Source organism: Hymenobacter glacieicola, from assembly GCF_014640315.1.
Taxonomy (GTDB): domain Bacteria; phylum Bacteroidota; class Bacteroidia; order Cytophagales; family Hymenobacteraceae; genus Hymenobacter; species Hymenobacter glacieicola.
Genome location: NZ_BMGS01000009.1, coordinates 168,787 through 226,457, shown reverse-complemented (window position 1 = coordinate 226,457; position 57,671 = coordinate 168,787). Strand labels below are relative to the sequence as shown.

The 57,671-nt window shown below is 60.5% G+C and carries 41 protein-coding genes and 2 tRNA genes (1 of these 43 running past the window's edge); 20 read left to right on the top strand and 23 right to left on the bottom strand.

Annotated features, from left to right (window positions below; genetic code table 11):
• A protein-coding gene (locus tag IEW18_RS17090) for a PhzF family phenazine biosynthesis protein (protein ID WP_188559085.1) crosses the window boundary here: on the bottom strand, nt 1-852 show its 5' portion. 51 nt of this gene lie to the left of the window's left edge; 852 of the gene's 903 nt are visible here — the first part of the coding sequence; its start codon is at nt 850-852; the stop codon falls past the left edge of the window.
• 221 nt (nt 853-1,073) lie between these two features.
• Nucleotides 1,074-1,958 carry a M48 family metalloprotease gene (locus tag IEW18_RS17085; protein ID WP_188559084.1) on the bottom strand — a complete coding sequence of 295 codons (885 nt, stop codon included), beginning with the start codon at nt 1,956-1,958 and terminating at the stop codon, nt 1,074-1,076.
• A gap of 190 nt (nt 1,959-2,148) precedes the next feature.
• On the opposite strand from IEW18_RS17085, the gene IEW18_RS17080 reads away from it, so the two are divergent.
• A complete protein-coding gene (locus IEW18_RS17080) occupies nt 2,149-4,242 on the top strand; it encodes a T9SS type A sorting domain-containing protein (RefSeq protein WP_188559083.1) in 2,094 nt (697 codons plus the stop codon).
• Nucleotides 4,243-4,395: 153 nt separating this feature from the next.
• Here the strand turns inward: IEW18_RS17080 and IEW18_RS17075 are convergent, their stop codons facing one another.
• The 7 genes from IEW18_RS17075 to IEW18_RS17045 all read right to left on the bottom strand — a co-directional run bounded on the left by IEW18_RS17075 (nt 4,396) and on the right by IEW18_RS17045 (nt 13,234).
• Nucleotides 4,396-6,192 (bottom strand): ABC transporter ATP-binding protein, encoded by a 1,797-nt coding sequence (locus IEW18_RS17075; RefSeq protein ID WP_188559082.1) that lies wholly within the window; start codon nt 6,190-6,192, stop codon nt 4,396-4,398.
• A gap of 294 nt (nt 6,193-6,486) precedes the next feature.
• Entirely contained in the window at nt 6,487-8,187 is a 1,701-nt protein-coding gene (locus IEW18_RS17070; RefSeq protein ID WP_188559081.1) for an MFS transporter, read from the bottom strand.
• 207 nt (nt 8,188-8,394) lie between these two features.
• On the bottom strand, nt 8,395-8,625 hold the full coding sequence (locus tag IEW18_RS17065) for a KGG domain-containing protein (RefSeq protein ID WP_188559080.1): 231 nt from the start codon (nt 8,623-8,625) through the stop codon (nt 8,395-8,397).
• A 57-nt stretch (nt 8,626-8,682) separates the two neighbouring features.
• The gene (locus IEW18_RS17060) at nt 8,683-9,015 is read right to left on the bottom strand and encodes an STAS domain-containing protein (protein WP_188559079.1); all 333 of its coding nucleotides are present in this window, start codon (nt 9,013-9,015) and stop codon (nt 8,683-8,685) included.
• A gap of 57 nt (nt 9,016-9,072) precedes the next feature.
• Nucleotides 9,073-9,507: a hypothetical protein gene (locus IEW18_RS17055; protein ID WP_188559078.1), complete on the bottom strand. Its 435-nt coding sequence runs from the start codon at nt 9,505-9,507 to the stop codon at nt 9,073-9,075.
• A 527-nt stretch (nt 9,508-10,034) separates the two neighbouring features.
• Nucleotides 10,035-12,200, bottom strand: a complete 2,166-nt coding sequence (locus IEW18_RS17050; RefSeq protein WP_188559077.1) for a hypothetical protein — start codon at nt 12,198-12,200, stop codon at nt 10,035-10,037.
• 293 nt (nt 12,201-12,493) lie between these two features.
• A complete protein-coding gene (locus tag IEW18_RS17045) occupies nt 12,494-13,234 on the bottom strand; it encodes a DUF305 domain-containing protein (RefSeq protein WP_188559076.1) in 741 nt (246 codons plus the stop codon).
• A gap of 432 nt (nt 13,235-13,666) precedes the next feature.
• Here IEW18_RS17045 and IEW18_RS17040 point away from each other — a divergent pair, with 432 nt between their 5' ends.
• Both IEW18_RS17040 and IEW18_RS17035 read left to right on the top strand, forming a co-directional pair.
• Complete coding sequence (locus IEW18_RS17040; protein WP_229728806.1) at nt 13,667-15,187, top strand: alpha-N-arabinofuranosidase; 1,521 nt, start codon at nt 13,667-13,669, stop codon at nt 15,185-15,187.
• Between the two features lie 208 nt (nt 15,188-15,395).
• Nucleotides 15,396-17,672, top strand: coding sequence for a heavy metal translocating P-type ATPase (locus IEW18_RS17035; RefSeq protein ID WP_188559074.1), 2,277 nt, complete (start codon nt 15,396-15,398; stop codon nt 17,670-17,672).
• Nucleotides 17,673-18,083: 411 nt separating this feature from the next.
• On the opposite strand, the gene IEW18_RS17030 is transcribed toward IEW18_RS17035, so the two are convergent.
• Together IEW18_RS17030 and IEW18_RS17025 are read right to left on the bottom strand one after the other, a co-directional pair.
• Nucleotides 18,084-18,155 (bottom strand) — tRNA-Glu (locus tag IEW18_RS17030).
• A 112-nt stretch (nt 18,156-18,267) separates the two neighbouring features.
• Entirely contained in the window at nt 18,268-18,993 is a 726-nt protein-coding gene (locus IEW18_RS17025) for a TVP38/TMEM64 family protein (RefSeq protein ID WP_229728804.1), read from the bottom strand.
• A 164-nt stretch (nt 18,994-19,157) separates the two neighbouring features.
• Between IEW18_RS17025 and IEW18_RS17020 the strand changes: the two genes are divergently transcribed.
• Entirely contained in the window at nt 19,158-20,945 is a 1,788-nt protein-coding gene (locus tag IEW18_RS17020; protein WP_188559072.1) for a glycoside hydrolase family 15 protein, read from the top strand.
• A gap of 143 nt (nt 20,946-21,088) precedes the next feature.
• Here the strand turns inward: IEW18_RS17020 and IEW18_RS17015 are convergent, their stop codons facing one another.
• Both IEW18_RS17015 and IEW18_RS17010 read right to left on the bottom strand, forming a co-directional pair.
• Complete coding sequence (locus tag IEW18_RS17015) at nt 21,089-23,263, bottom strand: bifunctional alpha,alpha-trehalose-phosphate synthase (UDP-forming)/trehalose-phosphatase (RefSeq protein ID WP_188559071.1); 2,175 nt, start codon at nt 23,261-23,263, stop codon at nt 21,089-21,091.
• Nucleotides 23,264-23,648: 385 nt separating this feature from the next.
• Nucleotides 23,649-23,720: transfer RNA gene (locus tag IEW18_RS17010), tRNA-Glu, on the bottom strand.
• A 292-nt stretch (nt 23,721-24,012) separates the two neighbouring features.
• Between IEW18_RS17010 and gap the strand changes: the two genes are divergently transcribed.
• From gap to IEW18_RS16990, 4 genes are all read left to right on the top strand, one after another.
• Nucleotides 24,013-25,020, top strand: a complete 1,008-nt coding sequence (gene gap, locus IEW18_RS17005; RefSeq protein WP_188559070.1) for a type I glyceraldehyde-3-phosphate dehydrogenase — start codon at nt 24,013-24,015, stop codon at nt 25,018-25,020.
• Between the two features lie 269 nt (nt 25,021-25,289).
• A complete protein-coding gene (locus IEW18_RS17000) occupies nt 25,290-26,156 on the top strand; it encodes a diacylglycerol/lipid kinase family protein (RefSeq protein WP_229728802.1) in 867 nt (288 codons plus the stop codon).
• Nucleotides 26,157-26,279: 123 nt separating this feature from the next.
• Nucleotides 26,280-26,624: a translation initiation factor gene (locus IEW18_RS16995; RefSeq protein ID WP_188559069.1), complete on the top strand. Its 345-nt coding sequence runs from the start codon at nt 26,280-26,282 to the stop codon at nt 26,622-26,624.
• A gap of 72 nt (nt 26,625-26,696) precedes the next feature.
• A complete protein-coding gene (locus IEW18_RS16990) occupies nt 26,697-27,101 on the top strand; it encodes a DUF1622 domain-containing protein (protein ID WP_188559068.1) in 405 nt (134 codons plus the stop codon).
• A 10-nt stretch (nt 27,102-27,111) separates the two neighbouring features.
• On the opposite strand, the gene kdsB is transcribed toward IEW18_RS16990, so the two are convergent.
• A complete protein-coding gene (kdsB, locus tag IEW18_RS16985; RefSeq protein WP_188559067.1) occupies nt 27,112-27,858 on the bottom strand; it encodes a 3-deoxy-manno-octulosonate cytidylyltransferase in 747 nt (248 codons plus the stop codon).
• A gap of 306 nt (nt 27,859-28,164) precedes the next feature.
• On the opposite strand from kdsB, the gene IEW18_RS16980 reads away from it, so the two are divergent.
• The 3 genes from IEW18_RS16980 to IEW18_RS16970 are packed head-to-tail and all read left to right on the top strand — an operon-like array spanning nt 28,165 to nt 30,826.
• Complete coding sequence (locus IEW18_RS16980) at nt 28,165-29,205, top strand: LysM peptidoglycan-binding domain-containing protein (RefSeq protein WP_188559066.1); 1,041 nt, start codon at nt 28,165-28,167, stop codon at nt 29,203-29,205.
• 3 nt (nt 29,206-29,208) lie between these two features.
• A complete protein-coding gene (locus IEW18_RS16975) occupies nt 29,209-30,042 on the top strand; it encodes a tetratricopeptide repeat protein (protein WP_188559065.1) in 834 nt (277 codons plus the stop codon).
• A 25-nt stretch (nt 30,043-30,067) separates the two neighbouring features.
• Nucleotides 30,068-30,826: a TIGR02757 family protein gene (locus IEW18_RS16970; RefSeq protein WP_188559064.1), complete on the top strand. Its 759-nt coding sequence runs from the start codon at nt 30,068-30,070 to the stop codon at nt 30,824-30,826.
• Between the two features lie 71 nt (nt 30,827-30,897).
• Here IEW18_RS16970 and IEW18_RS16965 read toward each other — a convergent pair whose 3' ends face one another.
• Complete coding sequence (locus IEW18_RS16965) at nt 30,898-32,589, bottom strand: S1C family serine protease (RefSeq protein ID WP_188559063.1); 1,692 nt, start codon at nt 32,587-32,589, stop codon at nt 30,898-30,900.
• A gap of 389 nt (nt 32,590-32,978) precedes the next feature.
• On the opposite strand from IEW18_RS16965, the gene IEW18_RS16960 reads away from it, so the two are divergent.
• Entirely contained in the window at nt 32,979-35,396 is a 2,418-nt protein-coding gene (locus tag IEW18_RS16960) for an endonuclease MutS2 (protein ID WP_188559062.1), read from the top strand.
• Between the two features lie 103 nt (nt 35,397-35,499).
• A complete protein-coding gene (rlmF, locus tag IEW18_RS16955; protein ID WP_188559061.1) occupies nt 35,500-36,429 on the top strand; it encodes a 23S rRNA (adenine(1618)-N(6))-methyltransferase RlmF in 930 nt (309 codons plus the stop codon).
• A 376-nt stretch (nt 36,430-36,805) separates the two neighbouring features.
• Here rlmF and IEW18_RS16950 read toward each other — a convergent pair whose 3' ends face one another.
• The 5 genes from IEW18_RS16950 to IEW18_RS16930 all read right to left on the bottom strand — a co-directional run bounded on the left by IEW18_RS16950 (nt 36,806) and on the right by IEW18_RS16930 (nt 44,243).
• Nucleotides 36,806-39,085 carry a phospholipase D-like domain-containing protein gene (locus tag IEW18_RS16950; RefSeq protein ID WP_188559060.1) on the bottom strand — a complete coding sequence of 760 codons (2,280 nt, stop codon included), beginning with the start codon at nt 39,083-39,085 and terminating at the stop codon, nt 36,806-36,808.
• Nucleotides 39,086-39,354: 269 nt separating this feature from the next.
• Nucleotides 39,355-40,389, bottom strand: a complete 1,035-nt coding sequence (locus IEW18_RS16945) for a fibronectin type III domain-containing protein (RefSeq protein WP_188559059.1) — start codon at nt 40,387-40,389, stop codon at nt 39,355-39,357.
• Between the two features lie 207 nt (nt 40,390-40,596).
• The gene (murB, locus tag IEW18_RS16940) at nt 40,597-41,625 is read right to left on the bottom strand and encodes a UDP-N-acetylmuramate dehydrogenase (RefSeq protein WP_188559058.1); all 1,029 of its coding nucleotides are present in this window, start codon (nt 41,623-41,625) and stop codon (nt 40,597-40,599) included.
• Nucleotides 41,626-41,752: 127 nt separating this feature from the next.
• Nucleotides 41,753-43,147: a sugar MFS transporter gene (locus tag IEW18_RS16935; protein WP_188559057.1), complete on the bottom strand. Its 1,395-nt coding sequence runs from the start codon at nt 43,145-43,147 to the stop codon at nt 41,753-41,755.
• Between the two features lie 73 nt (nt 43,148-43,220).
• On the bottom strand, nt 43,221-44,243 hold the full coding sequence (locus IEW18_RS16930; protein ID WP_188559056.1) for a hypothetical protein: 1,023 nt from the start codon (nt 44,241-44,243) through the stop codon (nt 43,221-43,223).
• A 232-nt stretch (nt 44,244-44,475) separates the two neighbouring features.
• Between IEW18_RS16930 and IEW18_RS16925 the strand changes: the two genes are divergently transcribed.
• Both IEW18_RS16925 and IEW18_RS16920 read left to right on the top strand, forming a co-directional pair.
• Nucleotides 44,476-45,654: a THUMP domain-containing class I SAM-dependent RNA methyltransferase gene (locus IEW18_RS16925; RefSeq protein WP_188559055.1), complete on the top strand. Its 1,179-nt coding sequence runs from the start codon at nt 44,476-44,478 to the stop codon at nt 45,652-45,654.
• Between the two features lie 239 nt (nt 45,655-45,893).
• Nucleotides 45,894-47,747 carry a glycoside hydrolase family 13 protein gene (locus tag IEW18_RS16920; RefSeq protein WP_188559054.1) on the top strand — a complete coding sequence of 618 codons (1,854 nt, stop codon included), beginning with the start codon at nt 45,894-45,896 and terminating at the stop codon, nt 47,745-47,747.
• A 128-nt stretch (nt 47,748-47,875) separates the two neighbouring features.
• Here the strand turns inward: IEW18_RS16920 and IEW18_RS16915 are convergent, their stop codons facing one another.
• Complete coding sequence (locus IEW18_RS16915) at nt 47,876-48,220, bottom strand: four-helix bundle copper-binding protein (protein ID WP_188559053.1); 345 nt, start codon at nt 48,218-48,220, stop codon at nt 47,876-47,878.
• A 158-nt stretch (nt 48,221-48,378) separates the two neighbouring features.
• Here IEW18_RS16915 and recQ point away from each other — a divergent pair, with 158 nt between their 5' ends.
• From recQ to IEW18_RS16895, 4 genes are all read left to right on the top strand, one after another.
• Nucleotides 48,379-50,661, top strand: a complete 2,283-nt coding sequence (gene recQ, locus IEW18_RS16910) for a DNA helicase RecQ (RefSeq protein ID WP_188559052.1) — start codon at nt 48,379-48,381, stop codon at nt 50,659-50,661.
• Nucleotides 50,662-51,017: 356 nt separating this feature from the next.
• Nucleotides 51,018-51,830, top strand: a complete 813-nt coding sequence (locus IEW18_RS16905; RefSeq protein ID WP_188559051.1) for an XRE family transcriptional regulator — start codon at nt 51,018-51,020, stop codon at nt 51,828-51,830.
• 197 nt (nt 51,831-52,027) lie between these two features.
• Nucleotides 52,028-52,747 carry a pirin family protein gene (locus IEW18_RS16900; protein ID WP_188559050.1) on the top strand — a complete coding sequence of 240 codons (720 nt, stop codon included), beginning with the start codon at nt 52,028-52,030 and terminating at the stop codon, nt 52,745-52,747.
• Nucleotides 52,748-52,842: 95 nt separating this feature from the next.
• Complete coding sequence (locus IEW18_RS16895) at nt 52,843-53,562, top strand: GAF domain-containing protein (RefSeq protein WP_188559049.1); 720 nt, start codon at nt 52,843-52,845, stop codon at nt 53,560-53,562.
• A gap of 78 nt (nt 53,563-53,640) precedes the next feature.
• On the opposite strand, the gene IEW18_RS16890 is transcribed toward IEW18_RS16895, so the two are convergent.
• Entirely contained in the window at nt 53,641-55,497 is a 1,857-nt protein-coding gene (locus IEW18_RS16890; RefSeq protein ID WP_188559048.1) for a M2 family metallopeptidase, read from the bottom strand.
• A 336-nt stretch (nt 55,498-55,833) separates the two neighbouring features.
• On the bottom strand, nt 55,834-56,778 hold the full coding sequence (locus IEW18_RS16885) for a zinc-dependent peptidase (protein WP_188559047.1): 945 nt from the start codon (nt 56,776-56,778) through the stop codon (nt 55,834-55,836).
• A gap of 584 nt (nt 56,779-57,362) precedes the next feature.
• On the opposite strand from IEW18_RS16885, the gene IEW18_RS16880 reads away from it, so the two are divergent.
• Nucleotides 57,363-57,656: a fibronectin type III domain-containing protein gene (locus IEW18_RS16880; RefSeq protein ID WP_188559046.1), complete on the top strand. Its 294-nt coding sequence runs from the start codon at nt 57,363-57,365 to the stop codon at nt 57,654-57,656.
• Nucleotides 57,657-57,671 lie beyond the last annotated feature (15 nt).

Genomic DNA, 57,671 nt, shown 5'->3' with positions numbered 1-57,671 from the left:
CACGGCGTCAATGGCTTCGCGGGGGCCTAGCACGCGTACTTCTACCGTGCCGGGCCGGCCCAGCCAATGCCCCTGCTCGGCCACAAAATTAGGGGTAGTCAGGTAGCCGTAGTGCCAGAGGTAGGCGGCCATGCCGCCGGTGGCGGAACCCGTCACGGGGTCTTCCAACACGTCGGGTGGGGTGCAGAGGTGGCGGGCGAAAGTAGCGCCAGCGGGCGTGGCGCCTTCCAGGCAGAACAGGTGGGAACTGAAGAAATCAGTGCGGCGGCGGTACGCTTCCAGGGCTGCGGGATTAGGTAAATAAGCCCGCCGCAGGGTAGCGGCATCGCGCAGGAACATCATCAGTTGAGGCGTGCCCGTACTTACCGTCTGAATAACTGAGCCCGGCACCAGGTCCGCAAGAGTAAGACCGAAAAGCGGCAGCACCTCGGCCGGATCATGCACCTGCCCGAAGATGGGCCGGCGCTGGGTCATGACGACCTGGGCCGGAGCGCCGGCGGCCTGGGGAGGCTGCACCGAAATAGCAATAGGGCCGTGCAGCAACTCCAACTCGAGTGCCAGCGGCACGGCAGTGGGCCGCGCCAGCCGGCCCGTGTGCAGCAGCGCCGTGATGGTAGCAATAGTCGGATGCCCGGCCAGGGGGATTTCCTCGCTGGGAGTAAAGTAGCGCACCCCGAAAGCCGCCACGTCCGACGTCCGCACAAAGGCGGTTTCAGACTGGTTGAACTCCTGGGCCAGGCGCTGCATCTGCTGCTCGCTCAGGTCATCGGCATCGAGCACGACGGCGCAGGGGTTACCGCCCAGGGCCGTCTGGGTGAAGGCATCTACCAGCAGAAAAGGATAGGAAGGCATTGCGAAATGAGTAGGTGTAGGGCCAAAGGTAGCCCCCACGCGCAAAGCGCTACCCCACGACTAGGGTAGGGCAGCCGGGCGCCGTCACAGCTTTTTCCGTCAGGTGGGCGCCCTGGCTATGGTTGGTCATTGCTCTGCCACGTTCTATAATAACGATACAAGCCAAGGCCAGCTTCCACGGAAGCTGGCCTTGGCTTGTACAAGTAGCGCGTTCAGGCGCTTTACGAAGGATCGGAGAGCATGGCTACCTGCCGCCCGGTGGTATCAAAAATACCGCCGCTGCGGCTGATGTAGAGGCGACGCTGCTGTCCATCAACTAGCACGTAGGGGTAATTGGTGCTTTCCGAGCGGGTCAGGCGGCCTACCACCTGCGCCGTGCGGTCGGCGGGGTCTACGCGCACCACGCTCAAGCGGTTGGTGAGGTAGAAAAACTCGTCGGGATTGTCGCGGAAGGTGATTTTGCCCAGCACGCTCACCGGGCTAGCCGAGGTGGCTACCGTGCGTACCGGCGCCGTAGCGCGGTCGGCCAGCACGGCAGGCGCAGCGGAAGGAGCAGCCACGCGGGTGCTGGCTACAATCTGCTGGTTGGCCCGCTGCCAGCCTTCCCCAATGGAGGTCAGGCGGGTGCGGCGGCCCGGGTGGGTAGGCGAGGCCTCGTCATCGGAAACCACGGCCATACCGGCCTGGGCCTGGGCCAGGCTGGCGCCCATCTTGCGCAGCACAAAACCCGAAAACTCGTCGGCTTCCAGCTCATCGGCGGGGTTGGAGCCGCCGGCGCGCAGGGTGTGGCCATTGAGGTGGTGGCCCATTTCGTGGGCCAGAATGCTGATGCCCGCCCAGTCGGTGCGGCCGGCGCGGTTCACGGCGGCCACAAACTGCGGGTTATAGAGCAGGTAACGTTTGCCCCCGTACACGACGGCAGCCGCGTTTTGTACTTCAGTCGTTGCCCGCAGCTCGAAGCGGGGCTTTAGGCCCACTACATCCGTGATTTCGCGCAGGACGTCGCGCTGGCCGGTAGTGGATTGCGCTTGCAGCGAGCCGGTAAGTAGGAGCCACCCGGCAAGCACCAAGCCTGCGAAGCGGCGGAAGAAGCAAGGGTGGTTCATGAAAAAATCCTGTTAAGTGTAATGGCTTAAGAACAAGAACCTTGCCGAAAACTATCGGCAAAGGGTAAGGAACTAAAAGGGGGCAAGGAAAAGTTTGTAGCGCATATTTCTGTACTTGTACCGCCAACAAAGACTGTCCGACAAGCGGACAGAAAGCGGGGTGAAAAACGCTGAATCTATACTGAGCTACATGAAAAAAACACAATTGAGGTGGAATAGGTTCCTCCGGACGGGCGCCGCTGTACTGGGGCTGCTAGCCGCCACCCCCGGTCTTGCTGTAGCCCAGGATGCCTGCTTGCTGGAGCCCATTCCCTTGCGCCAGCGCATTGCCGCCGCCACCGTAATTGTGGAAGCCCGCGTAGCCGCTACCCGCAGCCAGGACGAAGGGCCGCACATCATAACCCTTAACGAACTCGAAGTATATAAAGTATTCCGGGGCACGCTGCCCGCCGGAAATGTTACCCTGGTGACGGCCGGCGGCACGGTAGGGCTGCGGCGGGAAGAAGTGACTAACTCGCCCCAACTGGCCGTGGGCCAGCAGGCGGTATTTCTGCTGGAGCCCGACCCCCGCCAGCCCGGCCGCTACCGCCTCTATGCCGGGCCCCAGGGCCTGATCAGCTACGACCTGAACACGGCCACGGCCGCGGAGCCCTTTGCCCGCTACGCTTCCATTGAAAACGACCTGTACCCTGCCCTGGAAGCCCAAACTGGCCATACCTTCCGCCCCGTGCAACCCAACGCCTCGCTGCAGGCCCGCCTGAAACGGGCGGCCCGGCCCGGCGCCGCCCCGCTCATCAGCGGGCTGAGCCCCACCACCATTACGGCCGGTACTACCAGCGTGCTGACCATCAGCGGCTCGGGGTTTGGGGCTACCCAGGGAACGGGCACCGTGGGCTTCCGGAACTCCGATAATGGCGGGCAGTCGTTCGTGTCGCCGCTGGCCACCGACTACCTGAGCTGGTCCGATACGGAAATCAAGGTGCGGGTGCCTTCTTACACCATCGGCAATGCGGGGGCGGCTGGCTCCGGGGCCGTGCTGGTTACCAATGGCACCGCGGAAAGCGCCCTCAGCGCTGATAACGTAACGATTGACTACGCCCTGATTAATCTGAGCCATCAGACCAGCGCCACTACTCCCCTGAATTCGTACCGCGTGGCCCTGGTTGGCCGCGACGGGCAGGGCGGCTATACGCTGCAATACAACGAGCGTTTCGCGGCCAATACGGCCGCCAAGGAGTCCTTTGAGCGGGCCCTGCTGACCTGGCGCAACGGGGTAGGAGCCAACCGCCGCATGGCCGCTACTAACAACTCCATCAATGCCAATGCCCGCGACAATGTGAACATCGTCAGCTTTGATGATGCCGGGGAGCTAGCGGCCGGGGTGCTGGGCATCACTTACTCCTACTACGTGGGCTGCAGCACGAACGGGGGCGGTATCAACTGGGTGTTAGTCGAAACCGACTACCTCTATGACGAGGAGCGCAACTGGCAGTTTACGGCCGCCAATCCCGCGGGGGGCCAGTTCGATTTTGAAACGGTAGCGCTGCACGAGCAGGGCCACGGCATCCAGCTCGGGCACATCATCAAGCCGGGCGCTGTGATGCACTTTGCCATTGCGCCCAACACCAAGAACCGCGTGCTCAGCGTGGCCAGCGACGTGGCTGGCGGTAATGCCGAAACTGATTTTAGTCTTTCGGCAGTACGGTGTAACAACGCGGCCTACGCACGGCTGGCCCCGGTACCCCTGCCCGTAACCCTCGTAAGCTTTGGGGCCGAAGCGGGCCCGACGGGCGTGCAGCTGCGGTGGCGCACGTCGGTGGAGTTGAACAGCCGTTTCTTCGCCGTGGAAGCGGCTGACGACCCGGCCGCCACCACCTGGACCGAGCTTACCCAGGTGCCGGCCGCCGGCAACAGCACTACCGCTCACGACTACACTTACCTGGACGCCCGGCCCCTGGCAGGCCTGCGCTACTACCGCCTGCGCCAGCAGGACCTCGACGGCACGGAGCATTACTCGGCCGTGGTAACGGTGGCGCCCGGTGCCAGCGCCGCGCTGGTCGCCTACCCCAACCCCTTCACCGGCGAGTTGCAGGTGCAGCTGCCGGCCGCTGCAGCCGCCACCCTGCGCCTGCTCGACCTTACGGGCCGGAGCGTGTACTCCGCGGCCGTGCCAGCCGCCCAAACGTTCCGCACCCTTACCCCGACCGACCTGCGGCCCGGCGTGTACCTGCTGGAATGGCGTAGCGGAAACCTGGTGCAGCGCCTGCGGGTAGTGAAACAGTAAACTACTCCACGTCTGGCCGAAGCAAGAGCCGCCAGAACCGGTCATTCCGAGCAGGGCGAGAAATCTGGGTTAACCTTTTACGGTCTGACGCAGATTCTTCGCCTTGCTCGGAATGCCCGTTTTTTGGTGGTGCCTGAAAGACCCTTAGCCTAGCTATACGGCGGCGCGCTGGCGGCCGGGCTGGATGGCGGCCTGGGGCCGCTCCCCGATTTGCTGGCGCCACATGGCGTAGTAGAGGCCGCGCTGAGCCAGCAGCTCGTCGTGGCGGCCGGCTTCGGCTACGTGGCCGCGCTCCAGCACAAAGATGCGGTCGGCGTGCAGAATGGTGCTTAGGCGGTGGGCAATGAGGATGGTAATGTGCTGGCGCGAGCCCGAAAGCTCCCGCACCGTCTGGCTGATTTCTTCTTCGGTAAGTGAGTCCAGGGCGGACGTGGCTTCGTCGAAAACCAGTAGGGTAGGGTGGCGCAGCAGGGCCCGGGCGATGCTCAGGCGTTGCTTTTCGCCGCCCGAAACCTTCACGCCGCCCTCGCCAATTACCGTATCCAGGCCCAGGGGGGCGCGGGCCAGCAGGGAGTCGGCAGCGGCTTGGTGCAGGGCGCGCAGGCACTGCTCGTCGGTGGCTTGGGGCGCTACAAAGCGCAGGTTTTCGCGGATGGTGCCGGCAAACAGCTGGGCATCCTGGGTAACAAAGCCAATTTGCTCCCGCAAGGCGTCCAAGTCCAGCTCGGGGCCCGGAATGCCGTTGTAGAGAATTTGGCCCTCGGCTGGGGGGTAAAGGCCTACCAGCAGCTTAACCAGGGTCGTTTTGCCCGAGCCGGAAGGCCCCACGAAGGCAATGGTTTCGCCCAGCTTGGTTGCAAAGGAAATGCCCGACAGGGCCGCTGTGCTGGCCGTCAGGTGCTGGAAGTGTACGTCGTGGAAGGCCAGGGTTTCGATTTTCTCAATCACCTTGGGGTGGGCGGGCTTCACTTCCTTGGGCGTGTCCAGAATCTGCTGATAGTTGGCCAGGGAGGCCTCCGTTTCGCGGTACACGTTGATGATGGTCCCCATTTCCTGCAGGGGCCCGAAGATGGCGAAGGAATAGATAAAGAAGGAGAAGAACTCGCCCACCGAAATGACCTGCTGCACCACCAGAAACAGCAGCATCAGCAGAATCACGTTGCGCATCAGGTTTACGAAGGTGCCCTGCACAAAAGATAAGGAGCGCAGGTAGCGCACTTTTTTCAGCTCCAGCTTCAGGATTTTCTCGGTGGTAGCGTTCAGGCGCTGGGTTTCCTGCTGGGCCAGCCCCAGGCTTTTCACCAGCTCAATGTTGCGCAGACTTTCGGTGGTGGAGCCGGCCAGAGCCGTGGTTTCGGCCACAATGGTTTTCTGAATTACCTTGATGCGCTTGCTCAAAAATAAGCTCAGCGTGGCCAGTAGCGGAATGGTGAGGAAGTACACCACCGCAATGGGCCAGTACACGCTGATGGCGTACCAGGTCACGAACAGGATGGCCACCAGGGAAATAAAGAGCACGTTCACGAAGCTCTGAATCAGCTTCTCCACGTCGGTGCGCACCTTTTGGAGCTTGCCCAGGGTTTCGCCGGAGCGCTGGTCCTCGAACACCTGGTAGGGCAGCTCCAGGGAATGCCGCAGCCCGTCGGAGTAGAGCTGGGCCCCCAGGCGCTGGGTAATCACGTTGGTGTAGTAGTCCTGGAAGTTTTTGGCGATGCGCGACACCATGGCCACGCCCAGGGCCTTGAGAATCAGCAGGCCCGCGCCTCCCATCAGGAAAACCCAGAAGGTAGGCCGCTGGGAGCTTTCCAGGGAAGGCGTTACGTAGCGGTCAATGATTTGTCGCAGAATGTAGGGGTCGAGCAGGGAAAATACCTGGTTGATGGCCGCCAGCAACAACGCCAGTGCTAACAGGCCCCAGTAGTTGCGTAGGTAACTGTAAAGAAGTTTCATCGAGAAGAAAGAGGGGAGCTATAGTAAGCCGAACAGGCGCGGGAAAGTTTTCACGCCGTGAAACGGTGGCCGGGTGATTCGGTGAATTGACGATTGAGTGAAGCCCTGTTGTGGCGAGTAGAGCGCCGCCGTAATAGGACTTCACGAAGCACTACCCCAGGAAATGAGACAAGCCCGTACCTCCACCTCGGACGTAAGGGCTCGTCAATTTAGTAGGCTTTCAGGCAAAAGAGAGGACGGGTGGCCCCAGCTCCGCTTCGCTATGACACCTCTTCACTACCTCACCAAATCACCTTACGCCGTGGCCTCACCGGCGGTGCTGGCTACCAGGCGGGTACTGCCGGGCACCATCACGGGCGGCGTTGCGGTAGCGCGGTAGTGCTGGGCCAGCAGGTGGCTGACGGCGGGCGGCTCCGGGCCCTGGTGCAGAGCCAGAATCTGGTTTTTCAGCCCTGCCTCGTCGCGGCTTACGCCCCGGTCGTGCTGCTGGGCGTGCTCCTCCCACGATTCGGTCATGAAGTATTCCACCATGCGGGTTGGGTCGGCCATGTCAGCGTAAAGTCCCCAGCCAATGGCGCCCTCGCGCCGCCGAATGCGTGCTAGCTGCTCCATGAGGTAGGTAAAGGTCGGCCGGTCGGTGGGGGCTACCTGGTAGGTGGTGGTAATGATTACCGGTCCATCCTCAGGGTCGGGGGCCTCGGCGAGCACCGGCTCGGGCCGAGGACGGGCGGGCGTGTGGTCGAGGGCTTCGGGGGAGTTAGGCAGGGAAAAGCGCAGGGCCAGCAGGGTAGTCAGCCCCAGCCAGCTGGCGGCTCCGGTGAGGGCCAGGGGCAAACCTGCCCGCTCAGCCACCGTGCCCCATACCACGCTACCCAGGGCCATGCCGCCCTGAATAGTAAGCAGATACAAACTGATGGTGCGGGCCTGCACCCAGCGCGGCACCACCGTTTGCACGCCTACGCTAAACGAGTTCAGCACCAGCATCCAAGCCATGCCTACCAGTGTCAGGAGCCCGTAGAGCAGCCAATGGTTATTGGCGTAGCCCAGCCCCAGCAGACTTACGGCAAAAGCGGCGGTGGCCAGCGTCACGCGCCAGTCAATGCTCAGCCGCTGATTCAGGCGGGGTAGCAGAAAAGCCGCCAGCACCGCGCCCAGGCCCATGCAGGAAAGCAGCAGGGAATAGAACGAGGTCGGCTCGTGCAGGCGGCGGGCTACCACGGCGGGCATCAGGGCAAACAGGGCGCTGGCCCCGAAAGTAAAGCACACGCCCCGCAGCAGAATGTGCTGCACCGGCGGGGCAAACCGGGCGTAGCGGATGCCGCCCCGGATGGCCGCCACCACCCGCTCCGTAGCCAGGGTAGAGGTGGCCTGGGGCTCCCACTTCCAGCGGTACACCATGTAAATAGTAGCCAGAAATGACAGTCCATTCAGCAGAAACGCCGCGCCCGCCGAGAAATAGCCGATAACCAAACCACCCAGGGCAGGCCCAAAGGCGCGGGCTAGGTTAAAGCTCACGCTGTTCAGGGCAATGGCCTGGGGTAGCTCTTGGCGGGGCACCAGTTCCGGCGTCACGGTTTGCCACACGGGGTTGTTCAGGGCCCCGCCCAAGCCCAGCAGAAACGTGAGGGTAAGTAGCAGCCAGGGGGTAGTGAAGCCCAGCAGGGTTACGGTGGCCAGCAGCAGGGCCACCGTAGCCATCCAGGTTTGGGTGAGCAGCAGCATCTTGCGGCGGTCCACCAGGTCGGCGAGGGCGCCGGCGGGAAGGCTCAGCAGAAACACAGGTAGGGCCGAGGCGGTCTGGAGCAGGGCCACCAGCACCGGCGAGGTCGTCAGCTCCGTCATTAGCCCTACGGCCCCCACGTTCTGCATCCAAGTGCCAATGTTCGACACGAAGGAAGCAACCCACAGCATCCGGAAAAACGGAATCCGCAGGGGCGTGAACGGGGAAGTGGAAGGAGCAGGCGGGGTAGCGGAAGCAGTGACGGAAGCAGACATGCGAGGCAAAGCGGCGAAGACAAAAGCGGAACCGCCTGCTTGTACGCAGGAAAATGCGGGCTGGCCGCAGCCGATTCCTGGGTTACCCCTGCGCTACTGCCAGAAACCGGGCCACCGCCCTGGCACAAAAAAGCCCCGAAGTAGCGCTTCGGGGCTTTCCTGGCCAGGCGGGCCAAGTCTGTTGCCTGCCTGCCTGGGCCGAGGTACTTAGGCCGCAGCGTTGGAGCGGGTAGTGCGGCTGGCTTGGCCGCCTTTGCGGCCAGCTGCGCGGGCCTCTTCAGACGTGAAGCGGTGGCCCCGGCCACTTTCGTGCGAGGCTTTGCCGCCCTCACTGGCAATGCGGCGCTGGGTGGCGGGGTCCATGGCAGCAAAGCCGCGGGGACGCTTGGCCTTGTCGGAGTTTGGGGTAGGGCGAGACTGATTCTGGTCGTTTTTCATAGCGTAAGACAAAGGTTGGGAAAATGAAAAAATGAAAGAAAAGGTTACGGAACGTCTTTAGTACAGCGGAGACTGTTCGCCGGAAGCTGCGGCCCGTAGCTCAAACACTTGGTCGAGGCAGAGCAGGCGCAGGGCCCGCTCCAGCACCGGCCCCACGTTGTAGAGCAGAATGTAGGCACCAGCCTGGCGCGTGAGTAGCAGCTGGGAAGCCAGGTAGCTGACTCCCAGCGTGTGCAGGCACTTCAGGCGACGGCAGTCAATCAGCAGCCGCGGCTGAGCGCCGGGCACGGTGCGGACCAGCCGGCGGGCTAGGTCCACGGGGTCGGTTGTGTTCAGGTCGACGTTGTAGAAAATCGACGAGGAGTCAGGATTATCTGAAGCGCGCAACATAGCCAGGGACAACAATGGAAATGATTCCGAAAACGAAAGCAGCGGCTGACGGGCCGGTTAGAAGTGCCGCGCCACGGGGCGGGACGAAGCTATTTCCCGGCCGGGCCGGCGCTGAGCAGGCACCTGGGGCACGGGCCCAAACAGCCAAGTAGGGCTATTGGGTTGTAGGTGCAGCGCCGCGAACTGTCCGCGCAGGTACGAGCCGCCAAAATGCAGGCACAGATAGTGCAAGGGCTGGTGCCCGGCCGCAGAAACCACGGGTCGGCAACTTCCCGCATCCAGCTCGGTGGTAGGCAGGGCCAGGCCTGTAGGGGCCTCCGTAAGCAGCAGATGAGGTTGGGGGCCTACGCCTTGCAGGGCGGGATCGGGCACCAACAGCCAGTGCGCTACCAGTCCGTTTGAACTGAACAAGGCCAGGTGTTGCAACCCATCGGCCGCCAGAGACTGGCGGAGCATGAAGCGGTGGAAAGTGGTGCCTTGGGTAAGAAACATACCGTGGAAATCAGGGAACAAAAGAGCAGGCGCATGAGAAGCTCAGAAGGTCTGCGGCAGCTGTCCGAATAAGCGTGGTAGGGAGTTTCAAAGGTCGCGGACTAAAACCAGAAATAAGTCCAGATAAACTACCAATTATGCCAATCCGTATTTTTCACACATTCTGCTATCAGGACAGTAAAAACCCGTCCGTGCTTGGCACCGGCGCGGTAAGTCGCAACAAGCTGAGGTGTTACCACGCCGCTAGCCGCAGGCAGTTTCCTCCCCACCACTACAGCCCCGGTATCCTGCCGACATACGCCGCTTGCTGCTCTTACTTCCTGCCGTAGTAGGAAGGGACCGGCGCGCAGATTATCACCTGCACTGGTAGTTTCCCGCGGCGCCCCGGTATAATTCCGCCGAAAAGTGCGCGCCGGAAGCCGCCGTGGCATCTCCCGGCACGCAACAGGCCCGAAACTTCGGTTCCGGGCCTGTTGCGTGCAAGTAAGTAGGAGGGGGCGCTATCTGCCTGCCAGGGCCCCGGTGGGTTAGAGTCGGATTCCAATACCCGGTCCGAACAGGAAGAATAAGGAGCGTTTGTTCATCAGGTAGCCCCCACCCAGGTACAGCGGAAACGTTAGTTTGGCATCGGAACGGGTAGGGTAGACCGAACCCAGCACGACAATGCCCAAGTCTCGCTTGATGTCCGGGTCCTGGCTTAGGTTGAAGGCATTAAGAGCTACGAAACCGGCGCCGACTTTGTAAGGCCGTAGCTTGTTGATTTTAGTGGGGTGGTAAAAGCTGAGTTGAGCCAATGTGGCCAGTGAAATGCCCCCAAATGAGGTAAAACTCGACTCCCCCTTGTACTTAGTGAGCAGGCCGCCCGGGAAGCTGATATCAATATCGAATTTCACGCGCCGCTGCAGCACCAGCTCCAGCTTCTGGGAGAAGCCAGGCTCCTGGTACTGGCTTTGGGTGTGCCTGATGGTGACAATAATGGTGCTCCAGTCATCAAGGTCGTAGGTTTTGCGGTAGTTCAGTAAGCTGTTCAGGCTGATGTTGCCTACCTGGCACTGCTTGTCCTGGTAGAAAGAGGCGCGCACAGAATTACCATCGGGGCAGACTACTACGTTGTCAATGGTGCGCAGCTCAATCAGTTCGCCCTTGGCGTTCTGGGTTCGGATGTCAAAGGTCAGGTACTGCTTGCCGTAGAGCTGCTCCGAGTCGATGGCCCCGGCGTTGAAGCTAAACACCACGTCGCTGATGGTGCGGTTGTAGAGCACGGGCCCGTTGAGGCGGGTAAGGGGCCGCGGGGCTTCCCCGAAGGTAACCCCCACAAAGTCAAGGGGGTGGGGGCGCTGAAACTCGCGCACCGAGAGACCATACCCAGTGGGCTGGCCAGCGTTGAAAATAGTGATGCGCTTCTTGTCAATGGTAACGGGTACCTGCACGCGGTAGACCACGGCCGCATCGGAGCGGATGCTGGAGTCGGAGGGAATTACCTGCACATCCTCGAAGTGAAACCGGGCCCGGGTCAGCGACTCGCCCTCCAGGCGCACGTCTACCGTTTCGCCGGGGTTCACGTTGGTGTTGGTGGTCCAGTCGCCGCCGCGGTGGCGCACGCTCACGGCGCTAATGGCGGTTTTGGGCGAGATGTTGAAGTTGGTGACGTACTTGGCCTGGTCGTTTTCCTTGATGTAGAGGTAGCTTTCCGTCTGGCGGTGGGTGTTGTACACGCGCAGCCAGCACAGCACCCGGTCGTTGGTCAGGTACTGGCGCGTAAACAGCTCGGCAATCAGGGACCCGCCCGCTTCTTCCTGATCCTCAATGCGGTAGGTGCGCTTCAGGTCAAAGGTGCGGCCGTTGTCCAGAATCAATTCTACGCCCCGGCGGCGCGAGGCCTCATCCAGGGTAATTTCCTTTTTATCGACGCTCAGAAAGCGCAGGCGCGAAGCCTTCACGGTAAACTCCTGGCGCACGGGCGGCAGGCTGTACGTTACGCGGCGGTTATTATCGGTCAGGAAGGGCCGCTCGGTTTGGGGCCGCAGGGTAAGCTGGCGCGTGCCCAGGGCATTGGGCAGCACGTGCAGGCGGAGCACGCCCTTTTCCTGCTCTATCCGGTAGTCAATGTCCTGGCCGCGCGTCCATTCCGGGCTCACCCGTATGTTTTTGGCGTTGTTGCTAATCAGGTCGAACACCTTTTCCTCGCCCACAAACAGCTCCGTATCACCGGGCCGAAACTCCAGCGTCGTGCGGGTGGTAGGCAGCAGGTTAATGGTGTGGGTGCGCACCGGCCGGCCCACCGTATCGGCGCTTTGCTGAAAGGTTAGGCGCAGGTAGCGGGTGCCCGTCAGGTCGCGGAAGCGCAGCTTAGCCCGGTAGTATTGTCCGCCCTCGGCCGCCGTTAAGGAGTCGAGCAAAACAAAATCGGCGGAGCGCTGCAAGCGGAGCGGGGCACCCGGTCGGGGTGCGGCCTCGGGGTACACCAGCAGCTCGGCGGTTTCGTCGTCTTGGCGGTAAGTGAAATAGAGGTGGGGCTCGCCCTGCACCGTCACGGTGTTGCGGCTCAGGCTGTAGCGGGTAGTATCGGTACGCAAACTCAGCTCACGCACCAGAGGAAGTTGCTGGGCCTGAGCAGTCAGGCCATAAAGGAGCAGCAGCAGGGCCAGGCCCCAGGCACCCGGCAGCCTGCGGAACCCGGAGAAGTTCAACACGGCAATCAAAAGGAAAAGCAGCCCCCGACCCACCGGGCGCCCCACAAAGGTAGGACGTCGCGTAGGCCACTTGCACTCCTGCGGGCCTTTTTTTCAGCAGGCACACCGCACACTACCCCCGTCACCGAATACAGGAACGGCGGGCGGCTCCCGTAAAAGCGCAATATGGTGTCGTGGCCTCGCCACTTGAGTAAGCCGCAGTGCCTGATTTTGCCCCACCCGTAGCGCCCCTGGCCCAGTACTGCCTGGGCCAAGGGCAAAGGTTGGAAGCAGCGTAGGAGGGTAGGGACAGGTTACTGCCTATCGGCGTTCTTGGCCTGCCAGGCCTTGAACTCCTGGATTTCCTGCTGCTGGGCAGTAATCATTTGCTGGGCCATTTTCTTGAGCTGGGCGTCACGACCGTGGGCCAGCTGGGCCTGGGCCATGTCCACGGCGCTTTGGTGATGTACGGTCATGAGTTGGTTAAAGCTCAGGTCCGGGTCGGCGGCTGGTTGGGGCAGGTTCTGCATCATCCCAGCCATCGACGCCTTCATTTTACTAGTGAACGGGTCGGCCGGATTCTCGGGCTGGTAGTTGGCCGGGGCACTTTGCAGGCGGGCGGCCGCGGCAGTCAGCTCCCTGATTTCCTGTTGCTGATCGGCCTTGATTTTCTCCGCCATTCGGCGCATGGTAGCATCCTGGCCGTCGCGCAGCTCAATATCAGCCATTACCACGGCACCCTGGTGGTGCTCGAGCATGTGGCGGGCAAAGTCGTAGTCAGCGTTGCCGGTGAGCTTGGTGGCGTGCATCTGCTGCATCATCTTGTTCATGGCCGCCAGCTGGAGCGAAGCGGCGCTGGTACTGGCTGTTCCGTGTCCCATGGCCGCGTGGTCCATCGTTGTGTGGTCCATGCCGGCCATATCGTGGACAGAGGGGGCGGTAGCCCCCGGCTCGGTAGTGGTAGCGGCTGAATCAGTGGTGTTATCCTGGGTGCAGCTGCCTAGCAAGAAGGCAGTTGAAAAGCAAGTGACAAGGCAGATGGCTGGGATTTTCATAGGAAGGGGTAACGTGAGAAGAGAAATGAAAGGCTTTCCGCCTGCGGGGGTGGGGCAGCGCCCTACCGACTTACAGTGGGTTCAAGTCAACGACGGAATTTTGCGGATGAGTTGTTCGCTGGATTTTAACGAGACCCGCTCGGTGAGTGGAGAGGGTGCTCCTTTTACGCAAGCTGGCAACTCTGTATCTGCAAATGTCAGGCCTGCATCAAAGCACTATATCCTGACGTGGCGGTGACCAGCGAAACCTTTTTTCTGGCGGATTGTGCCGCCCTGTCTTGAAAAGAGTGTACGTTGCACATGCATTTCTCTCCCATGCTGGCTGAACTCCCACTAGCTAGCCTACCTGGCCATGTATCTTTTCCCACCTTTCTCCTTATGACGACACGTAGTTTACACAATCGTTTGTGCCAAGCTGTTCTGGCAGGGGCTTTGGTTTCTCCATTAACCGTAGGGGCCCAAGGCACCACCTCCGTAACGGTACAGCCCGGCGACCCGAAAGTGGTAATCAGCAAGCACATTTACGGGCACTTTGCCGAGCACCTGGGCCGCTGTATTTATGATGGGTTTTGGGTAGACGAAAAGCTGAACGTTCCCAAGCAAGGCCGCATCCGGATGGATATTGTGGAAGCCCTACGCAAAATCAAGGTGCCCAACCTGCGCTGGCCCGGCGGCTGCTTTGCCGATACCTACCACTGGCGCGACGGGGTAGGCCCCACGGCCCAGCGACCCAAGATGCTCAACATGTGGTGGGGCAACAACCTGGAAGACAACTCCTTCGGCACGCACGAGTTTCTGGAGTTGTGTAAGCTGCTGAATACGGAGCCCTACCTGGCGGCCAACGTGGGCAGCGGCACGGTGCAGGAAATGGCCGGCTGGATGGAGTACCTCAACTCCAACGACGACACCCCGCTGGTGCTGGAGCGCCGCAAGAACGGTCACTCCGCGCCGTACGGGGTTTCGTGGTGGGGCATCGGCAACGAAAGCTGGGGCTGCGGGGGCAACATGACGGCCGAGTACTACACCGACGTGTACAAGCGCTACGCCACCTTCGCCCATAACTACCCCGCCTCGCCGCCGCTGAAGAAAATCGTGAGCGGGGCCAACGGCGACGATGCCCACTGGACGGAAACGTGCATGAAGAACATTCCGCTCAATCAGATGTGGGGCCTGACTTTGCACCAGTACACGCTGCCCACGGGTAGCTGGACCGGCAGCAAGGGCAAGGCCACTGGCTTCACGGAGCAGGAGTATTTCAATACCATGCGCAACTGCCTGAAAATGGAGGCGGTAGTGACCAAGCACGCGGCCATCATGGACAAGTACGACAAAGACAAAAAGGTAGCCCTGCTGGTGGACGAGTGGGGCGTGTGGACCGACGTGGAGCCCGGCACCAACCCCGGTTTCCTCTACCAGCAAAACTCCCTGCGCGACGCCCTGGTAGCCGGCACCACGCTCAACATCTTTAATAACCATGCGGACCGGGTGCGCGGGGCCAACCTGGCCCAGGCCGTGAACGTGTTGCAGGCCCTGGTGCTCACCGACAAGGAAAAGATGCTGCTCACGCCCACCTACCACGTCTTCGACCTCTACCAGGTGCACCAGGATGCCCAGCTGCTGCCCCTGCAGTTCCAGAGCCCCGACTACGTGCTGGGCGGCGAGAAACTGCCGGCCCTGAACGCCTCGGCCTCGCGGGCCGCCAACGGCACGGTGCATATTTCTCTGGTCAACCTCGATACCAAAAAGGCCCAGAAGCTGGAAACTGCCCTGCCCGGTGTCAGCTGGAAAACCGTGTCGGGCCGCATCCTCACCTCGCGCAGCGTGAGCGACTACAACACCTTCGACAAACCCAACACCGTGCAGCTGGCCAGCTTCAGCGGGGCTCGTAAGCGCGGCGACAAGCTCAGCGTGGAAGTGCCGCCCCAGTCGGTGCTGGTGCTGGAGCTGAAGTAGAGCCGACCCAACCGCCTGCGCACCGTTTCGGCGGAGCTGTGGCGGTGGGCGGGTGGCTTTGGCCTCTGCGCGGCGAGTAAATCATACATGATTTCGGAAGAATTCCGTACGAACTCCGGCGGGGCCTGGCTGTTTCTTTGTAGCGGATTGTGAGGCTGCCGTCCTCCGCGTTGGCAGCCTCGCAATCCGCGCTTTGTTGTTTACTACTATGGAACCAGCTACCAAAACCGAAACCCTTGCTATTGAAGGCATGACGTGCGCCTCGTGCGCGTCCTTCGTAGAAAAGTCGCTTAGCCGCACGCCGGGCGTGCAGCGGGCCGTAGTCAACTTCGCCACCGAAAAAGCTACCATCGACTACGTGCCCACCCAGGCCACCCCGGCCAGCCTGAAACAGGCCGTGCTCCAAGCCGGCTACGGCGTGACGGAGCCGGCCCCCGACACCAGCGCCGCCGACCACCAGGCCGAAATCGACCAGCAGAAAGCCCTGGCCTACCAAAAGCTTAAGCGCCGCTTTGCAGTAGCCGCCGGGCTGGCCCTGCTCATCATGCCCCTGAGCATGCTCATGCTGTGGCCTGCCCTGATGCAGCACGTCAACATGCAGTGGCTAAACTACGGCTTGCTGCTGCTCACGCTGCCCGTGCTGCTCTACAGCGGGCGTGAGTTCTACACCTCGGCCTGGAGCAGCTTTCGGCGCCGGACCGCCACCATGGGTACCCTCATTGCGGTAGGTACGGGCGCCGCCTTTCTTTACAGTGTAGCCGCTACCGTGGCCCCGGGCTTCTTTACCCGCCGCGGCCTGCTGCCGGAAGTATATTACGACACGACGGCCACCATCATTGCCCTGATTCTGCTGGGCAAAGTGCTGGAACTGCGCGCCAAAACCCAAACTTCCGCCGCCATCAAAGCCCTGATGGGCCTGCAGGCCAAAACGGCCCGGGTAGTGCGCGCCGACGGGCAGGAAGTGGACGTGCCCATTGCGCACGTGCAGCTTGGCGACCTGGTAGTGGTGCGCCCCGGCGAGAAAGTTGCCACCGACGGCATGCTGGAGGAGGGCCACTCGGCCGTGGATGAGGCCATGCTCACGGGCGAAAGCCTGCCGGTAGAGAAAAAGGTGGGTGATGTGGTTTTCGGGGCTACCCTGAACAAAACCGGCTCCTTCCGCTTCCGGGTAACCAAAGTAGGGGCCGACACCATGCTGGCCCAAATTGTAAGGCTGGTGGAAGAGGCTCAGGGTAGCCGCGCGCCCATTCAGCGGCTGGCCGACCAAGTCAGCGCGGTTTTCGTGCCGGCAGTCATCGGTATTGCCATCCTGACGTTCGTGGCCTGGTTTGTCCTGGGCCCGGCGGAAAGCCGCCTGCCGTTGGCCCTGGTCAACTTTGTGGCCGTGCTCATTATTGCCTGCCCCTGCGCCCTGGGGCTGGCTACTCCTACGGCCATCATGGTAGGCACGGGCAAAGGGGCGGAGCACGGCGTGTTGATCCGCAACGCCGAGGCGCTGGAAAAAGCCTACCAAGTCAACACCGTACTGCTGGACAAAACCGGCACCATCACCCGCGGGCAGCCCACCGTCACCGACTTCGTGCCGGCCGCCGGGCAGCCAGCCGCCTCGTTGCTGGCGGCGGTAGCGGCCGTGGAGCGCCAGTCGGAGCACCCGCTGGCCGAGGCGGTAGTGCGCTACGCAGCCGCCCAGCAGGCAACCGTGCTGTCGGCTACTGATTTTCGGGCGGTAGAGGGTAGGGGAGCCACGGCTACGGTCGAGGGCCAGGCCGTACTCATTGGCAATTTGCCGCTGCTGGAGGCTGCCGGTATTAGCCTACCGCCCGCCCTGATTGAGCAGGCCGAGGCCCTGCTCAATCAGGCCAAAACAGTGCTTTACGTAGCCGTGGCTGGCCAGGCAGCCGGCCTCATCGGGGTGGCGGATACCGTGCGCGACACGTCGGTTGCGGCCATCAAACAGCTGCAAGCCTTGGGCCTGGAAGTGGTGATGATGACCGGCGACAACCCCCAAACGGCCGCGCAAGTAGCCGGGCAGGTTGGTATCAAGCGGTACTTTGCCGAGGTGCTACCCCAGGACAAGGCGGCCAAGGTGCGGGAACTCCAGCAGGAAGGGCGCACGGTGGCCATGGTCGGCGACGGCATCAACGACGCGCCGGCCCTGGCCCAGGCCGACATTGGCCTGGCCATGGGCGGGGGCACGGACGTGGCCATGGAAGCGGCCGGCATTACGCTCATGCGCTCCGACTTGCGGGGAGTGGTAACCGCCATTGAACTGTCGCGCCAGACTATCCGCACCATCAGGCAAAACCTGTTTTTCGCCTTTATCTACAATACGCTGGGTATTCCAGTGGCGGCGGGGCTGCTGTACCCGGTACTGGGTGTGCTGCTTTCCCCCATGCTGGCCGCCGCCGCCATGGCCCTAAGCTCCGTATCCGTGCTGACGAATTCCCTCCGCCTCCGCCGGTTCAGCGTGAAGAACCTAGAGTAACGAAAAAAGATGATTGTGCTAGCGCGGGCGGACCGTAACCCATCCGGCTGTCATGCCGAGCAAAGCATTTCGCTTGGATGGCGTTGCCATGTCGTTGCAAAAGTAACGGTCATGCTGGGGGCACAGTCGAACGTCTCTGCCGCTTCGCTGCAAGCTTCCTTGATTAGCCTCAGTAGAGATGCTTCGACTACGCCTCCGGCTTCGCTCAGCATGACAATGCCTCTTGCATGTCAGCACGTGAGACGCTTTGCCTCCGGCTATGCATGACGTTCTTTTGAGTTGAAGGCTTTTGTGCTCTACTCGGCCTAGCCCGGGTTCGAAAATCGGCTCGTGCTTTTCTTCCTTACGCGAAGTCCGTAAAAGCAAAAACTCCCAGCAAGCCTTGGCTTACTGGGAGTTTTCAGATTAAAGTAGTCCGTAGGGGAATCGAACCCCTGTTGGTAGAATGAAAATCTACTGTCCTAACCCCTAGACGAACGGACCATGGTACCAGCGGAGCGTTTTCCGTTTTGGTGGTGCAAAGATAAGAGGCACTTTGGGCAGTGCAATAGTCTGCCTCTAAAATTTTTCTGATCGGGACATAAACCGGAGAGAATCAGGAAGTTTTTTTGTGCATCCGGTTTCGGTCCCACCACACGTAGGCCCCAAACAGCAGCAAACTCCCGCCCGTCACCCACAGCAGCCCCGATTTCAGCCGGGCGCTGTCTTCGCCTAAATAGGCCAGCAGGGCAATCAGGGGCACTACCCCTACCGTGGTGGCGGCCATAAACTTCAGGTAGCCCATGCGCGCCAGCCCGGCCACAAAGCTGATGGCGTCATCGGAGAGGGCGGGCGAAAGGCGGGCAATAATCACGGCCCACACGCCGTAGCGGTCCACTACCTCCAACACTTTCTGCTCATTTTTCTGGCCCAGTACCCGCGTCACGAACGACTCGCCCAGAGCCCGGCCCAGGCCGTAGCCCACGGAGGAGGCTACCAGAATACCGGCCAACGCCAGCCCAGAGCCCCACCATGGCCCGTACGCCAGAATGGCTACCAGAATTAGCAGCACCACATTCACCACGAACAGAAACATTTGGGCTACCATGGCGGCCACAATGACCACCGGGCCCCAGTAACCGAACTGCTGCATCCAGGCGGCAATGCGGGACTGCTCACCACTGCGCAGCACCGTCCAGCCTTCACGGGCGCTGGTCTGGAAGTCAGGCCAGAAAAACCAGCAGCCCAGCAGGGCCAGCAGCACGGCCAGGGAAACATAAAGCGGGCCGTGGTTGGTGCGTTTGGCCGGCGCAGCGGAAGGAGGAACAGTGGTAGTCAGCACGGGCAAGCAAGGTTGAGGCCGGGAGTTTTCCCGGGGGCAGAACGGGTACGTACGCAGGCCGCGCCCAAAAAGCTGCGGCAACCCCAGCGGCACCGGAACGGTACTACCCCTAGAAACCGCCATTCGGCCGCCCGTTGGCTGCGGCCCGGCAAACGCCCTTCTAGATGACAAAACATACCTATGACCTTGGTCTGGTTGGCAACTGTGCCTTTCTGGGCCTGATTGGTACCGACACCGCCGTGCGCTGGCTCTGCTGGCCCCGCTTTGACAGCAGCTTCGTGTTCGGCTCCCTGCTCGACGACGACAAGGGCGGTGAGTACAGCATCCGGCCCGCCGAGCCCGGCGCTACCCTGGCCTCCCACCAGTACTACCGCCCCAATACCAACGTGCTGTGCACGGAAATTACTACCCCCGAGGGCCGGTACCGCGTCACGGACTTCGCCCCGCGCTTTCTGCAGTACGAGCGGTACTATAAGCCCCTGATGTTTATTCGGAAGGTGGAGCCCCTGGAGGGTACGCCCCGCGTGCGGGTAGCCTGCCGGCCGGTAGGCCAGTACGGGGAGCTGCAACTGAACCGGCGCCGCAGCTCCAACCACATTGCCTTTCTGGGGCTGGAAGAGGAAATCCGGCTGACCACCAACATTCCGCTGACTTACGTGCTGGATGAGGAAGACTTTGCGCTCAACGAAACCAAGTACCTAGTGCTCACCTACGGAGCCCCGCTGGAAGCGCCGCTGGAAAGCACAGCCGAGCGGTTTCTGCGCGCTACCGTCGACTATTGGCGGACCTGGGTGAAAAGCACCAGCATCAGCACCTTCCGCCAGGACCAGGTGATTCGCTCGGCCCTGGCCCTCAAGATTCACCAGTATGAGGATACCGGGGCCATTATTGCCGCCAGCACCACCTCCTTGCCTGAGGCCCCCGGCAGCACCCGCAACTGGGACTACCGCTACTGCTGGATGCGCGACACCTACTACATCCTGACGGCGTTTAACAACATTGGGCACTTCGAGGAGATGGAGCGGTATTTCCACTACATCGCCAACATTTCTACCAAAATAAAGGGCCGCTACCAGCCCCTGTACGGCATCAGCGGTAAGTCGGAACTGGTGGAGCAGGAGCTTCCCTTAGCCGGCTACCTCGGCAACCAACCCGTGCGCATCGGCAACGATGCTTACACCCACATTCAGAACGACGTGTACGGGCAGGTGCTGGTGGCCCTGTTACCCCTTTACGTGGACTGCCGCTTTATTGACCCCGAGCGGCCCAACCCCTCAACGCTGGTATACGAGGCTCTGAACCTGATTGAGGCCACCATGGACCAGCCCGATGCCGGCCTCTGGGAATTCCGCAATCTGGCGCAGTATCACTGCTACACCTACCTGTTTCACTGGGCCGGCAGCCACGCCGCGCGCAAGGTGGCCCGCTCCCTGGGCAACAAGGAAATGGAGGCCCGGGCCGAGCGGCTGATGCAAGCCGCCGCCGACCACATTGAACAGTGCTACAACCCCGAGTTGGGGGCCTACACCAACGCCATCGGCTCGCCCCACCTCGATGCCAGCGCCATGCAGCTTATCCTGATGGGCTACCTGGACCCTTCCTCGGAGCGGGCCCGCACCCACCTGGCGGCCTTGGAAAAGGAGCTGATGACGCCCGAAGGCCTGTTCTACCGCTACCGCCATGCCGACGACTTCGGTACTCCCGAAACTACCTTCCTGATCTGCTCCTTCTGGTACGTGGAGGCTCTGGCCGCCGTGGGCCGGGTGGAGGAAGCCATGACGGAGTTCGAGAAGCTGACGACGTACACCAACCACCTGGGCCTGCTGTCCGAGGACGTGGATGCCAAAACCGGCTCCCAGTGGGGCAATTTCCCCCAGGCTTATAGCCACGTCGGGCTGGTAAACGCCGCCTACCGTATTGCTCAGAAGCTAGCCAAGCCCAACTTTATTTAAGTAGTAATCGGCTAAGGGGTTACCTCAAATCAGTTAGCCCTGATTTGCCGCAAAACGGCCCGTTATGTCGAGCGTGAGAAATTTATTCTTACGCTCGACATAACGGGCCGTTTTGCTAGCTAGCCTTCAGCAAGCGGGGGTAGTTACAACAAGCTGCGCAGCAGGTTGCGCACGTCGGTGGTGGAGGTTAGGTGAAAGCGGGCCAGGGAGCGGGTACCGGTGCCTACTTTAATAGTGTAGGCGTCTTCGGGTAGAGCCCGGAAGGTGTCCTCGTCCGTGCGGTCGTCGCCGATGGCCAAGATGAACTGCGGGTTGTAAGCCGCCAGCCAGCGGGCCGCCGCCGTGCCCTTGTTAATGCCCGAGGTTTTCACCTCAATCACCTTGTTGCCTTCCATTACCTGCAGCTCCGTGTTCGAGGTCATGAAGGATAAATGGTTTAGCAACTCCCGGGCGCGCACATCGGCCAGCTCCACATCGGCGCGGCGGTAGTGCCACACCAGGGAATAGTCCTTGTCCTCGATAAAGGAGCCGGCCGTCCGGGTTACGTACATTTCCATGATGGGGCGGATGTCCTGCTTCCAGCTGTTGTTCAGGGGCTGAAACAGTTGCCAATCCTCACTGGCCGGCCGGAGCCACACGCCATGTTCGGCAATGAAGTCGAGGGGTAAGTGGCCCAGCCAGTTCTGCAGCGTGGTCCGGTCTCGGCCGCTGATAATGACTACGTGGTTGCGTGGGTCAGCCGTCAGGGCCTGTAGCAGCAGCAGCAGCTCCTGGTCGGGCTTGGCACGCTGGGGCAGGTTGTGAAATGGCGCCAGGGTACCGTCGTAGTCGAGCAGGAGCAACCGCTGCTCAGCGGTAGTAAAGTCGTTGAGCAGCTGCGTGGTAGCCTCGGAAGTCAGCATTTCCGTGGCCAGGGTCAGCTGCTTGATTTTGCTGTACGCCAGTCGGTCCATGAATAGCTTGGTCCAAGCGAATACGTCGTACTGCCGGACCAGCGCCTGCATAGCCGTCATGCGGTGCACTTGTTCTTCCTCGGGCATCACCAGGGCATCGTGCATGGCCTCGGCTAGCTGGGCCGTATCGGTGGGGTTTATAATGAGGGCATCGGATAGCTCCCGGGCAGCGCCGGCCCGCTCGCTTAAAATCAGCACGCCCTTGCCATCGGCCTTGCTGGCCACAAACTCTTTGGCCACCAGATTCATCCCATCGCGCATGGGCGTTACTAGCGCTACCTCGGCCAGGCGGTAGAGCGAGGCCAGCTCTTCCAGCGGGAAAGACCGGTAGAAGTAATGAATGGGCGTCCAGCTGATGGTCCGGTACTGGGCGTTGATGCGGCCCACAATCTCATCTATTTCCTCCTTTAGGGCCGCGTACTGCGCCACTTGGTCGCGGGAGGGCACCACCACCATAATCAGACTGACTTGCTCGCGCCACTCCGGGTAGCGCTGAATCAGGACCTCGAAGGCGCGCAGGCGCTCGGCAATACCCTTGGAGTAATCCAACCGATCAATGGAAAGAATAATGCGGGTGTCGCGCAGGGCCTCGCGGTACTCGGCTTCGTGCTGCTGGGCCTGCTCGGAAGCAGCCGCCGCCACGTACCGCTCGTAGTCGATACCCATGGGAAAGGCATCGACAAGTACAGTCCGGCTCGGGGTTTCAATCTGCCCGTTCTGCGAAGAGAGCCCCAGCAGCTGCGAGGTGGCGCTCAGGAAATGGCGCATGTAGCCAAACGTGTGGAAGCCAATCAGGTCGGCCCCGAGCATACCGCGCAGTAGTTCCGAGCGCCAGGGCAGGGCCCGGATCAGCTCGTAGGAAGGAAAGGGAATGTGCAGAAAAAAGCCGATGGTGCAGTCGGGGCGGGCAGTGCGCAGCATTTCCGGCAGCAGCAGCAGTTGGTAGTCGTGCACCCAGATAGTGTCTTCGGGGCCGGCCAGCTCCAGCACGGCCCGGCAGAATTTCTCATTTACGGCTACGTAAGCATCCCAGTGGGCCTGCTCATAGGTAGCGTACTGGGGGAAGTAGTGGAAGGTAGGCCAGAGCGTGGAGTTGCTGAATCCCTCGTAAAAGTCGCGGATTTCCGCCTCCGTCAGAAACACCGGAGCCATGCTATCGGCGCTAAGCTCCTGCTCAATGTGCTGCTCTTCAGCTTCATCCTCCACAAAGAGCCCGGGCCACCCCACCCATACGTTGCCCTCCTGCCGGTAGATGGAGCCTAAACCCGTGGCCAGCCCGCCTTCGCTGGGCTGAAACGTGAGGCTCTCTGCGGTGCGCTGGACTTTCGTAGGCAGTCGGTTTGAGACAATAATTGTGCGGGACATAAGCCGAAACAAAATGATGAATACCCGTGCTTACGAGAGAAAACAAGGGGTAGCCATTATTTTTTTCAGCTCCTTTTCCGTACGGTACACCTAGTGTTGAGCTTGGCTGAACGCTAAAAAAAACGCTTCAGGTGGGCTTAAAACAGCAGTGTCAGCAGGTTAGCGGCCGCCTGCGGTTGGGCCTGCGTGGTAGGGGTAGGAAAAGATTACACCACTGCAACAGCTTTTGTATACTACGCCTTAGTGGGGGCTGGGCAAAGCAGCTAGGAGCAGGGCGCGCTGCGGTAGGCAAGAGCCGCGGCACGCGTTGAAGCTTGCACAAAAAAGCCCGCTTACCGGGAAGGCAAGCGGGCTTTTAAGGAAGAGAGCCAAAACGGTAGGCGAGTAGTCCGTAGGGGAATCGAACCCCTGTTGGTAGAATGAAAATCTACTGTCCTAACCCCTAGACGAACGGACCATGTGACGCGGCCTTGTTCCGTTTTGGTGATGCAAAGATAGGTAACGGAGCTTTCAGCGCAATAGCTGCTTTTGAAAAAAGTTGGACAGCGGCATAAATAGACTGATTTTCAAGTCGAAATTTTTTGGGCCGAGCGGTTGAGCCTCCTGTGGCCCGCCCTACAAAATGGCATCTTAGCAGCTCACATCACCGTATTGCGGTTTGATTTGGCGGAATACCCCCAGCCCGTTACCTTCGCTCCGCGTTTTCACCCGGCCCCTCGGGACCGACAAACCTCCCATTTCCCCATACTATGGCTAAAATCAAAGTTGCCATTAACGGCTTCGGCCGCATTGGCCGCCTCACGTTCAAGGCGCTGCTTCAGCGCGAGAACGTGGAAGTCGTGGCTATCAACGACCTCACCGATAACAAGACCCTGGCCCACCTGCTGAAGTACGACTCCGTACACGGTCGTTTCGATGGTACCGTGGCCTACGACGAGCAAAGCCTGACCGTAAATGGCCAGCGTATTGCCGCCCTTGCTGAGCGCGACCCCAAGCTGCTGCCCTGGGGCGACATGGGCGTTGACGTGGTGCTGGAATCGACGGGCCGCTTCGTAGACGAAGCTGGCGCGGGTCAGCACCTCACGGCTGGCTGCAAAAAGGTAGTTATTTCGGCTCCCGCTACCGGCAACATCCCCACGGTAGTGCTGGGCGTAAACGAAGACATCCTGACCGGCGAGGAAACCATTCTCTCCAACGCCTCGTGCACCACCAACTGCCTGGCCCCCATGGCCAAGGTGCTGGATGATGCTTTCGGCATCGAGAAAGGCTACATCACGACGGTGCACGCCTACACCTCCGACCAGAACCTGCAGGACGCCCCGCACAAGGACCTGCGCCGCGCCCGGGCGGCGGCTTACAGCATCATCCCAACCAGCACGGGTGCCGCCAAGGCCGTAGGTCTGGTGTTGCCCCAGTTGAAGGGCAAGCTGGACGGTATTGCCATGCGCGTGCCTATTCCAGATGGCTCGACGACGGACCTGACCGTAATTCTGAAGCGCGAGGTAACCAAGCAGGAAATCAACGACGCCGTGAAGGCTGCCGCTGAAGGCCCGCTGAAAGGCATCCTCGAGTACAGCACTGATCCGCTAGTGAGCATCGACATCGTGGGCAACCCCCACTCGTGCATCTTCGACTCGGAGCTGACCTCGGCCAATGGCTCGCTGGTGAAAGTAGTAGGCTGGTACGACAACGAAACCGGCTACTCGACCCGCACCGCTGACCTGATCCAGAAGCTGGGCGAAAAAATGAACGGCTAAGCCTTCAGGTTTTCACTGGCGTAAGAAGCCGCCTGTTCGGGAAACCGGGCAGGCGGTTTTTCTTTACGTGTTAGGGTAGATGGCGCATGAAAGAACCAGAACCCACCGTCGGAAACAATGCATCTGGCTGAGGTAGTTTGGTTCCTACCCCCTCGACAGACCGCGGACTGCCGCGGTGGGGGCACTTCACCCTCTCATCCGTTGATGTCGCTCTGCCGGCTGGCTCTATCTTTACCTCACCCTTTCACGATTCCACCATCTCACCACCCGTGCGCATCTGCTTTATCCTGAACCCGACCTCCGGCACCAACCGCACCCAGGACGTACCGGCGCTGCTCACGCGCTACGCCACGGCCGCCGGCGCCGACTTCGAGATTCAGGCCACGCAGTACGCGGGGCACGCCGAGGAACTGGCCCGCCGGGCGGCAACTCAAGGGTACCGGGTGGTAGTAGCAGTAGGCGGCGACGGCACCGTGAATGAGGTAGCGCGCGGTCTGCTGGGCACGGCGGCGGCCCTGGGCATCGTCCCCCGGGGCTCCGGCAACGGCCTGGCCCGCCACCTGCGTCTGCCCCTGGACTTGCCGGGGGCCGTGCGGCGCGTCTGCCAGCCCACGTTCCAGCGCATAGACGTGGGCCGCATTAACGGGCGGCCGTTTTTCTGCACCGCGGGCCTGGGCTTCGATGCTCACGTGAGCAAGATGTTTGCGCGGGCCGGCACCCGGGGGCTAAGTACGTACATTAAAGTGTCGTTGCGCGAATACCGCCGCTACCAGCCAGTGCCGGTGCAAATTGAGCTGAACAACCAGGTGCTGGAAACCAGCTGCTACGTGCTGGCCTTTGCTAACGCCGCCCAGTACGGCAACAACGCCTACATCGCGCCCCGGGCCGATATTCAGGATGGCCTGCTGGATGTGTGCCTGATTGATGCCCTGCCGCTGACCCGCGCCGTACGGGTAGGGGTAGGGCTGGCCCTGGGCACGCTGGCTACTTCCGGGGCCGCCGTCTACCACACCAGCCACCACATCCGCGTCCGGACCGAGCACACCCTGGGCTTTCACGTGGATGGCGACTACGTGGCCGATGCCGCGGCGTTTGAGGTAGAGCTGGAGCATCTGGCCCTGGAAGTGGCCGTATAGCTACAGGTAAAACAGTGAAGTGCTGAAGTTGGGCAGCAGAAAATACTTGTCCGGCGGGGCTTGTTCGGTAGGCTGGGCACCGATTTCACCCGTTCACGTGTGACAATTTCACAACTTGCACCCATGAAAGCTGATAAGAACCGCCGGGAAGGCGTGGTGTACTCCACTAACCCCGATTTTGAATACCAGCAAACCGGCGACGAGCAGGTTGCTACCCTGCCGCCCCAGCAACAAAACCTGCGGGTGCAGCTCGATAAAAAAGCCCGGGGCGGCAAGCAAGTTACCCTCATCACCGGCTTCGTGGGCCAGGACGCCGACCTGCAAACCCTGGGTAAGCTGCTGAAAACCAAGTGCGCCGTTGGCGGCAACGCCAAAGACGGTGAAATCATCATCCAGGGCGACTTCCGCGACAAAGTGCTGGCCGTTCTGCTCGAAAAAGGCTACAAGGCCAAGAAAGCCGGCGGCTAGCGGCCGTGGCCTGCCCGCCAGCCACCAGCCTGTCACGTCCTGCCGCTTCCCTTTCACCGTACTCTCTGCCTCATGCCCGCTCCCGAAGTTGCTACCGTACATTCCCTGGCCGAAAACTGGGTTATTGAAGCCGTGCAGTGGCTAAAGCTGGGGGTAGAAACCGTGGGCGCTTTCATTATTGCGCTGGGCATTATAGTAGCCGGCGGCCTGTTTCTGAAGGCGCTGCTGGCCCGCCAAACCGCCGACTTCACCGCCATTCGCCTGACGCTGGCCCGCTACCTGGCCCTGGCCCTGGAGTTTCAGCTGGGCGCCGATATTCTGTCCACGGCCATTGCCCCCAGCTGGGAGCAAATCGGTAAGCTGGGCGCCATTGCCGTCATCCGGACAACGCTCAACTTCTTTCTTTCCAAGGAAATGAAGGACGAGCACCGCAGCGTCGCCGAGCACCACATAGTGAAACGGGCCACCGAACAGTAAATCCTGGCCCTTACTGGCGGGCCAGGTAGGCCAGGGCGCGCGCCACGTCCTCCGGCGTGTCGATGCCGATGGTTTCCAGCGTTGTTTCCGCCGTCAGAATTCGGTACCCGTTTTCCAGCCAGCGCAATTGCTCCAGGCTTTCGGCCAACTCCAGGGCGGAAGGGAGCAGGCGGGTAATGTCGGCCAGCACCTCGGGGCGGTAGGCGTACAGGCCAATGTGGCGCAGGTAGCGGTGGTGTTGGAGCCAGTCAGTGGGAGCGTGCTGGCGCTGGTAGGGCAGGGGGTGGCGGCTGAAGTAAAGGGCGTAGCCGGCCGCGTCGCGCACTACCTTGGGCAGGTGAGGGCTGAAAAGCTCCTCCTCGCTTACAACCGGCTTTACTAAGGTCGCCAGCTGGGGTGGCTCCGGGCGGGCAAATAGCTCCACTAGTGCGTTAATCTGGGCGGGGTGAATAAACGGCTCGTCGCCCTGAATGTTGATGATGCAGTCGGCCGTGGTGCCGAGCTGCTGGTAAGCGTCCCAAATCCGGTCGGTGCCGCTGGGGTGCTCGGCGGAAGTCAGAACTGCCTCCCCGCCAAACCCGCGCACGTGCGTTAGAATCCGCTCGTCATCGGTGGCTACCACCACCCGGCTCAGACTGGACTGCTGGGCCTGCCCCACCACCCGCTGAATCATGGATTGGCCGCCCAATTCCACGAGGGGTTTGCCGGGTAAGCGGGTGGAAGCAAAGCGGGCGGGAATAATACCGATGGCGTGCATAAGGAGCAGAATAATGGGCGAGCCACAAAAAACGGTAAAAACTGCCACGCTTCGCTACCCCGCTAGTAAGCTGGAGGGTCGGCTTCGTCTTTTCACGGGCCTAGCCTGGTAGCCGGGGACAAATTATGGGGCTAAGGAGGCTCCGGTTCGAGGTGGGTTACGTCCCGAAATCAACCAACAAAAAACCGCTGCTTTCATATTGTAGCGAATGCTTCGGCTTGAATCCGTAACTTTCGGCAAACTTTATGCAAGCGGGTCATTTTTCGCCTTGAGGGGCCTGCTACCTGCTTTTTGCCTACCCGTTGTATGTTCCGATTTTCGTTGCTGACCACTGCGCTTGCCCTGACTGGTTTTACGGCTGTGGCCAGTCCTCGGCCCGTAGCGCCGCCTGATTCCATTGGGGTCGAGTACCGCAACAACATGATGCTGATTAAGCACCGGGTAGGGCCGGGCGAAACCCTTTACGGGCTGGCCCGCCGCTACAAAGTGCCCGTGGAGCAGATTGTGGAGGCCAACTCGGGTCAGAAAGGCGCCCTGGTGACCGGGCAGATTGTGCTGGTGCCCCGCAACCGGGTCGTACTAAATCAGCCCGCTACCCCCCGCGCGGCGGCCGCTACCACCTCGGCCCCGGCCCGCACGCTACCCACCGACGGCCGCGGCAACCGCATCTACCGGGTTGAGCCCGGCGTAACGCTGTTTGCCATTGCCCGCCGCTTCCAGACTACCCCCGCCGAGCTGTCCCGGCTGAATGGCTTTCCTGCCAACTACAACGTGCGGGTAGGAGAAACCGTGATTGTGGCCGCTGGTACGGGTAGCGCGCCAACCGCTTCCCGCCCCGCCGCGCAGCCTGCCGCAACCCCAGTAGCGGCCGCCCCACCCCGCCCCGCGCCTACGGCCCGGCCGGAGCGCGACGATGCTGCGGAGCGCGAGGCCCGGGAAACCCGGGAGCGGGAAGCGCGCGAGCGGGCAGCCCGGGAACGGGCCCGCGACTCGGCCACGGCTCCTGCCGTTACGCCCGCCAACCCCGCCACCGAAGCCCCCGACAACGACCGGGGCCCCTCCCGCGCCAGCGAAATTGTGCGGCGCGTGTCGGAGAGCGGCCTGGCTACGGCCATCCAAACAGATGCCTCGGATAAGTACCTGGCCCTGCACAAAACGGCCCCGGTGGGTACTATTATGCAGGTACGCAACATCATGAACGGGCAGTCGGTGTACGTGCGCGTGATTGGCCCCCTGCCCGATACGGGCGAGAATACCAACATTCTGGTGCGCCTCTCCAAGAAAGCAGTGCAGCGCCTGGCTACTCCCGACCAGCGCTTCCGGGTTGAAACCAGCTACGTACCGTAACCCATGCGTACCTTGGGTATATTGCTCGTGCTGCTAGGCTTGGCTATCTCCTGGTGCCAAGCGCAACCGGGCAGCACGCTCCTGGACCGCGCCCATCATCACCAGCAGGCCGCTGAATTTGAGCAGGCCCTGTTGTATTTGCAGCGGGCCGCGGGCGCCGGCAGCGCGCCAGCGCAGTACGAGCTTGGCATTGCCTACCATAGCGGTCAGGGCACGAACCGCAATGATACCTTAGCCGTTGACTGGCTCAAGAAAGCAGCCCAGCAACACCATACTCCCGCTCAGGCCCTGCTGGGAGCCGAGTTCTGGTACTCGGGCCTGCTGAGCAAAAAGCAGATGCTAGCTTGGCTGCGGGAGGGTGCCGCCGCCGGCGACCTGTCCAGCCTGGTTTCCTTGCAGCACTACTGCGACAGTACCTACGCCGACAGCCCGGCTCCGCCCATCGCAGCCTATCCGTTGCAACTTCGCAAGCAGATTGCGGCGCGGGCAACGGCCGCTACGGCCGCTGACAGTGCCACAATTTTTCAGCAAGCCCTCAGTTTAGGCGTGTGGTGTCAGAAAGGATACCGGCTACCCCGCAACCCGGTGGAAAGCTATGCGTGGTATCTGCTTATGAATGAGATGCACACCATCACCGTGCATATTCTTTGGACGGAGGCCATGCGTACGATTGCCCGGCTGCACCAGCAGCTTTCCCCCGCCCAACGCGCCCAGGCCCTGCACGACGCCGAAGCCATTGGTAAGCGCAAGCTGCGCCGCCTGTCTCAGTTTACGCAGGCCATGGCCCGCTTTAAAGCCGTACCAGCCGCATCCGACACTTCCGCCGGCTGGGAATAACGGCCGCTTACCCTCATTCCGCCCCGTGAATCACGCTCAGGTTAGGGCTCTGCTCGACGAAAAATACCGGCATTACGATCAGCCCGCCTTTATTGTGGCTGATCCTATCAGCATTCCGCACCGCTTTACGCAGCGCCAGGACGTGGAAATCAGTGGCCTGTTTGCGGCCCTGCTGGCTTGGGGGCGCCGGCCCACCATCATCAGCAAGTGCACAGAATTGCTACGCCGCATGGATGATGCGCCCCATCAGTTCATCACCCAGCACCACGATGAGGACCTGAAAAAGCTGCTGGGCTTCTGCCACCGCACGTTTTGCGACACCGACCTGCTGTACTTCGTGCACTGGCTGCGCTGGTTTTACGCCGGCCACGAAACGCTGGAAGACGCTTTTCTGGTGGGCAGTACCCAGAAGGAACGCCTCGAAAACTTTCACAATCTGTTCTTCAGCCTGGAAGACGCGCCCCAGCGCACCCGCAAGCACGTGGCCACTCCGGCCCGGGGCTCAGCTTGCAAGCGCGTAAACATGTACCTGCGCTGGATGGTCCGTCCCGACGTGCGCGGGGTTGATTTCGGCCTCTGGCGGCGCCTGCCCGCCGCTGACCTTATCTGCCCCTGCGACGTGCACGTGGAGCGCGTGGCCCGCCGCCTGGGTTTGCTGGAGCGCAAGCAAATCGACTGGCTGGCGGCCGAGGAGCTGACCGCCCACCTGCGCGCCTTCGACCCCCTGGACCCCGTGAAGTACGATTTCGCCTTGTTCGGCTTGGGCGTGGAAGGGGAGATGTAAATGCTGACGCGCCCGGCAACTCTACCAGTAGATGGTGAAATTGCCGGGCGCGTGTATGCTAATAAGTAGTGTTATTCAGTGAACTTCAGTTGCAGGGCATCAGTCACTTGTTCGGCCGGAATGGCAAAACCAATGCCTTCAATTCCTCGGCCTATTAGCTTCGCGTTAACAATTCCTAGCAACTGACCTGAACGATTAACCAGGGCCCCCCCGCTATTGCCCCCGTTAATGCTGACATCGGTTTGCAGAAAGGAATGTCCTTCAATTTTGCGGCGGCCACTGATAATCCCTTTCGTGACAGTCTGGCCCAGCTCTTTGTCGGCGGGGGTGCCGATAGCGAATACGTCAGCACCAATATCGGCTAGGCTTGCGACAGGCAGTTGAAAGGCCGTAAGACCATCGACCTCTATTTTAACCAATGCCAAGTCCATTTCAGGATTAACGCGCACTACTTTGCCTTGGGCCTTCAGCCCATCGGAGAGGTGTACTTGTATCTGCTGCTCATCGCCTACTACGTGTGCGTTCGTAACTATATAGCCATCGGGCGAAATAATACAGCCGCTGCCATGGCCGTTGGCCGTTTCCATGATAACAACACTGCGCGCGGCTAGAGTTATGCCGTTATCAGTTGCCGACGTGGGTTGCTTGTTACGATGGATTGAGATAAGCGCAGGCTTACTTTCCAGTGCGGCGGTAGCAGTAGCGGGCTTGGCCAACGCTGGAGCAACGGCTGGGTTATTTAGGAAAGCATATAAAGAATTCTCAAAAGCATCCTCAAAGGCCGCGTTGCCTCCTTTTACAAACTTGACACTTGTACCCGCTGTTTTCTGCTCCAGTACTGTCTGACGATTCTGATTTAGCAGCTTCCACGTAATTTCAACGTTACACCGGGTTTCGAAACGAGCCAAGGCCTCGTATTTGCTCGATGCGTAAATGTCGTATTTTACGTCGCGCATTTCTCCTTGTAATGTGTAGCGTGAGGAGGAACCGGTTGAAAATACGCTTTGGCCCTCTGTGCCGGGCACATTATAGCCTAGTTCTTTAAGGGTGCTGTTAATGTTGGCTTTGAGGTGTTCAGCATCAATATCAAGCGACTTGCCGAAATACAGAATCTCTTCAGGATCATTCTCAATAATGAGATTCCCCATCTTATCACCTCCCTTAATACGCACGTTCATTAGACCGCACTGAATAGTCTGCCCACCTGCTAAGGCGGTAGGAAGAGCAAGCATATTGGGGCGTATCTCCTCCTTATTGAGTCGTTTGCTGGCCCCAGTGCTATTGTCAATCAAAACACCACCTACCCCTAACAGCAACCCGGTGCCTAAAAAATTTGTGTCGTCACCATTGCTGACGCCTACTGCCAACTGACCTAGTGCTCCCACTATCGGAATCCAGTTTAAATACGCAACAGCATTGCGCTTAGTGGGGTAAAGGGTTTCAGAGTAGTCTTTGTAGCCAGCATGCTTGATGAGCAGCTCTGACTTCTTTTTTCGAGGAAGCCGGACCGACACGGCCCCGGCTGTGCCATTATTCAATGGCTTGGACTTTAGCTTCTTATCATTCGCGTAGTAGGTGCTGCCAGCAGGTTGGCCTACAATGTGAACGGTTTGCTTAGGCGTGGAAATAATGGTGGCGCAGCTGGGCAATAGCAGGGAGCCAACTAACAAGCCACTTACAACTTGAGTAAAGCTTTTCTTTATATAGTGAAAAAAGGTGAGCGAAAAATAAAATGTGAGACGATGGCCTTGTCTAATAACCATCGGAGGCAAAAAGCAGGGAGCACACAGGGTGGATTATGGGAAAGTGCCTTAGTGGTTAAGCTACCAGAGTTGCTAGTAGCAAGCACAAATAGTGGCTATTTATGGCTCTTTGAATAAAATCAAACGAGGAAGGCAAGGCTGTAAATAAAGCAGTAGTGGAAACAAGATGACCAGCGATAATCGCACTGGCTGAAAGAGGATAGCTATGAAATCTGCTTCAAACTTAATACGTTTTATTACATTTAAATGCTAGCCTTTACAAGATTGGGTGGGAATTCCACTATTCCTCATGCTGGCAGATAGAGAAAGATTAGTATTCATGAATCTTTCCCGGGGCGGGGAGTGTTTATCTTCGCATTCTTATCTGAATCCCCAAGTACCTACCCGATTTGATTCTTCCTCAGAACTTTGAGCAGAAAATAGGTTTCACGCAGTTGCGTGAGATGTTGGATACGTTGTGCCTGAGCTCTTTGGGCCGGCATTTCGTGGCCAAGATGTCCTTTCAAACCAACGCCGAGCAGCTCCAGAAGCTGCTGCTGCAAACCGACGAGTTCCGCCAGCTGCTCAACAGCGGGGCCGACTTTCCCAGCCAGCACTACCACGACGTGCACCAGCACTTGGTGCGCGCCAACCTGCCCGGCTCCTACCTGGACGTAGCGGCTTTCTTCGCCGTGAAAATGAGTTTGCGCACCATTCGGGAGGCGCTTACTTTCTTTATCAGGGCCGAAGAAAACCTCTACCCCACGCTGCGCCTGCTGGGCATTGGCGTGCAAGTCGACCGCAACCTGATAGCCAACCTCGACAAAGTAGTCGACGATGAGGGACAGGTCCGGGAGGATGCTTCGCCGCTGCTGCGCCAGATTCGGCAGGAGCTGATTAACCGCCAGGGCCAGTTGCGCAAGCAGATTGCTGGCATCCTGCGCCACGCCCGCAACGAGGGCTGGGTGCCCGAGGGCGCCGAGCCCACCATCCGGGGTGGCCGCCTGGTGCTGCCGGTGATTGTGGAGCACAAGCGCCGGGTAAAAGGGCTGATCCACGACGAGTCGGCGACGGGCCAGACGGTGTTCATTGAGCCGGAAGCCGTATTCGAGCTGAATAACGACATCAAGGACCTGGAAAACGCCTACCAGCGCGAGCTGGTGCGCATCCTGACCCAGCTCACGGCCCAGCTGCGCCCCCACATTCCGGATCTGCGTAAAGCTTACCAGTACCTGGGCCTGCTGGACTTCGTCCGGGCCAAGGCCCAATTGGCGCGGCAGCTGGAAGCTACGCTCCCGGTCCTCAACCCGCGCCCCCTGATCCGGTGGCACCGCGTGCGCCACCCCCTGCTTTTTCTTACCTTCCAGAGCCACGCCAAGGACGACCCGCGCGAGGTAGTACCCCTGGATATCGAGCTAAACCCCGAGCAGCGCATTCTGCTGATTTCAGGGCCTAACGCCGGGGGGAAGTCGGTGAGCATGAAGACGGTAGGCTTGGTGCAGTACATGCTGCAGTGCGGCCTGCTGATTCCGGCCGGCGAGGAGTCGGAAGCGGGCGTATTCGACGACATCTTCCTGGATATCGGCGACGAGCAGAGCCTGGAAAACGACCTGAGTACGTATTCCTCCCACCTGCTGAGCATGAAGCAATTCGTGACCCTGGCCAACAAGCGCAGCCTGGTGCTGATTGACGAGTTCGGTACCGGCACCGAGCCCAGCCTGGGCGGGGCCATTGCCGAAGCCGTGCTGGAGCAGCTCAACCGGGCCCGGGCGTTCGGCGTTATCACGACTCATTACACGAACCTGAAAAACTACGCCGAGCGCACGCCCGGCATCATCAACGGGGCCATGCGCTACGACCCCGACCAGCTGCAGCCGCTCTACCGCCTGGAAACCGGCAAGCCCGGCTCCAGCTTCGCCATCGAAATTGCCCGCAAAATTGGCTTACCCAAGCAGATTGTGGAGCGGGCTACCCAGCTCGTGGGCAAGGATAAAATTCGGTACGACCGGCTGCTGGAAGGCCTGGAAAAGGAGAAAACCGAGCTGGAGCAGCGGACCGCCGAAGCCGCCAAGGCCGAGCGCCGCCTCAAGAAAGCGGCCCAGGAATACCAGGACCTCAAGAAGTACCTCGACGATACGACCCTGGACGTGCTGCGCGAGGCCAAGGCCAAGGCCAAACTGCTGCTGCGTGACACCAACCAGCAGATTGAGGCCACCATCCAGGAAATCCGCCTGGGCCAGGCCGACAAGGAACGCACCAAGGAAGCCCGCGGCAAGCTCGATACCTTCGTGCGCGAAAAGCTGCAGATTGAGCCGCCCAAGCCCAAAGCCACCCGCGAAATGGCCGACGCTACTACCCTCAAGCCCGGCGACAAGGTAGCGCTGCTGGGCCAGGAAGGGCACGGCGAAATCATGGCGGTGAAGGGCAAAACGGCCGAGGTTTCCTTTGGCGGGATGAAAACCATCGTCAAGGTCAGCCAGCTGGAAAAGCTCACCCGTTCCGAAATCCGGGAGCGGGAAAAGGAGTCGGCCCGCCGCGCCCCGGCCCAGCACGCTACCCTGGATATCACGGGCCGGATGTCGGGCTTTAACACCACGCTGGACTTGCGCGGGGAGCGGGCCGAAGATGCCCTCAACCGCATCATGGCCTACGTGGACGACGCCGTGATGCTGGGCGTGCCGGAAATCAAAATCCTGCACGGCCGTGGCAACGGCATCCTGCGCCAGATTGCCCGTGACTACCTGCACAAGGTGCGGGAAGTGGCCAGCGTAGCCGACGAGCACGCCGACCGGGGCGGCGACGGCGTGACCATTGCCGTGCTGAAGTAGGCAGCCGCGCTTTCCGCGTACCTTTGCCCCCGTAATGCACCCAAGGAGCCCGTTGCGTTTCGCGTAACGGGCTCTTTATTCCAGTAAACTCAACGCCCTACGTATGCATCCCCGCAACCCCCACGCCGCCCGCTACGACTTCGCGCAGCTGACCAGCACCAGCCCCGAGCTGGCCGCCTTCGTCATTCCGAACCCTACCGGCGACGACAGCATCGACTTTGCCAACCCCGCCGCCGTGAAGGCGTTGAATAAGGCGCTGCTCAAGCAGTTTTACGGGGTAGCGCACTGGGACGTGCCCGCCGGCTACCTCTGTCCGCCCATCCCGGGCCGCGCCGACTACATTCACAACGTGGCCGACCTGCTGGCCGCCGACCACGGCGGTGTGGTGCCGCGCGATAAGTCGGTACACGTGCTGGACGTGGGGGTAGGGGCCAACTGCGTGTATCCCATCATCGGCACGCAGGCGTATGGGTGGCGCTTCGTGGGCTCGGAGGTGGACGGCGTGGCGCTCAAAGCTGCCCGGAGCATGGTGGCCGCCAACCCCGCGCTGGCCGGCCGCATCGATTTGCGCCTGCAAACCCACGCCGACTACATCTTTGAGGGTATTGTAAAACCCCGCGAAGAGTTTGACGTGGTCATCTGCAACCCGCCGTTTCACACCTCGGCCGCCGATGCCGCCGCCGGCAGCCGTAAGAAGGGCCGGAACCTGGGCTACGCTAAAACCAAGTCGGCGGAGCCGCTGCTTAACTTCGGGGGCCAGAACACGGAGCTATGGTGCGAAGGAGGGGAGGAAGGCTTCCTGAAACGAATGATTACGCAAAGCGTGCCGCTGGCCCCGCGGGTCCTGTGGTTCTCGTCGCTTATTTCTAAAAAAGAAACCTTACGCAGTGCCCATTACCTGCTTGGGCAGGCCGGCGCCACGGAGGTGAAAGTGCTGGACATGACCCAGGGCCAGAAAGTTAGCCGGGTAGTGGCCTGGACCTTCCAAGACGAAACCCAGCGCCAGGCCTGGGCCGCGCGCCGCTGGAAGTAAGACAGAAAAGAAACCTAATAGGCTGTAAAGACGCGCCCCTTGGCTGGCCCAGCCTTCAGTCCGCGTTTTAGCATCCGAATGGTTGGTCTAGTACAGCTAACCCCACCTGTCATTCCGAGCGAAGCGAGGAATCTGGGCCGAGCCGTTGGATGATGAACCCAGATTCCTCGCTTAAGCTCGGAATGACAACCTACGCAACCTCAGCAACCGAAGGTCAGCGGAGCTGATGAGCAGACGCAAACCGCAGGTCGGTGTGGCCCAGGGGTGCGTTTCTACGGTCGTTCTTACATCAGTCAGGCGTGCTAGTATCACGCAGCAAAAAAGGCCGTTCCCGGAGGGGAACGGCCTTTTTATTGGTGAAGAGGCGGAGAGGAATCTACTCTACTACCACTCGGCTAACTTGGGTCGATTCGGCCGTTTCGATCTGCACTAAGTACAGGCCGGCGCGCAGGGCGGAGGCATCGACGCTTACTTCCTGGCCGTTCAGGGGCTTGTTCTGGTCGAGGACAACGCGGCCGGTGGCGTCGCGCAGCACCACGCGGGCCGTGCGGGCGGCGCTGGCTTGCACGCGCAGTTGGAACTTGCCGCTGGTGGGGTTAGGATACACCTGCACGGCGCTTTGCTGCACGGTTTTCTTGTTGCTCAGCACCAGGCTGCACACCTGTACGCCGCGGTTTTGCTCGGCAATGCGGGCGGCAAACTCCTGGTAGTACTGGTTTACGATGCGGGCATCGTGCACGATAAGCGTGTTTTCGTCATTCTCCGTGTCGGCCGAGAGCGACCAGTTGTGGGAGCCCACGAACACCAGCGGGTCCGACTGCGAAGCCCCGGCATCCACGATGGCGTATTTGTGGTGCATGATGCCGCTGGTGTTTTTCACCAGAGCCCGCTCGCCCAGCGCCGTGCGGATGGTGCGCAGGATGGCGCCGGTGCCCGTGTTGCTGGTGTCGTTGACGAGCACCTCGGAGCAGCCTACAATATTGCGGGCCCGTACCTGGTCCACAATGGCGCGGCCCAGCTCGGTGCGGGTAATGAGCATGGTGGCAATGTGCAGGTCATTGTCGGCCGACTGGATGGCCTGAATCAAGCGGCCGTTCACCTGGTCAGTGGGTGAGAACCACGACTCTACCTGCTTGCCCCCAATCATGAGGTAATGGGGCGTGTTGTCGGTTTTGGCCGAGCCAAAGCGGGCCGTCGCCATGGTGCCGCTGCCCCACATTTCGTTGAATTCCAGGGTGTAGGTGCGGGCCAGGGCCTGGTCCTGGATGGCAATGGCGTTGTTGCGGTCCGTGGAAAGCTGGGCCGGCGTCCAGTTCGTGGAGCCCGACCATACCCACGGCACGTTCACGTTGGGGTCCTCGGCGTCAATCACCACAAACTTGTTGTGCATGATGTTCTGCTGGGTTTGGCGGCCCAGGCGCGGGATGTCGGCGTTCAGGCCCGGAATGCTGGCGTTGGTGTTGTCGTTTTCGAAGATGACGCGCACCGCAACCTTCCGGGCGTGGGCGGCATTTACGGCGGTCAGAATAACCGGGCTGTTCCAGTTATAGATGGCAATATCCAGGGTTTTGGTGGCCCGGTTGATGTAGCGCGCCAGCGTATCGGCAATGGCGCCGTTGGCCAAGTAAGTGGCCGTATTACCCGGCAGGGCCAGGGCGGCGTTTACTGTACCGGTGAAGTAAGAACGCATCTTGCCGCTGGAAAGCGAGGCCGTAACCATGGGCACGGCCCTGGACTCCGAAGTGCCGATGCTGTTCGTAACCGAGGCTTTCACGTAGTAGATAATGCCCGGCTGCAGGCCCGTCAGGGCAATGCTGTGCTGCTTGGCGGCGGTGGTAGGCCCGGTTACGGTGGTGAAGGGGCCGGCCGGGGAAGTGCCGTATTCCAGCTTGGCCGTGCCCGCGTTTTCGGTGGTGAAGTTTACCGTGAAGCCGGTGGTACTGATGGCCGTAGGCACCGGCGAGCTGAGCAGGTTAGGAGTGCCACCCAACACGAAATCCTGGTAGCGGCGGGGTAGCAGCTGGTAGCCGCCGGTGCCGCTACTCGAGAACTGGCTCATAATGCCCAGCACGTCGAACTGGCCGCTGGGGGCGGCTTTGCCCACTAAGTCGTTGCCGGGGTTGCCCGCGGCCGCCGTGCGCAGAGTGGCGCCGGTCTGCCCGTTGAGCAGGTAGTTGGTGTTGCCCCCAAAGGTGCCGACGGCGGCGCCGGCGCTGGTGGTCAGGGAAGTGTTCTTATTGATGCGCACCACCCGCGACTCGTACTGCTCGGCAAAAACCGAGGTCAGGGCGGAAGCATCCACGGTGGCCGCCGGGCGGATAACCCGGTTCTGGGCCAGCACCGATACGCTGGCCACGGGGTCTATTTCCAGCAGCCCGTTGAAGTTTTTCAGCGTGCCGCTGATTTCAATACTGTCGCCGGGCACCAGGGCCGAAAAGCCAGCTGCGGTGGTGGAATAAGCGGCCAAACCACCAGTACCATCCTGCAAGTAGCGAATGACGCCCAGCTCCGTACCGTTGGTCACTACGCCCCGCACCGTAACGGTGGCGCCAACCCCGGCGGCGCGGGCATCCGCTACCGATTTTACGGTTTGGGCTGCCACGGGCTGCAATGCTGCCCCGCTACCAAGCAGAGCTAACAGAGTAAATTTTTTCATCAAATTGAGAGGATGGGAATGAGGTGGTAAGCGAAAGAAGCGACAAATATCCTCATCTTCCCCGAAGAATAAGCACTCGAATTAGAAGATTTCCTGATTGCAAAAATCAGGAAATACTATAGGTAAACATCTGGTTTTCAGCTTTATTAAGCAGCATACGGTTCCGTTTGCCAAAAAAGTAGCGCTGGTCTGGTTACTCCCTGTGTGGGGGAGCAACCAGGCCGGCGCTTGGGCGGGCGCAGATGGGTAGGGCCGCCGCTGAGGCCAGACTAGGGCCGGCTGGTCAGGCGCTTTTTCGTGTCCGTAATCATCGGGACAGCGGCGGAGCGCGAGGTGCCCGCGGCATTGGTGGACGACACCCGTACATAGTACACCGTGCCCGGCTCCAGGTTGGTGAGCTCTACGCTGTGGACAGTGGTGGTGGCGGGCAAGTTAACTGTGGTGCCCAGGGCTGTAGTTTTGCCGTACTCTACGGTGGTAGTGCCGGGGTTAATAGTCTGGAAGGTAACGGTAAAGCCATTGCGGTGGATGGCCGTAGGCACGGGCTCACCCTGAATGGCGGGCAAGCCTCCAGCTACCGAAAAATCAGCGTACTGGCGAGGTAGCAACTGGTAGCCGCCGGTGCCGCTCGGAGAAAACTGGCTCAGGATGCCTAACAAGTCAAAAGGGCCAGGCGGCGGCGTTTTGTCCACCATGCCGGTGGGGCCCGTAGAGGCAACGTGCACGCGGATGGGTGTGCTGCGCTGGCCGTTGATCAGGTAGTTCGTGTTGCCTTTCAGTGCTTCGGCGGGCGTACTGGCGGAGGTCGTTAGGCTGGTAATCCCGGTAATGCGCAGCAGGCGCCCCTCGTAGCCTTCCTCAAATGCCGTGGCCACGTCCGTGGCGGCTACTTCCGTGGCTACTACGCGCCGGTTGCTGGCCAGCTTCTGCACGCTCGTAACGGGGTCCATTTCCAGCAGGCCGTTGTAGTTTTTGAGCGTGCCCGTCGCCAGCACACTGTCGCCGGGCATCAAAGCTTGCAGCTCGGCATTGGTGGTAGAAAACAGCGCCAGGCCGTGGGTGCGGTCCTGAATGAAGCGCAACTGCCCCAACTCTGGCCCGTTTTCTACCACGCCTCGCACCGTAACGGTGCTACCCGGCCCGGCCTGCCGGGCGGCGGCGATGGTTGGCGCCGGCGGAGTAGCCGGGGCGCTGTTACGAACCTGCCGGGAAGGGCCCTGCCCGGCCCGGGGGCGGGAGCTTTGCTGGGCCTGAGCTAGGAAGGCGGAGGAAAGAAAAAGGCAGGAGAGAAAACGTGTTTTCATTAAGCGGGCGGTGGTTGTAAGCCGCAACAGGAAAGTAAATGAGCAAGAAATAAGCGGAACCAGACGAAAGCCGGGGGGGGTGGTAAAACTACACGATTTCTTTCCCAAAATGAGTGAAAAAATCCCTACTTCCGTAAGAAAGTCCTAAAACGACAAAGCCCGGCTGTTGGGAAACAGCCGGGCCCGCCCGCTCTTTATTGAAAAGACTCAGAGGATATTAACCTCCGGATGCAGCTCAATCCCAAACTTTTCCCGCACCGACGCAATGATGTCGTGGGCCAGTTCCCGAATATCCTGCCCTTGGGCTCCGCCGTGGTTTACCAGCACCAGGGCCTGCTTGTCGTGCACGCCGTGGGCGCCGCGGCGCTGGCCCTTCCAGCCGCACTGCTCAATCAGCCAGGCGGCGGGCACTTTTACCCCACCGGGCACGGGGTAGCCCGGCAACTCGGGGAAGTGCGCTTTTAGCTCGTCGTACTTGAGTTGAGATACTTCGGGATTTTTGAAAAAGGAGCCGGCATTGCCAATCTGGGCGGGGTCGGGGAGCTTGCTGCGACGGATGTGCATGACGGCTTCGCTGACCTCGCGGGGGGTAGGCTCGCCTCCAATGCCCAGGTCTTCCAAGGTGGTTTTGATGGCCCCGTAGCTGACGTTGGGCCGGGCCTGCCGCTGCAGGCGCAGCACCACACCCGTTACGATAAACTGATTTTTCAGGGGGCCTTTGAACACACTTTCCCGGTAGCCGAAACCGCACTCAGCGGCCGAAAACGTGCGCACTTGCCCCGTGCTGATTTCCAGGGCCTCCAACTGCTCAAAGGTATCCTTCAGCTCCGAGCCGTAAGCTCCGATGTTCTGCAACGGGGCCGCGCCGACCGTGCCCGGAATCAGGGAAAGGTTTTCGATGCCGCTTAGCTCCTGATCCAGCGTGTACTGCACCAGCCCGTGCCACGACTCGCCGGCGCCGGCCCGCACCAGGGCCGTTTCCTGGTCCTGGCTGATGATGTCGAGGCCCCGGATTTCGTTTTTGAGCACCACGCCGTCGAAATCCTGGGTGAACAGCAGGTTGGAGCCGCCGCCCAGCACCAGCTTCTCGGCTGCCTGCACCTCGGGCAGGGCCAGCAGGGCCCGCAGCTCTTCCACTGAAGTAAACCGGGCAAACAGCCGGGCTTTCACCTCCAGACCGAAGGTATTGTAGGGGCGCAGGGAAACGTGGTGTTCGAGAACGGGAGCCGAAGCCATAGGTACAAGGGAAATGATGCGTCGGTAAAGGTAGCCGTTTGGCTATTGTGCGGTAGTGCCCGCGGCCCACAAAAGCAAAGCCCGCCACCCTAGAAGGGGCACCGGGCTTGCTGTCTGGCCGCTCCAACTATCGCACCTGGTAGCCGCGCAGGGAGTAGAAAAGTAAATAAGCGTAGCACAGGGCCGGAATAATGAAGGCCACGCGCAGTCCGCCCGCGTAGGTAGCCACCGCTCCCATCAGGAATGGAATAACAGCCCCGCCCACAATGGCCATGATCAGGTACGAAGAACCCTGCTTGGTTAGCGGGCCAAGCCCTTTAATGGCCAGCGGAAAGATAACCGGCCACATAATGGAATTGCACAGGCCGCAGAGTACCACCAGCCACAACGCCGCCTCGCCGCGCACCAGCACCGCCGCCACCACGCTTAGCAGGGCCATGGCGCACACCAGTACCAGGCCATAACGGGCATTGATGCGGCTGAGCAGCGGAATGCCTATCACCCGCCCCACCAGCGAGCCAAACCAGTACGACGATACCAGCACCGCACCCACGGCCTTGGTGAAGCCTGCGGTGGTGTCAATAGGAGCGGGGCTTTGCCCGAACAAAGCGGCCGCCCAGTTGGTAGCCACGCTCAGGCCGCGTACCAGTCCCTGGGTAAACCCCGACAGCTGCCCGATGTTCTGGGCCTCCCCAAAGCGAATCAGGTAGTCACCCAGCCCCACTTCCACGCCCACGTACAGGAAAATAGCCGCCACGCCCAGAGCCAAGTGCGGATAGTTAAGGGCCGAAGCGCGCGTTGGCAACGCATCCTCAGCAGAGCTGGCTTCTTCGTCGGCGAAAGTTTCCAGCTCGGGCAGTTTTAGCAGGGCAAACACCCCAGCCAGCACCGCCAGAAACACGGCCAGCCCAATGTAGGGGCCTTTAACCAAGGCTGCCTCCTCACTTAAGCGCTGGGCCACGGGCATAGTTGCTAATCGGGCCTTCAGCACCTCTGAGCCGCCAAAGAGCAACATCCCGCCCAGTAGCGGCGAAAGGGTGCCACCAAAATTATTAGCGACGCCCACCAGGCTCACCCGGGAGGCGGCCCCACTGGCCGGACCCAGTACCGAAACGTAGGGGTTGGCCGCCACCTGCAACAGCGTAATGCCCGCGCCCAGCACCGCCAAGCCCAGCAGAAACACCCCAAACACCCGCGAGTTGGCCGCCGGAATAAACACCAGCGCCCCCACGGCCATAACCAGCAGCCCCACCACAATACCCCGCTGATAACCCAGCCGCTTCAGCAGCACACCAGCCGGCAACGACATCAGAAAATATGCCCCGAAAAACGCCACTGATACCGTAGAGGACTGAAAATCGGTAAGTTGACACACATCCTTGAGGTAGGGCATGAGCACACCGTTGAAGTTGGTAACGGCCCCGAACAGAAAGAACAGGCTCGTCATGGCCGCCATGGGCAGGGCGTAGCTGCGCGTGGCAGTGCCGGCAGAAGAGGTAGGAGAAGTAGTAGGAAGGGCCATGCAACGGCAGAAAACAGAAGAAACAGAGGAGCCTTAAAGATAGAAAGACCCAGCAGAACAGCGGCGCCAGCCGTTAGAGCGGGAACAGCCGCCGCAGCTGCTGGTAGCCGGGGTGGTCGTCGAGGCTGGTGAGGCTCTCGAACATGCTGATAAAGGTGCGCACCAGCTCCGGGTCCGTCGACTGCATGGCGCGGGTTTCGGCGACCCTATCCAGGTTGTACTGGCCCAGAAATATCACCAGGGCCCGGAAGGGCTCTTTCGCCTCAGCGTTGAAGCGCAGCAACAGCTGGAAGGGCAGCACTGGCAGTAGCTGGTGCGGCTCCACGCCGGCGGCCCGCTGCTCCGGGTGCAGAGCAGCGGTAGTAAACGTGTCCTGAATCTGGCGTAGGGTGGTGCAGTGCTGCTCCCGGTGCTCCTGCCAATGCTCGTCGGCCACCGGCGTGTCGGGGTGGAACTGCTGCCACACGCCCTCCACGAAATGGTGCAGCCGGCCGTGCTGGTCGCGGGTAGGTGGTAGGGCGTCGGGCGCCTCATCAGCGGCGAGGGTAGCCAGGTAAAACTCCCGGGTGTCGCGGGCCCGCTCCAGCAGCAGCGCGTGAATCCGGGTGGTGAGGGCGTGCATCTCCCGCTGGTTGAGCGGCGGGTGATGATGGCGGGCGTAGAAGGTACCCATAGCGGCCGAGTCCGTCATCAGGGCCAGGTACTCGCTACCCTGCGCTTCGGCCAGAAACTTAGTGGCTTCCTGCATGATGGGCTCGAAGCCTTTGTGCAGCTCCCGGGTCGCGTCGCTGATAGTAACTACGGCGTTTTTGATTTGCTCTTCCACCGCCGTGCTGCTTTGCACCAGCTGCCGGGTTTCGTGGGCCAGGGCGTGCATCTGCTTGAGGGCTTCATCGGTATTGCGCGAAGCATTATCGGCCGCCTTCCAGCTATGAAAGGCTACGAACAGCCCCAGAAACGAAGCCACGCTGCCCACAATGGAGTAGTGTCCATTCACGGCATCGAAGGCCGTAAGGCCCAGCACCGACAGGGCCAAAAACAACGTCAGGTAGAACGCCGAGCTTTTGCCGGGGTTGAAAAGAAAGGAAGGCCGCATAGGGCGGCAAAAATGCAGATTAATAGGTACTACTGCTAGAGCTTCGCGGTTTAGTGGGGCAAAGGTGCTTGCAACTAGCGCTAATTCGCTCTGACAGTTGCCGCCCACTTCGTCCTGACCCAGCAACGGGAGCCAGGCACCCGCACCAAAGCAAAGTTGCGCCGGCCGCGCCGTTTCACCCGCTTCTTTCCCGACCTTTGCGGCCGTACTCTTGCCCTCTACCCGCTTTCCTATGGCCGATAACCGCCGCTCCGCCCCGTTTTATATGACTGCCACTACCCAGTTCGGGCTGGAAGAAGTGCTGGCCGAGGAGCTGCGCCAGCTGGGGGCAAAAATTGAAAAGGTGGGTCAGCGGGCCATTGAGTTTACGGGCAACACCCAACTGCTCTACGAGGCCTGCCTGTGGTGCCGCACGGCCATGCGCATCCTGCGGCCCTTCGCCGGCTTCTACGCCCGCGACGAAAAAGCCCTGTACCGCGAAGTAAGCCGAGTGGATTGGCAACGCTTCATTCGGCCCGACCAAACCTTCGCCATCACGGCCGTCGTGAACAAGTCCACGTTCGAGCACTCCTTGTTTGTGGCCCAGCTCACCAAGGACGCCATCGTGGACCAGTTCCGCAACCGCACCGGCTCGCGCCCCAGCGTGGACGTGAAAAACCCCGACATTCGGCTGCACCTGCACATGATTGAGAACGAGGTGACCCTGAGCCTGGACGCTTCGGGCGAGTCGTTGCACAAGCGCGGCTACCGCCAGCAAACCAACGTGGCCCCGCTCAACGAAGCCCTGGCCGCGGGCCTGCTGCTGCTCACCGGCTGGGACGGCCGCAAGCCCCTCATTGACCCCATGTGCGGCTCCGGCACGCTCCTGACCGAAGCCGCCCTGATTGCCCAGCGCATTGCTCCCGGCCTCTACCACCAGGGCAAGTTTGGCTTCGAGAACTGGGCTGATTTCGACGCCGCCCTTTGGGAATCAGTGCAACTCGATGCCCGTCAGGCCCGCCTAGAAGAGCCCCAGGCCTACCTGGCCGGCTCCGATTTATCCCGCGAATTCATTGAGCTGGCCCGCGAAAATGTGGCCGCCGCCGACCTGGAAGACTTTATCCGCCTGGGCGTGCGCGACGTAAAAGAGGCCAAAGCTCCCGCCAAGGAAGAGCCCGGTATCGTCATCATGAACCCGCCCTACGGGGAGCGAATTGGGGAGGAAGCCGAAATGGACGCCCTCTACAAAACCATCGGCGACACCCTGAAATCTGGCTTCCAGGGCTACGACGCCTACATCTTCACCGGCAACCTGGAAGCGGCCAAGCGCATCGGCCTGAAAGCCTCCCGCCGCATCCCGCTCTACAACGGCCCCATCGACTGCCGCCTGCTCAAGTACGAACTCTACCAGGGCACGCGAAAGGTGAAATAGTGAGGTGGTAAAATGGAGAGTTAATGGTTTAGCGTCTTAGTAAGCCAACATGAACGTCATTCCGAGCCCCAGCGAGGAATCTTGCGTGCTGATGTTGAATTACCACTGCAACGTCAGCACGCGAGATTCCTCGCTGGGGCTCGGAATGACGTGCCGCATGCTATAACGTGCTGCTCGATAAGGAACTACTTTGCGCTCGTAGTATCTTCCCAACAGAACAATCCCACCTCCTCGCTCCTATGAAGAAAACTATACTACGCCTGCTGCTGGCTGCCGCGCTGCTGCCGCTCCATGCCGTTGCTCAGTCCATTACCCGCCTGAACCCCACGAACTGGTGGGTGGGCATGAAAAACTCCAGCGTGCAGCTGCTGGTCTATGGCCCCCAGGCCGGCACGCTCACTTACACCATTGCCTACCCGGGCGTAAAGCTGGTGAAAGCCAACACCGTCGAGAACCCCAACTACGCCTTTCTTGACCTCAGCATTGCTCCTACCGCCAAGCCAGGTCTAGTAAAGCTGATTGGGAAGAAAGGCACCCAAACCATTACGCAGAGCTGGGAATTGAAGGCCCGCGACAATGCCCCGAAAGGCCAGGGCGTCACGCAGGCCGACTTCATTTACCTGGCCATGCCCGACCGGTTTGCCAACGGGGACCCTAGCAACGACAAGTTCGCGGATATGCGCGACCCCAGCTCCGACCGCGCCAATCCGTTTCTGCGCCACGGCGGCGACCTGCAAGGCGCTGCCCAGCGCCTGGGCTACCTGAAAGACCTGGGCATCACGGCCGTGTGGTTTACGCCCGTCATCGAAAACAACCAGCCCCTGACCAACGAGGGCGGCACCATGCGCGCTTCCTACCACGGCTACGGCTTCACCGACCACTACGCCATCGACCGGCGCCTGGGTGGCAATGCGGCCTATAAGGCCTACGTGCAGCAGGCCCACGCCGCCGGCCTGAAAGTGGTGCAGGATGCCGTGTATAACCACATTGGCAACACGCACTGGTTTATTCAGGACTTACCCATGAAAAGCTGGCTGCACCAGTGGCCTACCTACACTAACACCTCCTATCGGCAGCAGCCCATCACCGACCCGCACGCCTCCCAGATTGACCGCAAAATTACGCTGGACGGCTGGTTCGTGCCCTTCCTACCCGACCTGAACCAGCAGAACCCTTACGTGGCCAACTTCCTGATTCAGCATGCCATCTGGTCGGTGGAGAATTTTGGGGTTGATGCCTGGCGCATCGACACCTATATGTACAACGACCAGCCCTTCATGAACCGCTGCAACGCGGCCTTGCTGGCGGAGTACCCGCGCATCCACATCTTCGGCGAGTCGTCGGTGAACAACGTCGTGGACCAGTCCTACTACGTGCGCAACAATATTAACTTCCCCTTCAAGTCCAACCAGCCTGGTGGCCTCGATTTTGTGCTGGAGGGGGCCATGGTGGAAGGTCTGAAGGAAGGCGGTGCCCAGCGCATGTACGAGGCTTTGGCCCAGGATGCTGTGTACCAGGACCCTACCAAGCTGGTAACCTTCCTGGATAACCACGACCACGACCGGTTTCTGTCGGTGATGGGGGAGGACTTCGACAAGTTCAAAATGGGTCTTACCTGGCTGCTCACCACGCGTGGCATTCCCAGCATGTACTACGGCACGGAAATCCTGATGAAAAACCTCAAGAACCCTACCGATGCCGAGGTGCGCAAGGACTTCCCCGGCGGCTGGCCCGGCGACCAGCAAGACAAGTTTACGGCGGCCGGCCGCACGGCCCGGGAAAACGAGGCCTTTACCTTCGTGCGCACTCTGGCTACCTACCGCCGCGACCATAAAACCTTGAGTACCGGCAAGCTCATGCAGTATCTGCCGGAAAACGGCACCTACGTGTATTTCCGCTACGACGCGACCGGTACCGTACTGGTTGCCACCAACACCACCGACAAGCCCGTGGCCCTGCCCACCGGCCGCTTCTCGGAGCGCATGAGCGGCTTCAGCAAGGCCCACAACGTCCTCACGAATGAGACGCTCAACAATCTTAACACCCTGCAGTTACCCGCTAAAACGGCCGTCGTGCTGGAGCTGGTGAAGTAGGAAAACCAGCGAAGACGGCACTGCTTAAAGCCAACTACGTTAGACACAAACTGTCGTTTCGGGCCCAGCTTCCCCGCTGGGCCCGAAATGCCACTAATGGTTATTGCTCTCCGGGTGCCGCCTGGCGGCTACCCCAGGTACTGCCGGCAGGCTTCCACGCAGGCGCGGCAGGCGGTAGCGCAGTCCTGGCAGTGCGGATCCTGGTGCTGGCTGCATTCGTCGGCGCACTTCTGGCAGACTTCGATGCACTCCCGCATCACATGCTTGGCGTGCTCCGAGTCGCGGGCGACCAGGCGGGCCGTGAGGGCGCAAATGTCGGCGCAGTCCCGGTCGAGGCGAATGCAAGCGGCCATCATTTGCACATCTTCCTCTCCAAGGCAGGCAGTAGCACAGTACTCGCAGGTGGCTACGCAGCGGTTCAGGGCATCCAGAATAACAACGCGTTGGGCCGGGGCAGCAGGGGAGGTAGGCATGGCGACTGGGTAATAAGTGAAAAGAAAACGCTACCTGTTTGTACGCGCCCGCCTTTGGTTCGGGTGTGTACGATTGCGCCAGCAAAGTGCACGATTTCTGCCCGAGGTTGGTTATTTTCATTCTTTCACCCCGCCGCGTTTAGCCCTATCTTTACCCCATGTTATTTGCTGCCGAACCTCTCGCTCCTACCCTTGAATCTGCCCGCCGGGTATTAAAGAAATACTACGGTTATGACTCCTTCCGGCCCATGCAGGAAGACATCATCGGTAACATCATGGGCGGGCAGGACACGGTGGTGCTCATGCCCACCGGGGGCGGCAAGAGCATCTGCTTCCAGGTGCCGGCCGTGGTGCAGGAGGGCGTCTGCGTGGTCGTCTCGCCCCTGATTGCCCTGATGAAGGACCAGGTGGAAGCCCTGAAAGCCAACGGCATTTCGGCCGCCTACATCAACAGCAGCGTGGGCCAGAGCGAGCAGAACAACATTGCCGCCGACTGCCTGAACGGCTACCTTAAGCTGCTCTACGTCTCGCCCGAAAAACTGCTCTCGGAAGGCTTCCTGACTTTCCTGCGGCGCCTGCGCATCAGCATGTTCGCCATTGACGAGGCCCACTGCATCAGCTCCTGGGGTCACGACTTCCGGCCCGAGTACACCCAGCTGCGGGTGCTGCGCGAGCAGTTCCCCGCCACGCCCATCATTGCCCTGACCGCCACCGCCGACCGCCTCACCCAGCGCGACATTCAGCAGCAGCTGCGCCTGAATAACCCGCGCGTCTTTCTTTCCTCCTTCGACCGGCCCAACCTCAACCTGATTGTGCGCCCCGGCCAGGACCGGGTGGGCGGCATTCTGGAGTTTCTGGAGCGCCACCAGGGCGAGGCCGGCATCATCTACTGCCTCTCGCGCAAGCAGTGCGAAACCCTGGCCCAGAAAATCCAGGCCAAGGGCATCAAGGCCGGCTACTACCACGCCGGCATGACGCCCAACCAGCGCGGGGCCGTGCAGGAAGCCTTTCTCAAGGACGATTTGCAGGTAATCGTGGCCACCATTGCCTTTGGCATGGGCATCGACAAGAGCAACGTGCGCTGGGTGATTCACTACAATCTGCCCAAAAACATTGAGGGCTACTACCAGGAAATCGGGCGCGCCGGCCGCGACGGAGCCCCCGCTACGGCCGTGCTGTTCTACTCCTTCGGCGACGTGATGAGCCTGCGCGACATGCTCACCAAGGAAAACCCTACCCTGACCCAGCTCAACCTCACCAAGCTGGAGCGCATGCAGCAGTTTGCCGAAGCGGCCTCCTGCCGCCGCAAAATTCTGCTCAACTACTTCGGCGAAACCCTGGCCACCGACTGCGGCAACTGCGACATTTGCCGCAACCCGCCCACTACCTTCGATGGCACGGAGCTGGCTCAGAAGGCGTTGTCGGCGGTAGTGCGCGGGCGGGAGCGGCTGAGCATCAACCTGCTCATTGACGTGCTGCGCGGCATGCGCAACCAGGCCGTGCTCAGCCAGGGTCTCGACCAGATTAAAACCTACGGGGCCGGCCGCGACTTGGCCTACCTCGACTGGTACAGCTACATCCATCAGATGCTCAATGATGGCCTGCTCTATATTGCCTACGAGGAAGGCTACGCGCTGAAAATCACGGATCTGGGCCGCGAAGTGCTGCAAGGCCAGCGCACCCTGCCGATGAAGAAATTCCAGCCCGCCGAGAAGGCCGAAAAAGCCCCGCGCGGCCGCAAAGCAGCCGCCCCAGCCAAGGCGGCACCGGTCAGCCGCGAAGCCCAGCTATTCGAGGCCTTACGCACCCTGCGCAAGCGCATCGCCGACGAGCAAGGCGTACCGCCCTACGTCATCTTCACCGACTCAACCCTGCAGGAAATGGCGGCGGAGCGACCCATCAACCGGGTGGCTATGCTCAGCATTTCGGGGGTAGGCATGAAAAAGTTTGAAACCTACGGCGAGGCCTTTATTCGGGAAGTGCTGGCCCACGGCGGCAACCCCGCCGCGGCGGCGGCCGAGCTGGATTTCGACGAAGATGCGGTTAGCCTCGACCCGGACGAGTATAGCAAGGCCCCCAAGGCTTCTGCCCGTAAGAAGGAAGCCAAGGAGCCCAAAGAAGCCACGGGCGAGGTGAATGGCACCATGGAAACCACCCACCAACTGCACCGCATGGGCCTGAGCGTAGAGGCCATTGCCCAGCGCCGGGACCTGGCCATTTCCACGGTGCAAACCCACCTAACTACCTGCTACGCCAAAGGCCTGGAATTGCGCATCGAGGACTTCCTGAAACCTCAGGAACTAGCCGAAATCCAGACGGCCCAGGCCCAGCTTGGGGGCAGCCCCATGCTGCGCGACCTGTTCGACCACCTGCGCGAGCAGTACGACTACTTTAAGCTCCGCCTGGCCCTGATGTACTTTAAGAAGTTGCGCGGGGAATAGCTAGGTAGTAAACGAGTGAGTTTGTCCGTATACTGGGCCTAGCAGCCCAACGGGGTACTGTATTGGTAGCCACCTCATGGGCAAGCTTTTGTCAGCGCCCCGGCTGAGCAGCTTCAACCGTTCGATGGGTGGGCTTGCTCGGCTGGGGTGTTGTTCTCGAAGCCATAGTGGCTATTGTTATGCCGCCCCGCTGGGGCTTGCTAATTCTATCGGCTCAGGTGGCTTGGGTAGGGAGCCAAATTTTTTTAGCAAAAATTCCAGCTAATTGAATTAGTATTCGCGTAGTACGGTTTGTACCTTCGTGAGCCGGTACCTGTTTTGCCGTTGCAGCCATTTCTCCCGGCTCCCCCTGCGTTATGATTAACACTAACCTCAAATTCTGGCGGCGCGAACTGAGCCTTACGCAGGCGCAGATGGCCGAAAAACTAGGCATCAAACGCTCTTTGGTGGGCGCCTACGAAGAAGGCCGCGCTGAGCCCAAGCTCGCGACCCTCGTGAACATGGCCCGCCTGTTCGGCATTTCCCTGGATGCCCTGGTAACCACTGACTTTAGCAAGAAAAAGAATGCTAAGGCAGCACTCCAGCTGCAAGCCCAGACGGCCGCCGCCACCACGGAAGCCGCTACCTCGCGCGCTGGTAACAACTTGCGCATTCTGGCCCTCACAGTTGACCGGGAGCAGAACGAAAACATTGAGCTGGTGCCCCAGAAAGCTGCCGCCGGCTACCTCAACGGCTACGCCGATCCGGAGTACCTGGAGGAACTGCCCAAGTTCCGCCTGCCCATGCTGGGCAACACGGGCACGTACCGCGCCTTCGAAATTGCCGGTGACTCCATGCTACCCATTGCCAGCGGCACCGTTATCGTGGGCCGCTACGTGGACGACTGGATGAGCATCAAGGATGGTACCCCGTGCATCGTGGTCAGCTCCAAGGAAGGCATCGTGTTCAAGCGCGTGTTCAACCGCCTGAAGGATGCCGCCATGCTGGCCCTGCACTCCGATAACCCGCTGTACTCGCCCTACCAGATTGACGTGGAGGACGTGGTAGAAATCTGGGAAGCCAAAGCCTACATCAGCAGCACCTTCCCCATTGCTGACCTCTCGCTCAACCGCTTGGCCAGCATTGTGCTGGACCTGCAGCAGCAGGTAAGCACCATGAAGAAAGTATAAGCGAGTAAGCATCCGACTAGTCTGCAATACCCGCCCGGCCTCTGCTGGGCGGGTATTTTGCATGTAGCAGCACCCATAAATCTGTATAAAATTCTGCCCCTAGTCGGGCAGTATCTATGGAATACGATTTATCGTTTAACTAACCATGCCCGCGCCGCGTAAGCGCAACGCAACCACCAACGAACTGCTACTCCCCGATGCTTAAGCTCCTCCCCGCTACCGACCGCCATCATGCTGCCCCCGTGAACTGGCTCAGCAGCTACTTCCTCTTCAGCTTCGCCGATTATTACGACCCGCAGAACTTACATTTCGGGCCCCTGCGCGTGTTCAACGATGATACCATTCAGGGCAACGCGGGCTTTCCCCAGCATCCGCACTCCGAAATGGAAATCGTGACCCTGGTGCTCGACGGGGAGCTTACCCACGTCGATACCATGGGCAACAAGGCAACCATCAAGAAAGGGGAGGTGCAGCGCATGACGGCTGGCACCGGCCTGGCCCACTCCGAGCAAAACGCCACCGACAAGCCCGCCCACATTTACCAGCTGTGGTTTATTCCCAACCAGAAAGGCCTCTCGCCGAGCTACGAGCAGAAGGACGTGGATTTTCTGGACAAGAAAAACGAGTTGATACCCCTGGTATCCGGCCAGAAGGTGCTGGAAGATGTGGTGTATATGAACTCCAATAGCACCATTTACTGGTGTAATCTGGCGGAAAGTAAGACGGTGACGTTCAAGACATTCCCCATTCGCAACACCTTTATTTACGTGAAAGAAGGCACGCTCTATATTAACGGCGTTGACATTGGACCCAACGACCAGGTTCGCTCAACCGACGAAAACGTGCTGGAAATTCGGGCTAGCAAAGACGCCCAGTTTATCCTCATTGACCTGCCCGGCAGCGAGGCCAATTACTAAGGCGGGCTACCCCGTAACCTTCCGGCGGGTTGGTAGTTAGAAGCTAACTGCCAACCCGCCGTGTTGCTTAAGTTGTATTGCTTAAACGTATTCCTATGCCGAATATCTTCCCCGACCGCCTGGTACCTGAAAATGAAGTGGCGCGCCTGCGTGCGCTGCATATGTACCAAATAGTAAACACCACCCCGGAGAAGATTTTCGACGACTACGTGGCCTGGGCGGCGCAGCTGTTCAACACGCCCATCTCCCTGATTTCCTTCGTGGATGAGGACTACGTGCACTTCAAGGCCGTAACCGGGGCCGAGGGCGTGCCCGGCCTTGTGCGTACAGATAGCATGTGCTCGGCGGCTATTCTGCTGGATGCTCCGGTTGTTACGGCCGACTATTCCGCCGAAAGCTGCCGCCTCATCAGCACCGACGTAGCCCAGGCCTTCGGGTTGAACTTCTACGCGGGCTCGGCCCTGCGCATGCCCGACGGGGCCCGCATTGGCATGATGGCCGTCATTGGCCGGGAGCACCGCACGCTTTCGGGCGCCGAGGAAGAGGTGCTCACCCGCCTGGCTCATCTGGTAAGCCAGACGGTGGAACTGCGCTTTCAATACCTGCACAACCAGCAGGACGACCAGTGGCAGGACGCTCAGCAGGAACTGGCGGAAACCCTCGACGACAACGCGACCCTTACCCGTTACCTCAACACCCGCAACCACGGCATCAACCTCGACGATACGGAGGTGCAGGACCTCGTTTTGCGCCGCCTCACGGGCGTAGGCAAGGTATTGGAGCGACGTATGCGGGAAGTGCCCTCAGCGGCGTAGTAGGAGCAGTAGTTCAACAAAAAAGCCAGATTCTGTGGTAGGAATCTGGCTTTCTGGCTTTCTGAGCAGGCGCTTAGGCTACATGGTGTACTTGCGGCCCTTGTTCTGCTGCTTGAGGTAGGTCATTAGGGGTTGGAAGTACTCGACCATGGCGCGGGCCGAGAGGTCTTCGCCGGTTTTCTCCTTGAGCACGGCGCGCCAGTCTTTGCTGGAGCCGGGGCGCATGATGTCGGCCAGGAACTGGCCTACCTCCTTGCTGCCGTAGTAATTGGTGGCGTGCGGGTCTTGCTTCAGGATTTTCTTGGCAATGTGGTCGTGAAGCTGGAACAGAATGACGTAGGACAGGGCGTAATCATAGTACTGGGCCGGGTCGTCGTTGATGTGGGTTTTGGTGGCGGGGTCCAGGTAGTTCTCGCCGCGCGTGGTGGGCGGCACAATGCCCTGGTATTGCTTGGCCAGCGCCCACCAACGAGCATTCAACTGGTCCTGGGGCAGCTTGTCGGCGTAGAAGGAGTTCTCCCACTCGCTCATCACGCCCGAGGCGAAGGGAATAAACACGGCGTAGTTCAGGGCTTCTTTCAGCAGGGTCTGGGTTTCGTCAGTTTTGGCTTTCGGGTCAATCAGGCCCAGGCCGGCCAGAAAGGGCTTTTGGGTAGCGGCGAGGCCCATCAGGGAGCCCATGGCTTCGTGGTAGCCGCGGTTGGCGCCCTGGCGCAGCAGGGGCGGCACCTCGGGGTTGGTGTAGGTGAGGTAGTAGTAGATGTGGCCCAGCTCGTGGTGGGTCGTTTCGTACCATTCGGTGTTGCCTTCCACGCTCATCAGGCTGCGCACGTCCTGGTTCAGGTCCATGTGCCAGGCCGAGGCGTGGTTGTTCTTCTTGTACGTGGCGTCCTTGGGCAGGGGATACAGGCTCGATTTCTCCCAGAATACGGGCGGCAGGGCCTGGAATCCCAGGCTCTGGTAGAAGCGCTCGGCCTGCTTTACCTGCCACTCGGCGCCTTTCTTGGCCAGCACCGGGTCGATGTTCAGGCCCTTTACTTCCACCATGGCGCTCCAGTCCTGGCCCCAACGGTTGGGCAGCCAGGAAGCGGGCAGGTAGTCGGGCACCTGCTTGACGCCGTATTTCTTGGCCAGCTCGTAGCGGGCGTAGGTGTGCAATTCCCGGTACAGTGGGCGCAACTCCTCGTTGATGCGGCGCACCAGCGTCATCATTTCCTCCCGGCTCATGCCGTAGTCGGAGGCCTGGTAGGTAAAGTAGTCGGGGTAGCCCAGGGCTTGCACGGTCTGGTTGCGCAGGTCGCGCAGGTTCAGCAGGCCCTCTTTCAGCGTGGGGCCGATGGCCTTGCTGGCCTCCCAGATTTGCTGGCGCTTCAAGGGGTTGTTCTCCTTGCGCAGCAACTCATCCAGGTCGTTGGTCGTCACCGATTTACCCTGGTACTTGTAGTCAAAGCCGTAGAGCTTTTCCGTTTGCTGGGTTTCGGCCTTGATGCGGCGTTTTACTACGTCGGCAATGGTCTGGGGCGAGTTGGCGGCGTTGTAGAGGGCCGTTTGCAGCTGCTTGACCTGCAGCTCCGTTAGCTCCTGCTTGTGCTCCAGCAGCTCCCGCAGGCGCTGGATGTTCTGGGCCGAGCCGGTGAAGGCAGCCATGCGCTCATTGGCCCGGGCCGTGGCCCCGGAGTTGGCCGTGTCGCCGGCCACAATGCGGGTGTTCGAGCGCCATTCCGCCTCCGATGATTGAGCGTACAGGCGCTGATACTGAGCAGAGTAGTCTTTCAGGAAGGCCTCGGCCTGTTCCTGCCAGCTTGGGGCTACGGGTTGGGTTGCGGCTTCGGGGATAGTGGCAGGTGGGGTAGAGGAAGCCGTGGGGGTCTTGGCCGTGGGGGCACAGGCCGTCAGCACGGCGGCGGTAAGGGTGGGGAGGAGGTACTTTTTCATTGGGAAGTGGAAGGCTTCAAAACAAAGTCAGGGTAGGCGAAGGTACATAGCCCAGCGGTTTCGGCCGCAACCGGACAGGGTTACCGTTGTTCGAGCGAGTAGCAGAGTAGCCAGGGCTAGCGTTTGGCTGGTGCGCGCACCACACTACACCTTCATTCTGGCCAGGAGGTACAACGAACCCATGCGTCCTGATCAATATGCTACCCCTGGGAAACGTAAACAAGCCCTTGACGCTACCATACGTCAAGGGCTTGTTCACGTGTTATTAGGCTGGTTACAAAACAGAGGAAGAATGGCGTCGTCTGCCTGCTTGCTATGACACCGGAAACTGAGGGCTTATGCTGCCTGCTCCTGCTGCAGCAAGTGGCAGTCTTTGTACTTCTTGCCGCTGCCGCAGGGGCAGGGTGAGTTGCGGCCGAATTTGCGCTGGGTACGTAGGCTCCGAATCCACTCGCGCGGGTCCACGGCCAGGCGTAAGAAGCGTTTCTTGGGGTTCTGGCGCAGGGCCCGGCTCAGTAGCTGGTACAGCTCGGGATGGTGTTCCTGCAGCTTCTCGGGCTTCTCGAAAAAGTACTCCGTTACCACGGCAAAGAACTCGGCCTCGTTGGTGCCCGCGTAATCGTTGATTTCCGAGCTGCCGGCCCTGATGGCGGCAATTTCGCGCTGCATCACGGCTTCCCACTCCGGGCGCAACTCGGCGGGTAGGGCCAGGGCCGGCACGCCGTCAATCACGCCATCGGCCTCGTCCAGCAAGTGGGCAAACTCGTGAATACCCACGTTCTGCTTGTCCAGGGCATCCTTGAAGCCCTGCTCCAGAGAGGTTTTCGACAGGCGCATGTAGTGGGAAGTCTGGAAGCCCTGCACGCTACCCAGCAGGGTGCCTTCCAAACCTACAAACTCCTTGTTCGGGTCCCGCTGCTGGGTCCAGGCGTCGGGCACCACCAGCACCTCGCTCAGGTTGGCGTACTCCCAGTCGGGAAAGCCGAAGACGGGAATCACGGCCGAGGCGGCCACCAGCACGCGGGTCGTCTCGTCGATGTCGGTTTGGATGCCCGTAATGGGCGTTTGGGCCAGAAACACCTGCACCTTCTTCTCGAAGCGCTGCTTGTCGTTGGCCGTGAGCGAGAGGTAGAACGCCACCCGCTCCGTGAGAATCTGCCGCCAGGCGGCCGGAAACTCGGTGGCCACCGCTGCTTGCTTCAGGCGCGACTCGCGGGTTAGGTACCGGTAGAAAAGATAGATTACGCCCGCTACCAGGGCGGCAAAAACGAAATACTGCATGAGGCGGTAAACGAGCGGCCGGCGGCCGGGTTGTGCCCCTAGTCCATTGGAGGCTCGCTATGGCATATCACTGTTCAGCGACCAAGGCTGAACAGTGCAAAGAAGTCGTGTGAACCCAGACTAGTATTTTTTTCTCGACGATTATGGTAACTACTAGTAAGGCAAGCTCCAATGTGCACCCGCTCTGCTAGCATTAAATGAGCCACTGTGCGCCACAGCTCATTGAATAACGAAAAGCTTGTTCAAGTTCAACCCTATAAACCTAAAGTGGCAATGCTTCAACGCGTGCTTAAATAACACGTTTCTTAACCCCTTGACGGAGTGCAGCTGGATAACTAAGTGTCAGGACGAGTACAACTTACACGATGGCGCGTCCGGTCCCGAGTTCAGTAATTACCCCGAGGGGTACCCCAATGACGTCAGATAAGTAACAAGTCATTTGACCCCAGCTACCCCAGTTGCAACACAGTTACTCATGAACCGGATGGTTTAGGCTACGGTGCCCGCCACGACAGGATATTTCAGGCTAGATGGGAGAATGGCGGTACGCTTAGACTGCTGCAGGCGCATTTGCGCTCAACGGCTTGCAAATTTTTGGCAACGGTTCACTACCCAACCAAGTCAAAGGTTTTGTAGTATTGCGCACCGAGAAGGACAAGCGCAGTGCGTGGCTGAAATGGGCTCCTTCCGACGATGCGTACGCCTACAACATTCACGTAGGCGTGGCGCCCGACAAGCTCTACAGCTGCATTATGGTGCACGGAGCCGCTGAATACTACTTCAAAGGCATGGACAAGGACTTGCCCTACTACTTTTCCATCGAGGCCCTCAACGAAAACGGCGTTTCCGCGCGCACTCCCGTCGTGGAAGTGAAGTAGCGTGGTGGGTTCAGT

What these genes read in the sequence shown, in the direction of transcription:
- IEW18_RS16975 (WP_188559065.1), top strand. Translation starts at nt 29,209, where the DNA reads ATGCGTACCTTGGGTATATTGCTCGTGCTGCTAGGCTTGGCTATCTCC.
- rlmF (WP_188559061.1), top strand. Translation starts at nt 35,500, where the DNA reads ATGCATCCCCGCAACCCCCACGCCGCCCGCTACGACTTCGCGCAGCTG.
- IEW18_RS17075 (WP_188559082.1), bottom strand. Translation starts at nt 6,192, where the DNA reads ATGAAACTTCTTTACAGTTACCTACGCAACTACTGGGGCCTGTTAGCA.
- IEW18_RS17055 (WP_188559078.1), bottom strand. Translation starts at nt 9,507, where the DNA reads ATGTTTCTTACCCAAGGCACCACTTTCCACCGCTTCATGCTCCGCCAG.
- IEW18_RS17070 (WP_188559081.1), bottom strand. Translation starts at nt 8,187, where the DNA reads ATGTCTGCTTCCGTCACTGCTTCCGCTACCCCGCCTGCTCCTTCCACT.
- IEW18_RS16920 (WP_188559054.1), top strand. Translation starts at nt 45,894, where the DNA reads ATGAAGAAAACTATACTACGCCTGCTGCTGGCTGCCGCGCTGCTGCCG.
- recQ (WP_188559052.1), top strand. Translation starts at nt 48,379, where the DNA reads ATGTTATTTGCTGCCGAACCTCTCGCTCCTACCCTTGAATCTGCCCGC.
- murB (WP_188559058.1), bottom strand. Translation starts at nt 41,625, where the DNA reads ATGGCTTCGGCTCCCGTTCTCGAACACCACGTTTCCCTGCGCCCCTAC.
- IEW18_RS17060 (WP_188559079.1), bottom strand. Translation starts at nt 9,015, where the DNA reads ATGTTGCGCGCTTCAGATAATCCTGACTCCTCGTCGATTTTCTACAAC.
- IEW18_RS16925 (WP_188559055.1), top strand. Translation starts at nt 44,476, where the DNA reads ATGGCCGATAACCGCCGCTCCGCCCCGTTTTATATGACTGCCACTACC.
- IEW18_RS16930 (WP_188559056.1), bottom strand. Translation starts at nt 44,243, where the DNA reads ATGCGGCCTTCCTTTCTTTTCAACCCCGGCAAAAGCTCGGCGTTCTAC.
- IEW18_RS17035 (WP_188559074.1), top strand. Translation starts at nt 15,396, where the DNA reads ATGGAACCAGCTACCAAAACCGAAACCCTTGCTATTGAAGGCATGACG.
- IEW18_RS16890 (WP_188559048.1), bottom strand. Translation starts at nt 55,497, where the DNA reads ATGAAAAAGTACCTCCTCCCCACCCTTACCGCCGCCGTGCTGACGGCC.
- IEW18_RS16895 (WP_188559049.1), top strand. Translation starts at nt 52,843, where the DNA reads ATGCCGAATATCTTCCCCGACCGCCTGGTACCTGAAAATGAAGTGGCG.
- IEW18_RS17045 (WP_188559076.1), bottom strand. Translation starts at nt 13,234, where the DNA reads ATGAAAATCCCAGCCATCTGCCTTGTCACTTGCTTTTCAACTGCCTTC.
- IEW18_RS17065 (WP_188559080.1), bottom strand. Translation starts at nt 8,625, where the DNA reads ATGAAAAACGACCAGAATCAGTCTCGCCCTACCCCAAACTCCGACAAG.
- IEW18_RS16905 (WP_188559051.1), top strand. Translation starts at nt 51,018, where the DNA reads ATGATTAACACTAACCTCAAATTCTGGCGGCGCGAACTGAGCCTTACG.
- IEW18_RS16945 (WP_188559059.1), bottom strand. Translation starts at nt 40,389, where the DNA reads ATGAAAACACGTTTTCTCTCCTGCCTTTTTCTTTCCTCCGCCTTCCTA.
- IEW18_RS16995 (WP_188559069.1), top strand. Translation starts at nt 26,280, where the DNA reads ATGAAAGCTGATAAGAACCGCCGGGAAGGCGTGGTGTACTCCACTAAC.
- IEW18_RS16885 (WP_188559047.1), bottom strand. Translation starts at nt 56,778, where the DNA reads ATGCAGTATTTCGTTTTTGCCGCCCTGGTAGCGGGCGTAATCTATCTT.
- IEW18_RS16935 (WP_188559057.1), bottom strand. Translation starts at nt 43,147, where the DNA reads ATGGCCCTTCCTACTACTTCTCCTACCTCTTCTGCCGGCACTGCCACG.
- IEW18_RS17085 (WP_188559084.1), bottom strand. Translation starts at nt 1,958, where the DNA reads ATGAACCACCCTTGCTTCTTCCGCCGCTTCGCAGGCTTGGTGCTTGCC.
- IEW18_RS16950 (WP_188559060.1), bottom strand. Translation starts at nt 39,085, where the DNA reads ATGAAAAAATTTACTCTGTTAGCTCTGCTTGGTAGCGGGGCAGCATTG.
- IEW18_RS16915 (WP_188559053.1), bottom strand. Translation starts at nt 48,220, where the DNA reads ATGCCTACCTCCCCTGCTGCCCCGGCCCAACGCGTTGTTATTCTGGAT.
- IEW18_RS17020 (WP_188559072.1), top strand. Translation starts at nt 19,158, where the DNA reads ATGACAAAACATACCTATGACCTTGGTCTGGTTGGCAACTGTGCCTTT.
- IEW18_RS16990 (WP_188559068.1), top strand. Translation starts at nt 26,697, where the DNA reads ATGCCCGCTCCCGAAGTTGCTACCGTACATTCCCTGGCCGAAAACTGG.
- IEW18_RS16900 (WP_188559050.1), top strand. Translation starts at nt 52,028, where the DNA reads ATGCTTAAGCTCCTCCCCGCTACCGACCGCCATCATGCTGCCCCCGTG.
- IEW18_RS17015 (WP_188559071.1), bottom strand. Translation starts at nt 23,263, where the DNA reads ATGTCCCGCACAATTATTGTCTCAAACCGACTGCCTACGAAAGTCCAG.
- IEW18_RS17080 (WP_188559083.1), top strand. Translation starts at nt 2,149, where the DNA reads ATGAAAAAAACACAATTGAGGTGGAATAGGTTCCTCCGGACGGGCGCC.
- IEW18_RS16965 (WP_188559063.1), bottom strand. Translation starts at nt 32,589, where the DNA reads ATGGTTATTAGACAAGGCCATCGTCTCACATTTTATTTTTCGCTCACC.
- gap (WP_188559070.1), top strand. Translation starts at nt 24,013, where the DNA reads ATGGCTAAAATCAAAGTTGCCATTAACGGCTTCGGCCGCATTGGCCGC.
- kdsB (WP_188559067.1), bottom strand. Translation starts at nt 27,858, where the DNA reads ATGCACGCCATCGGTATTATTCCCGCCCGCTTTGCTTCCACCCGCTTA.
- IEW18_RS16980 (WP_188559066.1), top strand. Translation starts at nt 28,165, where the DNA reads ATGTTCCGATTTTCGTTGCTGACCACTGCGCTTGCCCTGACTGGTTTT.